The organism is Kitasatospora sp. NPDC001539 (genome assembly GCF_040298565.1).
Classification (GTDB): Bacteria; Actinomycetota; Actinomycetes; order Streptomycetales; family Streptomycetaceae; genus Kitasatospora.
On record NZ_JBEPAK010000017.1, the window covers coordinates 1 to 45,499 of the forward strand.

The 45,499-nt window shown below is 75.3% G+C and carries 40 protein-coding genes; 26 read left to right on the forward strand and 14 right to left on the reverse strand.

Features of this window, described 5'->3' with window-relative positions:
- The first annotated feature begins 157 nt into the window (after positions 1-157).
- Entirely contained in the window at positions 158-1,075 is a 918-nt protein-coding gene (locus ABT247_RS05490; RefSeq protein ID WP_350738330.1) for an AAA family ATPase, read from the forward strand.
- A complete protein-coding gene (locus tag ABT247_RS05495) occupies positions 1,072-2,556 on the forward strand; it encodes a VWA domain-containing protein (RefSeq protein ID WP_350738333.1) in 1,485 nt (494 codons plus the stop codon). Before ABT247_RS05490 ends, ABT247_RS05495 begins: the two co-directional genes overlap by 4 nt.
- A gap of 40 nt (positions 2,557-2,596) precedes the next feature.
- On the opposite strand, the gene ABT247_RS05500 is transcribed toward ABT247_RS05495, so the two are convergent.
- The 3 genes from ABT247_RS05500 to ABT247_RS05510 all read right to left on the reverse strand — a co-directional run bounded on the left by ABT247_RS05500 (position 2,597) and on the right by ABT247_RS05510 (position 8,494).
- Positions 2,597-3,562 carry an alpha/beta fold hydrolase gene (locus ABT247_RS05500; RefSeq protein WP_350738336.1) on the reverse strand — a complete coding sequence of 322 codons (966 nt, stop codon included), beginning with the start codon at positions 3,560-3,562 and terminating at the stop codon, positions 2,597-2,599.
- A gap of 171 nt (positions 3,563-3,733) precedes the next feature.
- Positions 3,734-7,222, reverse strand: coding sequence for a S8 family serine peptidase (locus ABT247_RS05505; protein ID WP_350738339.1), 3,489 nt, complete (start codon positions 7,220-7,222; stop codon positions 3,734-3,736).
- Between the two features lie 417 nt (positions 7,223-7,639).
- Complete coding sequence (locus ABT247_RS05510) at positions 7,640-8,494, reverse strand: siderophore-interacting protein (protein WP_350738342.1); 855 nt, start codon at positions 8,492-8,494, stop codon at positions 7,640-7,642.
- A 79-nt stretch (positions 8,495-8,573) separates the two neighbouring features.
- On the opposite strand from ABT247_RS05510, the gene ABT247_RS05515 reads away from it, so the two are divergent.
- Positions 8,574-9,401, forward strand: a complete 828-nt coding sequence (locus tag ABT247_RS05515; RefSeq protein ID WP_350738345.1) for a TetR/AcrR family transcriptional regulator — start codon at positions 8,574-8,576, stop codon at positions 9,399-9,401.
- Here the strand turns inward: ABT247_RS05515 and ABT247_RS05520 are convergent.
- Positions 9,398-9,595 (reverse strand): hypothetical protein, encoded by a 198-nt coding sequence (locus ABT247_RS05520; RefSeq protein ID WP_350738348.1) that lies wholly within the window; start codon positions 9,593-9,595, stop codon positions 9,398-9,400. The genes ABT247_RS05515 and ABT247_RS05520 overlap by 4 nt on opposite strands.
- A gap of 162 nt (positions 9,596-9,757) precedes the next feature.
- On the opposite strand from ABT247_RS05520, the gene ABT247_RS05525 reads away from it, so the two are divergent.
- The 6 genes from ABT247_RS05525 to ABT247_RS05550 all read left to right on the forward strand — a co-directional run bounded on the left by ABT247_RS05525 (position 9,758) and on the right by ABT247_RS05550 (position 15,247).
- Positions 9,758-11,134 (forward strand): D-alanyl-D-alanine carboxypeptidase family protein, encoded by a 1,377-nt coding sequence (locus ABT247_RS05525; protein WP_502892385.1) that lies wholly within the window; start codon positions 9,758-9,760, stop codon positions 11,132-11,134.
- Positions 11,135-11,164: 30 nt separating this feature from the next.
- Positions 11,165-11,575 carry a PPOX class F420-dependent oxidoreductase gene (locus tag ABT247_RS05530; RefSeq protein ID WP_350738351.1) on the forward strand — a complete coding sequence of 137 codons (411 nt, stop codon included), beginning with the start codon at positions 11,165-11,167 and terminating at the stop codon, positions 11,573-11,575.
- A 59-nt stretch (positions 11,576-11,634) separates the two neighbouring features.
- Positions 11,635-12,036 carry a PIN domain-containing protein gene (locus ABT247_RS05535; protein ID WP_350738354.1) on the forward strand — a complete coding sequence of 134 codons (402 nt, stop codon included), beginning with the start codon at positions 11,635-11,637 and terminating at the stop codon, positions 12,034-12,036.
- 213 nt (positions 12,037-12,249) lie between these two features.
- Positions 12,250-12,399, forward strand: a complete 150-nt coding sequence (locus tag ABT247_RS05540) for a hypothetical protein (RefSeq protein ID WP_350738357.1) — start codon at positions 12,250-12,252, stop codon at positions 12,397-12,399.
- A gap of 53 nt (positions 12,400-12,452) precedes the next feature.
- Entirely contained in the window at positions 12,453-14,765 is a 2,313-nt protein-coding gene (locus ABT247_RS05545; protein WP_502892386.1) for a heavy metal translocating P-type ATPase, read from the forward strand.
- A complete protein-coding gene (locus ABT247_RS05550) occupies positions 14,762-15,247 on the forward strand; it encodes a copper chaperone PCu(A)C (RefSeq protein ID WP_350738362.1) in 486 nt (161 codons plus the stop codon). Before ABT247_RS05545 ends, ABT247_RS05550 begins: the two co-directional genes overlap by 4 nt.
- Before the next feature lie 369 nt (positions 15,248-15,616).
- Here the strand turns inward: ABT247_RS05550 and ABT247_RS05555 are convergent, their stop codons facing one another.
- On the reverse strand, positions 15,617-16,474 hold the full coding sequence (locus tag ABT247_RS05555) for a universal stress protein (RefSeq protein WP_350738365.1): 858 nt from the start codon (positions 16,472-16,474) through the stop codon (positions 15,617-15,619).
- Positions 16,475-16,920: 446 nt separating this feature from the next.
- Here ABT247_RS05555 and ABT247_RS05560 point away from each other — a divergent pair, with 446 nt between their 5' ends.
- On the forward strand, positions 16,921-18,624 hold the full coding sequence (locus ABT247_RS05560) for a sensor histidine kinase (RefSeq protein WP_350738443.1): 1,704 nt from the start codon (positions 16,921-16,923) through the stop codon (positions 18,622-18,624).
- Between the two features lie 121 nt (positions 18,625-18,745).
- Here ABT247_RS05560 and ABT247_RS05565 read toward each other — a convergent pair whose 3' ends face one another.
- Entirely contained in the window at positions 18,746-19,477 is a 732-nt protein-coding gene (locus tag ABT247_RS05565) for a class I SAM-dependent methyltransferase (protein WP_350738367.1), read from the reverse strand.
- Positions 19,478-19,784: 307 nt separating this feature from the next.
- Between ABT247_RS05565 and ABT247_RS05570 the strand changes: the two genes are divergently transcribed.
- The 10 genes from ABT247_RS05570 to ABT247_RS05615 all read left to right on the forward strand — a co-directional run bounded on the left by ABT247_RS05570 (position 19,785) and on the right by ABT247_RS05615 (position 32,081).
- Positions 19,785-21,344 carry an AMP-binding protein gene (locus ABT247_RS05570; protein ID WP_350738370.1) on the forward strand — a complete coding sequence of 520 codons (1,560 nt, stop codon included), beginning with the start codon at positions 19,785-19,787 and terminating at the stop codon, positions 21,342-21,344.
- Positions 21,334-21,576 carry a phosphopantetheine-binding protein gene (locus ABT247_RS05575; protein WP_350738373.1) on the forward strand — a complete coding sequence of 81 codons (243 nt, stop codon included), beginning with the start codon at positions 21,334-21,336 and terminating at the stop codon, positions 21,574-21,576. The genes ABT247_RS05570 and ABT247_RS05575 overlap by 11 nt, the downstream gene beginning before the upstream one ends.
- Entirely contained in the window at positions 21,573-22,931 is a 1,359-nt protein-coding gene (locus ABT247_RS05580; RefSeq protein ID WP_350738377.1) for a flavin monoamine oxidase family protein, read from the forward strand. The genes ABT247_RS05575 and ABT247_RS05580 overlap by 4 nt, the downstream gene beginning before the upstream one ends.
- A 143-nt stretch (positions 22,932-23,074) precedes the next feature.
- Positions 23,075-24,787: a class I adenylate-forming enzyme family protein gene (locus tag ABT247_RS05585; RefSeq protein ID WP_350738379.1), complete on the forward strand. Its 1,713-nt coding sequence runs from the start codon at positions 23,075-23,077 to the stop codon at positions 24,785-24,787.
- 6 nt (positions 24,788-24,793) lie between these two features.
- On the forward strand, positions 24,794-26,221 hold the full coding sequence (locus ABT247_RS05590) for a KamA family radical SAM protein (protein ID WP_350738382.1): 1,428 nt from the start codon (positions 24,794-24,796) through the stop codon (positions 26,219-26,221).
- Positions 26,218-27,285, forward strand: a complete 1,068-nt coding sequence (locus ABT247_RS05595; protein WP_350738385.1) for an ATP-grasp domain-containing protein — start codon at positions 26,218-26,220, stop codon at positions 27,283-27,285. Before ABT247_RS05590 ends, ABT247_RS05595 begins: the two co-directional genes overlap by 4 nt.
- Positions 27,282-28,508: an AMP-binding protein gene (locus ABT247_RS05600; protein ID WP_350738388.1), complete on the forward strand. Its 1,227-nt coding sequence runs from the start codon at positions 27,282-27,284 to the stop codon at positions 28,506-28,508. The genes ABT247_RS05595 and ABT247_RS05600 overlap by 4 nt, the downstream gene beginning before the upstream one ends.
- Positions 28,505-29,908, forward strand: a complete 1,404-nt coding sequence (locus ABT247_RS05605; protein WP_350738391.1) for an MFS transporter — start codon at positions 28,505-28,507, stop codon at positions 29,906-29,908. The genes ABT247_RS05600 and ABT247_RS05605 overlap by 4 nt, the downstream gene beginning before the upstream one ends.
- On the forward strand, positions 29,905-30,804 hold the full coding sequence (locus ABT247_RS05610; protein WP_350738394.1) for an SDR family NAD(P)-dependent oxidoreductase: 900 nt from the start codon (positions 29,905-29,907) through the stop codon (positions 30,802-30,804). Before ABT247_RS05605 ends, ABT247_RS05610 begins: the two co-directional genes overlap by 4 nt.
- A gap of 17 nt (positions 30,805-30,821) precedes the next feature.
- Positions 30,822-32,081, forward strand: a complete 1,260-nt coding sequence (locus tag ABT247_RS05615; protein ID WP_350738397.1) for a phenylacetate--CoA ligase family protein — start codon at positions 30,822-30,824, stop codon at positions 32,079-32,081.
- Between the two features lie 21 nt (positions 32,082-32,102).
- Here the strand turns inward: ABT247_RS05615 and paaI are convergent, their stop codons facing one another.
- The 8 genes from paaI to ABT247_RS05655 form a co-directional block, all read right to left on the reverse strand.
- Complete coding sequence (paaI, locus tag ABT247_RS05620) at positions 32,103-32,513, reverse strand: hydroxyphenylacetyl-CoA thioesterase PaaI (protein ID WP_350738399.1); 411 nt, start codon at positions 32,511-32,513, stop codon at positions 32,103-32,105.
- Positions 32,514-32,573: 60 nt separating this feature from the next.
- Positions 32,574-33,296, reverse strand: a complete 723-nt coding sequence (locus ABT247_RS05625; RefSeq protein ID WP_350738402.1) for a response regulator — start codon at positions 33,294-33,296, stop codon at positions 32,574-32,576.
- Between the two features lie 190 nt (positions 33,297-33,486).
- Entirely contained in the window at positions 33,487-34,359 is an 873-nt protein-coding gene (locus tag ABT247_RS05630) for a Vgb family protein (protein WP_350738405.1), read from the reverse strand.
- A 36-nt stretch (positions 34,360-34,395) separates the two neighbouring features.
- On the reverse strand, positions 34,396-35,493 hold the full coding sequence (locus ABT247_RS05635) for an AI-2E family transporter (protein WP_502892387.1): 1,098 nt from the start codon (positions 35,491-35,493) through the stop codon (positions 34,396-34,398).
- Positions 35,494-35,632: 139 nt separating this feature from the next.
- Positions 35,633-36,763, reverse strand: a complete 1,131-nt coding sequence (locus ABT247_RS05640; protein WP_350738411.1) for a winged helix DNA-binding domain-containing protein — start codon at positions 36,761-36,763, stop codon at positions 35,633-35,635.
- Complete coding sequence (locus ABT247_RS05645) at positions 36,760-37,539, reverse strand: glycerophosphodiester phosphodiesterase (protein ID WP_350738413.1); 780 nt, start codon at positions 37,537-37,539, stop codon at positions 36,760-36,762. The genes ABT247_RS05640 and ABT247_RS05645 overlap by 4 nt, the downstream gene beginning before the upstream one ends.
- A gap of 139 nt (positions 37,540-37,678) precedes the next feature.
- On the reverse strand, positions 37,679-38,095 hold the full coding sequence (locus ABT247_RS05650; protein ID WP_350738416.1) for a TOBE domain-containing protein: 417 nt from the start codon (positions 38,093-38,095) through the stop codon (positions 37,679-37,681).
- Positions 38,096-38,221: 126 nt separating this feature from the next.
- Positions 38,222-39,406 carry an ROK family transcriptional regulator gene (locus tag ABT247_RS05655; RefSeq protein WP_350738418.1) on the reverse strand — a complete coding sequence of 395 codons (1,185 nt, stop codon included), beginning with the start codon at positions 39,404-39,406 and terminating at the stop codon, positions 38,222-38,224.
- A gap of 164 nt (positions 39,407-39,570) precedes the next feature.
- On the opposite strand from ABT247_RS05655, the gene ABT247_RS05660 reads away from it, so the two are divergent.
- The 6 genes from ABT247_RS05660 to ABT247_RS05685 all read left to right on the forward strand — a co-directional run.
- Positions 39,571-40,803, forward strand: coding sequence for an MFS transporter (locus ABT247_RS05660; protein ID WP_350738421.1), 1,233 nt, complete (start codon positions 39,571-39,573; stop codon positions 40,801-40,803).
- A gap of 508 nt (positions 40,804-41,311) precedes the next feature.
- On the forward strand, positions 41,312-42,079 hold the full coding sequence (locus ABT247_RS05665; protein ID WP_350738424.1) for a TVP38/TMEM64 family protein: 768 nt from the start codon (positions 41,312-41,314) through the stop codon (positions 42,077-42,079).
- A 44-nt stretch (positions 42,080-42,123) separates the two neighbouring features.
- Complete coding sequence (locus ABT247_RS05670; RefSeq protein ID WP_350738427.1) at positions 42,124-42,639, forward strand: DinB family protein; 516 nt, start codon at positions 42,124-42,126, stop codon at positions 42,637-42,639.
- A gap of 271 nt (positions 42,640-42,910) precedes the next feature.
- A complete protein-coding gene (locus tag ABT247_RS05675; protein ID WP_350738429.1) occupies positions 42,911-43,303 on the forward strand; it encodes a cell division protein SepF in 393 nt (130 codons plus the stop codon).
- A gap of 149 nt (positions 43,304-43,452) precedes the next feature.
- Positions 43,453-44,079 carry a TetR/AcrR family transcriptional regulator gene (locus tag ABT247_RS05680; RefSeq protein WP_350738433.1) on the forward strand — a complete coding sequence of 209 codons (627 nt, stop codon included), beginning with the start codon at positions 43,453-43,455 and terminating at the stop codon, positions 44,077-44,079.
- The coding region (locus ABT247_RS05685) for an MFS transporter (RefSeq protein ID WP_350738436.1) at positions 44,076-45,499 on the forward strand (1,424 nt) is incomplete at its 3' end. The genes ABT247_RS05680 and ABT247_RS05685, both read left to right, overlap by 4 nt.

A 45,499-nucleotide genomic window follows, 5' to 3' on the forward strand; every position in this document is an offset into this window, starting at 1 on the left:
GCCCGCCCATGCCCCCGTGCCGCGCATGCCCCCCGTGCCGCCCGTGCGGCCAGTGCCGCCCGTGCCGCCCGTGTGCACGCCGACGACCCGGGACAAGGAAGTGACCGGCCGGTAGGGTGACGGCGCAGGACACGGCGAACCGGAACGGGGCGGGCAGATGGCCAGCGGCAGCAGCACGAACGGCGGCGACGGCGGCAGCGGCGGCACCCGCGAGGGGACGGGCTTCTTCGCCTCCGTGGCGGACACCGCCGAGCGACTCGCCGCGACCGGCTACCTGGCCTCCACCGCCGTGGCCACCACCGTCTACCTCGCCGACCGGCTCGGCAAGCCGCTGCTGGTCGAGGGCCCCGCCGGGGTCGGCAAGACCGAACTCGCCAAGGCGGTGGCCGAACTCGGGCGGGCCCGGCTGGTCCGGCTGCAGTGCTACGAGGGCATCGACGAGGCCCGCGCGCTGTACGAGTGGAACCACGCCAAGCAGCTGCTGCGGATCACCGCCGGTCGGGACGAGGGCTGGGACCAGGCCCGCACCGACATCTTCGGCGAGGAGTTCCTGCTCACCCGCCCGCTGCTGACCGCCATCCGCGGCGAGGACCCCACCGTCCTGCTGATCGACGAGATGGACAAGGCGGACGTCGAGGTCGAGGCGCTGCTGCTGGAGGTGCTCAGCGACTTCCAGGTGACCGTCCCCGAACTCGGCACCATCACCGCGACCCGCAGGCCCTTCGTGCTGCTCACCTCAAACGCCACCCGGGAACTCTCCGAGGCGCTGCGCCGCCGCTGCCTCTTCCTCCACCTCGACTACCCGGACGCCGAGTTGGAGCGCCGGATCGTCCGGCTCAAGGTGCCCGGCCTGGACGACACCCTGGCCGCCTCCGTGGTCCGGGTGGTCGGCGCCCTGCGGGCGATGGAGCTGCGCAAGGCGCCGTCCGTCGCCGAGACCGTCGACTGGGCCCGCACCCTGCTCGCCCTCGGCGCGGACACCCTGGACGACACGGTGGTCCGGGACACCCTCGGGGTGATCCTCAAGCACCAGGACGACGTCCGGAGGGCCGCCCAGAAGCTCTCCCTCGCATGACGGCGCCGCAGGCCGCCGACCCCGCCGCCCGGCTGACCGGCCTGGTCCGCGCCCTGCGCGGGCACGGCCTGCGGATCGGCCCCGCCGAGACGGTGGACGCCGCCGCCGTGCTGGACGTGCTCGGCTTCACCGACCGCGAGCAGATGCGGGCCGGACTGGCGGCCGCCCTGCTCCGCTCGGACGGCCAACGGCCGGTCTTCGACGCCGCCTTCGACCTGTTCTTCCCGCGCGGCGTCGGCACCCCCGAGGCGCTGCGCACCGACCCGCCGCCGGTGCCGGACGACCCCGAGCCACCGCGGTTCGGCCGCCCCGACCCGCTCCGCGAACAGCTGCGCGAACGCCTCGCCGCCGCCCTGGCCGCCGACGACCGCGCCGCCCAGGCGCGTCTGGCCGCCGAGGTGGTGGAGGCCTTCGGCCGGTACGGCACCGGCGGCACGCCCGGCTCCGACGGCTGGTCCGCCCACCAGGCACTCGGTCGGCTCTCCCCCGAGACGCTGCTCGCCCGGGTCCTCGCGGCGCTGCGCGACGCCGCGCTGCGCGAGGCGGCCCTGCGCGAAGCCGCCCTCCGCGAGGCCCCCGGTGCGGACGGCTCCGCCGCCGACGTCTCCGACCGCGTCCTCGCCGACGAGATCCGCCGCCGCATCCAGGGTTTCCGCGCCCTGGTCACCGGCGAGGCCCGCCGCCGCGTCGCCGAACGGCAGGGCGCCGAGCGGATCGCCGAACGCGCCGTCGCCCCCACCCCCGACCGGATCGACTTCCTCTACGCCGGCCGCGACCAGCTCGCCGAACTGCGCCGCACCGTCCACCCGTTGGCCCGCAAGCTGGCGACCCGGCTGGCCGCCCGGCGCCGCCGCGCCGCCCGGGGAAGGATCGACCTGCGCCGCACCCTGCGCCGCTCGCTCGGCACCGGCGGGGTGCCGCTGCGCCCGGCGTACCGGCTGCGCCGCCCGGCCCGGCCGGAGCTGGTGCTGCTGTGCGACGTGTCCGGCTCGGTGTCGGGCTTCGCGGACTTCACGATGCTGCTGGTGCGGGCCATGAGCGAGCAGTTCAGCAAGGTCCGGGTGTTCGCGTTCGTCAACCGCACCGCCGAGGTCACCGAGTTGCTGCGGGACGCCGACGCGGACCCGGCCCGGCTGGCCGCCCGGATCCTCACCGAGGCCGGGGTGACGGGCCACCACGGCAACAGCGACTACGGCTCCGCACTCGGCGAGTTCGCCGACCACCACCTGGACGCGGTCGGCCCGCGCACCTGTGTGCTGGTCCTCGGCGACGCCCGCACCAACCACCGCGACCCCAACCTGGCCGCGCTGCGCCGGATCGCCGACCGCGCCCGGCGGGTGTTCTGGCTCAACCCCGAGCCGCCGGCGCTCTGGCCGACCGGCGACTCCGCCGCGCTCGGGTACGCGGACGTCGTGGAGATGCACTCCTGCCGCAACGCCCGCCGGCTCGGCGAGCTGATCGCCCGGCTGCTGCCGGTGTAGGGCGCGCCCGGCGGAGGCCGCCGAACGCGCCCGGGCCGGCTCAGTCGAGGGACTTCAGGAAGCCGAGCAGTGCCTCCGTCACCTCGGCCGGGCGCTCCTGCTGCGTCCAGTGGCCGGTCTCCGGCAGCCGGACGTGCCGCTGCAGCCGGGGTGTCACCTCCGTCAGCAGGTGGGCCATCACCTCCGGCGGGATCATCGCGTTGACCAGGTCCTGCTCACCCGCCACGTACAGCGCGGGCACGTCGATCCGCTTGCCGGCGAACGCCGCCATCAGCTCGTTGTTCCGGTCGATGTTGCGGTACCAGTTGAGCCCCCCGGTGAAGGCGCGCTCGCCGTGCAGGGCGTAGTCGGCCGCGAACGCGTCGAGGTCCGCCTCGGTGAGCCAGTCCGGCAGCCGCGACGGCTCCGGGATGGTGTCCAGCAGCTTGGCGCCCTCGGGAACGACCCAGGGCCGCGGCTCTCCGTCGGGCTGGACGCCGCAGAGGATGCGGCGCAGGCTGGCCCGCACGTCGGCCGCCAACTCGGCGTCGGCGCGGCCCGGCTCCTGGAAGTAGATCTGGTAGAAGCCCTCGCCGAAGTTCTCCCGGGCGGCCTGCAGCGGTCCGGGCCCGGCCGGCAGCGGCGGCACGCTCAGTCCGGCCACGCCGCGCACCAGGTCGGGCCGCAGCGCGGCGGTGGCCCAGGCGACCGGCGCACCCCAGTCGTGCCCCACCACGACGGCCCGCTCCTCGCCCAGTGCGCCGATCAGCGCCGTCACGTCCCCGACGAGGTGCAGCAGGGAGTAGGCGTCCACGTCCTCGGGCTGGGAGCTGCGGGCGTAGCCGCGCTGGTCCGGGGCGACCACCCGGTAGCCGGCCTCGGCGAGCGGGGCGAACTGGTGCCGCCAGGAGTACCAGCTCTCCGGGAAGCCGTGCAGCAGCAGGACCAGCGGCCCCTCCCCCTGTTCCGCGAGGTGCAGCCGGACGCCGTTCACCTCGACGTGGCTGTGCTTGATCGCGTCGTTCACATCCGCTCCCCGGTCGGGCTCGACAGAAAGGTCAGTTCGAATCCGACCCTTCCCAGCGCGGCGCGTCCGGAACCCCCTCTCCTCGTCACCCGGCCACGCGAAGCGGCCGAGGCCGCCCCGGTGTTCCGGGACGGCCTCGGCCTCGGGCTACGACATCGAACCGATCGGGCGTCAGTTCACCGTGTAGCTGTACGGGATCGCGGCGAGCACCGAACCGGTGGTGCCCAGCGCGTTGTTGGCGGTCGGCACGAAGCTCGGGCCCGACACCAGGTAGAGCACACCCTTGACCGTGCTGCCCTTCGGGCCGGTCGGGGTGACGGTCACCTGCAGCGACCCGGTGGCGCCGGGCGCGACGGTCACCGGCTTGGCGGCCAGGGCGGAGGCGTCGACACCGGAGGCGTACGGGTCACCGGTGCTGGAGGCCAGCGCCGGGTCGAACGCCAGGGTGTGGGCGGTGGCGCTGATCGTGGAGGTGCCGGTCGGGGCACCGCCGTTGCCGAACGGGCCGATCTGCTGGACGAAGGTGCCCCAGGAGCCGGGGACGACCGGCTGCTCGGCGCTGCCCTTGTCGGTGACGACCGAGATGGTCGAGCCGTCCTGGGCCTTCTTGAGGTCACCGAACAGGTCCGGCGAGCCGGTGGTGGCGCTCAGCTCGATCTGCGCCGGCGTCGAGGACGCCGCCACGGCCTTGAGCTGGTCGGTGCCCGGGGGCACCAGGAAGCCGGGCACCGAGGAGGTGAGGCTCAGCGGCAGGTTGACGGAGGCCGAGGCGCCCTGCGGCACGAGCGGCAGGTCGACCCGCTTGTCCAGCCGGGCGTCGGCGGCGATCCGCTGGGTGGCGCCGGTGGTGTTGGTGTAGTTCACCTGCACGGTGACCGGCTTGCCGGCCGCCAGCTTGGTGCGGGCGTCGTTCGGCAGACCGGCCGCGGTGGCCTGGTCGCGGTTGAACGCGATGGTGCCGGTGAAGTCCTGGGCGAGCTCCTGGCCGCTGACCGGGCCGAGGACGTTCAGGACGAACCGCCAGTGGCCCTCGGCCGGGTTGACGGTGGTGGCCGAGACGCCGTTGCCGGTGCCGGTCAGGTTGCCCTGGGCGTCGAACAGCCCGTTGCCCTCGATGTCGATCGGGGTGCCGTTCGGGCTGATCAGCGCGCCCTGCATGAGCAGGTTGGCGTCCTTGGCGACGGTGACGCCGACCCGTACGTCCTTCTGGCCCTTGGGCACGTCGAAGCCGTAGGTGAAGCTCTGCGTCGGCGAGGAGCCGCGGCCGTTGCCGCCGGTGATGGTGCCGGTGAAGGTGCCGGTGCCGTTGGTGACCGGGACGAGGCTGCGCAGGATGACCGGAACGCTGGTGGTGCGGCCGTTCGAGCTGGAGACGGTGACCGCCTCGCTCGAGTCGCCGCTGGTCGCCGGGGTGGTGACCTGGACCTTCAGCGTCTTCGTCTGACCGGGCCGCAGCTCGGTGCTGTTCGGGCTCACCGCGCCGGCCGGGACCGCGCGCTGGGTGGAGGTGCCGAGCTGGACGTCACCGGTGTAGCCGGCCTTGCCCGAGGGCGTGTAGAGGATCGCGGTCCACTCGCCGGCCACCGGGTGCGGGACGTCCACCAGGCCGTAGTTGGCCGGAGTGGCGCCGCCCTGCGGACGGGTGTTGGTCTCGAAGCGGCCCGACGGGTCGAGCAGCGTCATGCGGACCACCGGCCCGTTGGTGACCGGGTTCGGGCCGCCGTGCCAGGCGATCGACGCCGCGAGGCGGTCGGCGCCGGCCGGAACGGTGAACTTGACCTGCTTCTGGACCCAGTCGGCACCGTTGGTGGCGTACTTGAAGGTGTCCTTGGCCGACGAGTCCAGCTTGACGGTCTGCTGGTCGGCGGCCAGCGGCGCGAAGCTGCGGGTCGCGGCGCTCACCGTCTGGGGCTCGTCACTGGTGTTGGTGACGGAGACCTCGGCGGTGTGGGTCGAGCCCGGGGTGCCGGAGATGCTCAGCTGGCCGGTGTCGACCACCACGGTCCTGGCGCCGTCGGTGCCGTCGCCGTCGTCGTAGCCGCGGGCGGCCTCGACGGCGGCCCGGACGTTCAGCAGACCGGCGCCCTGCTCCTCGGCCGGGACGCCGAGGTCGGTGGCCGTACCGGTGAGGAACTTCTTCACCAGGGCCGGGGAGGGCGAGTCGCCGCCGTGGGTGTCGCGGTAGGCCTGGATGACCAGGGCCGCCGCGCCGGTGACGAACGGGGCGGACTGGCTGGTCCCGCCGAAGGGCTGGATCGGCGAGGGCTTGCCGTTGAAGCCGGTGCAGTCGGTGTACTTGGTGGTGTCGGGGGTGCACAGCGCCCAGTCCGACTCGCCCGGGGCGACCAGGTCGACCGTCCGGCCGGCCTGGGTGAAGCCGCCCGAGGACAGCGCGGAGATGCGGCTGTTGCTCCAGGTCTTGTTGGAGAACTGGGAGGCCGCGTAACCGGTCTGCTGGTAGTTCTGGTTGTCCGTCGAGGCGCCGACCGAGATCACGTTCGGGTCGGTGGACGGGGTGCCGATGGTGCCGCTCAGGCCCGCGTCACCGGAGGAGACGGAGACCGTGACCCCGGCCTTGACGGCCTGGTCGTTGAAGAGCGAGATGGTGTCGTGCGCGCCGCTGTCCGGGGTGACGTTGCCGCCGAAGGACTCGTTCAGCACGTCGACGTGGGCGACCCGCACCGCGTAGTCGATGGACTGCAGGATCGACGAGTTCGACATGATCTCGCCGCCGGCCTTCAGGGCGACCAGGTCCGCGTCCGGGGCCAGGCCCTTGATGCGGATGTTGCAGCCGGCCGGAAGCGGGTGCGAGGGGTTGACGAACTGCGAGAGGTCGTAGGTCTGGCGGCCCTGGGCGATGACCGCCGAGGCGTCGCCGAAGGCCTCGGCGGCACCGGTCGGCGCGCCCCAGCCGTCACCCGCGAAGTCCTGGTAGTCGACCACGGCGTGCGAACCGTCGGCCCGGATGAAGTCCGGGTTGTCCGGGTCGAGGCCGTCGGCGATGTAGGCGACCTTGACCCCCTTGCCGGTGGCGAGGTCGGCAGCACCGGGCTGGCCGTTGCCGGTCACGCCGTGCACCGAGTAGAGGCCCTCGGGCTCCAGCAGCGGCTTCGACGGGTCCGCGGGGCAGACCGCGTTGGTCGCGTTCTCCTCGGCCTGGCCGTTGCTGCCCGGAACGGCCTTCGGAGCGGCGCCGGCCTTGGCCGACGGCGCCGCGGCCGCCTCCGCGTCCTTCTTCGCCTTGGTCGCGGCGACCGGGGCCACCTGCACCTGGGTGTCCGCCACCACGGCGGCGACCGCCGGGTCGGCCTGCAGCTTGGCGCGCAGCGCCGGGCTCACCGTGGCAGAGAAGGCGTTGCCGACCACGAAGCTCTTGATGTTGGTGCCGCCGTTGGCCTTGACCGTCGCCAGCAGCGGTGCCTGCGCGCCGGCGGTCTTCTGCTCGCGGGCGCCCAGGTGGCCGTGGTCGGCCGGGGCGTCCGCTATCTGGTCCTTCAGGATCACGATCACCGGCGCCGGCGCCCCGTCCGCGGACGCCGCCTGGGCGTTCTGCGGATCCTGGGCCGGAGCCGCGTCGGCGATGGTCCCGAGGCTCAGGACCATGGACGCGGCGGTGATCGTGACGGCGGCTGCAAGCTGGGTCTTCCGCCAGCCGATCAATGGACATCCTTTCGTCTGATGAGACGTCAGGTTGCGCGGCCCAGCGTACGCGGATCCTGGTCGGACGCGTGGTTGCTCCGGACCGCGCGTCCCGACAGCGGACGCATTCCAGCGCATCCGCCAGGACCCCGACAAGGGGGGAAATTCCCATCAGAAAGTAAAAATGACCATCGGCTAGTAAAATTAACAGTATGAATCCCGCCGAGTCCGTCCCTTTTTCACCGATCAGAGCCGGTCAGAGACGGTCGAAACCAGCGGTCGAGGCGGCGGAAATGCACGTGGCGGACTCTCGACACTGGCGGAACACCGCCACTTCCGACCCCGTGGATTCCCGCGCGCAGCCTATTTGTCGACACTTCGACACTTCGCCGACACCTCGACCGTCCTTCCCGGCCGGCCGCGGGTGAAACGCGGATATCAGGACCGGGCCGCCAGCCGCTCCTGAGCGTCCGCCAGGTCCTCGGCGGTCGGCGCGTCGTCCTGGGTGAGCCGGTGGCGCCAGTACCCGGTGAAGTCGATCTGCGACTTCGCCACCCCCCACTCCTCCACCAGGCGGCGGCGCAGCGCCCGCACCGCCCCCGCCTCCCCGGCCAGCCAGACGAGGGGATCGCCCGCCGGCGGCTCGGCGCCTCGGAAGGCCGCCGCCAGCGCGGCGCCGGGGGCGGCGCCGTCACGGTGGACCCACCGCACCTCCAGGTCGGCACGGCTCACCAGCTCCTGACGCTCCGCCGCGTCGGCGACCTCGATCCAGGCCAGCGCCCGCACCGCCGCGGGCAGCGCCTCCAGCAGCGTCGCCAGGGCGGGCAGCGCGGTCTCGTCCCCGGCCAGCAGCACCCAGTCGGCGGCCGCCGCGGCCTCGGCGAACGGCACCGGCGGGGCGTACAGCGCGGACGGGCCGACCATGCCGAGCCGGTCCCCCGGCGCGGCCCGCAGCGCCCACGCGGCGGCCGGTCCGGTGCTGCCGTGCAGCACGAAGTCGATCTCGATCCGGCGGGTGCCGGGCTGCCGGCGGCGCAGGGTGAAGCTGCGCAGCAGCGGGCGCTCGGCCTCGGGGATCGCCAGGTAGGCCCGGTACCAGCCCATCGGGTCGTCCTGCTGCGCGGGCAGCACCGGCTCACGCTGCCCGGGGCGCGGGAAGCACAGCTTGAGCTGCTGGTCGGGCGTGCCGCCGACGTCGTCGGCCAGGGCTTGGGCCTCGAAGGTGATCCGGGCGGTGCGCGGAGTGATCCGGCGGACCGCCACGACGTCGAGGACGGTGACGGGCAGGGTCATCGCGGGGCTCCTTCGATCGGTAACCTTACGGCATAAAGCATTGCTTGGTGAGGATACTTTACGCCATAAGGAGATCTGGATGACCGTCTACGCCGGGCAGGGCGACCCCCGCCGCTCGCTCACCCTGCTCTGGGGAGCGCCCGAGGAGGTGCGCACCGGGCGGAGCGGCCCCAAACCGGGCCTGAGTGTGGACGCGATCGTGTCCGCCGGAATCGCCGTGGCGGACGCCGACGGGATGGCCGCACTGTCCATGCGCGCCGTGGGCGAACGGCTCGGCCGCACCGCGATGGCGCTCTACACGTACGTCCCCGGGAAAGCCGAACTGCTGGACCTGATGCACGACCGGGCACTCGCCGAACTGCCCGGCGGAGCAACGGCGTTCGACGACTGGCGGGCGGCCGTCACCAACTGGGCGGAGCAGCTGTACGACTGTTACCTGCGCCACCCCTGGATGCTCCAGGTCTCGCAGGCGCGCCCCGTCCTCGGCCCCGCGGAACTGGCGGCGATGGAGCGCCTGTTGACCGCGCTCCAACCGGCCGCGCTTTCACCGGAGCGGCTGCGCGGGGCGGTCGCAGCGCTCTGGCAGTTCGTCCGCGGCACGGCCGCCGCCACCGCCGACGCCCGCGGCGCGGCAGCCGCCACCGGCATCGCGGACGAGGACTGGTGGGCCGCCCGCTCGGCCCGACTGGCCGAGCTCGCACCGGACTTCCCCGAGCGCTTCCCCCTGCTGACCGCGTTGCAGAGCGCCACCGGCGGAGCCCCCGAGGACAGCGGCCGGGAGGTCTTCCGCACCGGGCTCGCGGTGCTGCTCGACGGCGTGGCGGCCGGAGCCCCGGGCCAGGGCGCCCGGGACAGGGCCCCGGACATGGCCGCGGACACAACCCCGGACAGCCCGGACACGGCCTAATCCTGGCGGGCCGCCGGAATCGACAGCAGCACGCCGAGCACCAGCAGGGCCGCGTACCCCACCGTCTCGTGGCCGGCCGGCACCAGGAGGCGGACGAAGCCGAACAGCCGGAAGCCCCCGAGGCGGTCGGCCAGCAGGCCGGAGCCGCCGCCGAGGATCAGTACGAAACCGAGGTAGCCGAGCAGGGTCTTCATGGCACCGAGCCTAGGAACTCCGCCCCCGCCGGTTCATCCGACTTTCGGCGTGGACCGGGGACACCAAAGTCGCGGGCGCCGCTCCCCGCGCTCCCCGGTGCGGTTTCTCCGGACGGAGCAGCAGGCGCGGCGGGCCGACGCCGGCGCCGGTACGTTCGCGGTGTGCAGTCAAAGCGCGTGCAGCAGAAGTCACTTTCCGTCACCGGGATGGCCGCCGCCTCCGCGGCCTCCGCCCTGGTGCTCGCCGTCGCGGCCCCCGCCGCGTTCGGCGGCGGCGGAGGTCTCGGCAGCCCCGCCACCTCCGGCAGCTCCGGCAGCTCCGCCCGGGACGCCTCCGGCGTCGTCGGCGGCGAGCGCCTCGGCCGGTCGGACGTCCAGGTCGCGCCGCTGACCGGTGCGCCCGCCCTGCCCGCCGGGCTGAGCGGCCGGTCCTGGCTGGTCGCCGACGCGAACACCGGCGAGGTGCTCGCCGCCCGCGACCCCCACCGGCCGCTGCCGCCGGCCAGCACCCTCAAGATGCTGTTCGCGGACACCGTGCTGCCCAAGCTCGACCGCTCGCTGGAGCACAAGGTCACCGCCGCCGAGCTCGCCGACCTCGGCGCCGGCAGCAGCCTGGTCGGCGTCAAGGAGAACCTGCCGTACCGGGTCGAGGACCTCTGGCGGGGCGTCTTCCTCAGCTCCGGCAACGACGCCGTGCACGTCCTGGCGAACATGAACGGGGGCGTCCGGCAGACCGTCGCCGAGATGCAGGCCCGCGCGCAGTCCCTCCAGGCGAAGGACACCAAGGTCGTCTCCCCCGACGGCTACGACATGGACGGGCAGGTCTCCTCGGCCTACGACCTGACCCTGTTCGCCCGCGCCGGGCTGCGCAACGCCGACTTCCGTTCGTACTGCTCCACCCGCACCGCGCGCTTCCCCGGCGGTGTGGACAAGACCACCGGCCAGCGCACCTCCTTCGACATCGCCAACACCGACCGGCTGCTCGGCAAGTACCCCGGCCTGATCGGCGTCAAGAACGGCTACACCACCAACGCGGGCGCCACCTTCACCGGCGCCGCCGAACGCAACGGACGCACCCTGCTGGTGACGGTGATGCACCCGGAGGCGCAGGGCACCGTCTACGACGAGGCCGCCAGCCTGCTGGACTGGGGCTTCGCCGCGGCCGGGAAGGTCCAGCCGGTCGGGCGGCTGGTCGATGACCTCGGCGCCCCGAAGGCCGGCTCCCCCGGCGCCTCGCCCGGTGCCGCGGAAGCCGAGGCCGACGCCCAGGTGCCGCCGTGGGCCCGCACGCCCGTGCTGCACAGCGGGCCCGGCCTCGCCCCCGTCCTCTGGTCGGCCGGCCTCCTCGGTGCCGTCCTCGCCGCCTGGGGCACCGCCCGCGCCGCCCGCCACCGCAGCCGCACCGCACCGGCGGCCGGGGCGGCCCCCACCGGCGGCGCCGTCGCGATCGGCCACACCGGTGTCAGCGGCCGCCGCAGCCGCCGCCTGTCCCGCCGTGTCCGCGCCGTCCTGCACGGCCGCCCCCGCCGCAGGCACTGACCCGCGGGCCGCTCCCTCTACACTCGGGCCATGACCACGCCCGACCCCGCCGCCGCGGACCGGCTCGCCCGGATCGTCAGCCTCTCCTCCGGGAGCTATCTGCTCGTCACCACCTACCGGAAGGACGGCACCGCGGTGCCGACCCCGGTCTGGGTGGTGCGCGACGGGGACGCGCTCGGCATCTGGACCGTCGCGGACTCCTGGAAGGTCAAGCGGATCCGCAACCGCGCGGACGTCCTGGTCGGCCCGTGCGACGTCAAGGGACGGCCGACCGGCCGCCAGCACCCGGCGACCGCCGAGATCCTCGGCCCCGAACGCACCGCCGCCTACCGCACCCTGCTGCGGCAGAAGTACGGCCTGCTCGGCGTGCTCACCCTGCTCGGCAGCCGGCTGCGCCGGGGCGAGCGCGGGACCGTCGGCATCCGCATCACCCTGGCCTGACCGGGCCCGGCACCCGCCCGCGCTGCCGAGCGGCGAGCGAGCTGGCAGGCTTGGCGGTCATGGACGAGAACGAGGCCGCGCCGCCGCCCCTCCTGGTGGTGGACGGCGCGAACGTGGTCGGGTCGGTGCCCGACGGCTGGTGGCGCGACCGGCTCGGCGCCGCCGAGCGGCTGCGGGACTCCCTGGTCCCGCTCGCCGCCCGGGGCCTGCCCGAGCTGCCCGGCCCGGTGGAGGTGGTCCTGGTGGTGGAGGGCGCCGCCCGGGGCGTGGCCGCCCTGCCCGAGGTGCGGGTGGTCGCGGCGAGCGGCAGCGGGGACGACCGGATCGTGGAGCTGGTCCGCGCGGCCCGCGCCGAACACCCGCAGCGGCCCTGCCTGGTCGTCACCGCCGACCGCGAACTCCGCTCCCGCGTCGGCGCGCTGGGCGCAGCCGTGGCCGGCCCGCGCAGTGTGCGGCCCTGACCCCGGTTCCACGTCCGCTGCAGCGTCGCCCGCGTGGCGTGTCGACCCTTCCGTGCGGTGCCCTGCACGCGAGGTGATCGCACGGCGGGGCCGACCGACAGTGGCGGGTGTCACCTCGGGAATCCCCGGACGCACGGGAACCACGCGCGATCTCCGCCCGACTGCTGGGGGGTGAGTGCGAAATCGCCGGGTGTCCGGCCGTCGAGTGTGCTGGTGGGGTTCGCCCTGCTGCTGGTGGTGGTGTTCGCGGTGGCGTACGGGGTGGGCCGGCAGGCGGGGCCGGTGGCGCCCGGGCTGCGGCCGAGCGGCGGGGGCGGTGCCTCGCCGGGCGCGGGTGGGCACGACATGGGCGGGATGCGGTGAGCCGGGTCACGGAGGCGGGCGCCGTGGTGTCCACCGATCTGGCGGTCGGCGGGATGACCTGCGCGGCGTGCGTGAGCCGGGTGGAGAAGCGGCTGGCCCGGATCGACGGGGTCACCGCGGGGGTGAACCTGGCCACCGGCCGCGCCCGGGTGCTGCACCCGGCCGGGGTGTCCGTCGCCGACCTCGTGGCCGCGGTCGAACGGGCGGGCTACACCGCGGAGTTGGCCCCCGAGGAGCCGTCCGCCGGGCCGCCCGGGGAGGAGCCGGACGAGCGCCGCCGCCTGCTGGTGACCGCACTGGCGGCCGTCCCGGTGCTGGTGGTGTCGATGGTGCCCGCGGCGCAGTTCACCGGCTGGCAGTGGGTGTGCTTCCTGCTGGCCCTCCCGGTGGTGACCTGGGGTTCGGCCGGGTTCCACCGCCGGGCCTGGCAGGGGTTGCGGCACGCCGCCGCGACCATGGACACCCTGGTCAGCCTGGGGGTGCTGGCCTCCTTCGGGTGGTCCGCGTACGCGCTGCTCCTCGGCGGGGCCGGGCGGTCGGGCATGCGGATGCCCTTCTCGCTCACCGCCGACGGCGCCGGCACCGCGCACGTCTACCTGGAGGCGGCGGTCGGTGTGCCGCTGTTCGTGCTGGCCGGGCGACTGCTGGAGGGCCGGGTGCGGCGGCGCAGCGGCTCCGCGCTGCGGGCGCTGGCCGAGCTGGGAGCCAAGCAGGTGTGCGTCCGGGCGGCGGACGGCGAGGAACGGCTCATTCCGATCGAACGGCTGCTGCCCGGGCAGGAGTTCGTGGTGCGCCCGGGCGAGCGGGTGGCCACCGACGGCGTGGTGGTCGAGGGCGGTTCGGCACTGGACCTGAGCCTGTTGACCGGCGAGAGCGTGCCGGTCGAGGTCGGCCCGGGCGACCGGGTGGCGGGGGCGACGGTGAACGTCGGCGGCGCGCTGGTGGTCCGGGCGACGGCGGTCGGGGCGGACACCCAACTGGCCCGGATCACCGCGCTGGTGGCGGACGCCCAGGCCGGCAAGGCGCGTGCCCAGCGGTTGGCGGACGCGGTGGCCGGGGTGTTCGTGCCCTGCGTGCTGACGGTCGCGGTCTGCGTGCTGGGCTTCTGGCTGGGGGCCGGCGCGGCCCCGCAGGCAGCGGTCACGGCGGCGGTCGCGGTGCTGGTGGTGGCCTGCCCGTGCGCGCTGGGCCTGGCGACCCCGACCGCGCTGCTCGCGGCGACCGGACGCGGCGCCGAACTGGGGGTGCTGGTGCGCGGTCCGGAGGTGCTGGAGAGCCTGCGCCGGGTGGACACCGTGGTGTTGGACAAGACCGGCACCCTCACCACCGGGCGGATGGAGGTCGCCGCGGTGACGCCGGCCCGCGGCCCGGCCGACGGGACGCCCGCAGGGCTCGCGCGGGACCGGGTGCTGCGGCTGGCCGGGGCGGTCGAGCACCGCTCGGAGCACCCGATCGGACGGGCCGTCGCGGCCGCCGCCCGGGAACGCTGCGGCGGGGCCCTGCCGAGGGTGGACGGTTTCGCCGCGACCGCCGGCCTCGGGGTGTCCGGCACGGTCGACGGCCACGCCGTCCGGGTCGTGCGACCGGACGCGGCCGTGCTGCCGCCGGAGCTGGCCGAGGCGGTGACGGCCGCCGGGGACGCGGGCCGCACCGCCGTACTGGTGGAGGTGGACGGGCGGCCCGCGGCCGTCCTGGCGGTCGGCGACACGGTCCGCTCGGGCAGTTGGCGGGCCCTCCACCGGCTGCGCGGGATGGGCCTGGAGACCGTCCTGCTGACCGGCGACGGCCCGGGCGCGGCCCACGCAGTGGCGGCCGAGCTGGGCATCGGGCGGGTGCACTCCTCGGCCTCCCCCGAGCGCAAGGCCGAGGTGGTCGCCGAACTGCGCTCCGCGGGGCGGACGGTGGCGGTGGTCGGCGACGGCGTCAACGACGCGGTCGCGCTGGCCTCGGCCGACCTCGGGGTGGCGCTGGCCTCCGGCAGCGACGCCGCGATCGGCGCCGCCGGGCTGACCCTGGTGCGCGGGGACATCGAGGCGGTGGTGGACGCCGTCCGGCTGGCCCGGCGCACCCTGGCCACGATCCGGGCCAACCTGCTGTGGGCCTTCGGCTACAACCTGGTGCTCATCCCGCTGGCGGCCGTCGGGCTGCTGAACCCGATGCTGGCCGCGCTCGCGATGTCGCTGAGCTCGCTGCTGGTGGTGGGCAACAGCCTCCGGCTGCGCACCTGGCAGCCGGGGCGCGGCGGCCACGGCGCCGGGGCGGCGTACGGCCACCGCGGCGGCGGCCGGAACGGACGGCCCGACCGCCGCACCGGCGGCCGTCCGGGCGGACGGCGTGGCGGGCGGAACGAGGGGGCGCGGCGATGAGGCGGCCGGAGCGGCTCGGGGTGGTCGGCCCACCGGTCGGCGCGGCGGCGCTCGCGCTGGCCCTGCTCACCGGCTGGACGGCGGTCGGCGGGGCCGGCGGCCCCCGGCCGGTGGAGGCCGACGCCGGCTGGGTGCTCCTGCCGGCGGTGGACGCGGCCTCCGCCACGACGGCCTTCTTCACGGTCCGCAACCCGGGCGACACCACCGACGAACTGATCGGTGCCGCCTGGGAGTTCGGCGGGCCGATCACCCTGAAGCGGCACCTCCACCAGGGCGCGGCAGGCCGCTGGGAACCGGTCGCCGCGCTGCCGGTGCCCGCCCGGGGCGAGCTGGCGATGTCTCCCGAGGACGCCGATCTGATGATCACCGCCCCGCCGCCGCTGCGGACCGGCCAGTGGGTGGGCTTCACCCTCACCTTCCGGCACAGCCCGCCGCTGCGGCTGGTCGCCCGGGTGCTGCCCCCGGGGGCGCGGCCGCGATGAGGCAGCGTGCCGAAGCGGCCCGGATGAACCTCGGCGGGACGGCGGCCGTGGAAATCATTGGTGGGCGGCCCGTTGTGGGGCGCGGCCGCGCACCACTCCCTGCGGGCGGGCTGCCGGCCGCCCCGCCGAGGGTGCACCCGGCCGACCGCCCGGGGCGCGGCGGTCCGGGGCGGCCGGCAGGCCGCCGCAGTGCCGGCCTCCGGGGCGGCAGGGCACCCGGCCGTGCGCCGACAGGCGCCGGTCTGCCGGCGCCACTGCGTGCCGCCCCCGCGCTGTGCACCGTCCCTCGCCTTCTCGCCGTCCCTCGCCGCAGCGCGTCGGTCGTACGTCGGTCGTGCGTCAGGCGGTCGTGCATCAGGCGGTCGTGCGTCAGGCGTGCGGAACGACCGCGACCGGCGCCTCGGCGTGGTGCAGCACCGCGTGCGCGGTGCGGCCGAGCCGGGGGCCGAGCTCGACGGCACGCCCGCGCCGGCCGACCACGACCAGGGCGGCCCCGGCGGAGGTCTCGACCAGGCCCCGGGCGGCGCCCAGCCGGACGTCCTCGACCACCTCGACCTCGGGGTGCCGCTCGCGCTGCCCGGCCAGGGCGAGCGACAGCAGCTTCGCCTCCAGCGCCTCCAGCTGCGCGACCTCACCCGCCGGAACGGCACCGCCCGCGTAGCCGAACAGCGGCGGGAGGTCCCAGCCGTGCACCGCCCGCAGCCGGGCACCGCGCAACGCCGCCTCGCGGAAGGCGAAGGCCAGGACCTCTTCCTCGGCGCCGTGGGCGTCCACCCCGACCACCACCTCGCCGGAGCCCGGCCGCTCCGCGGCGGGCTCGCGCACCACCACGACGGGCGTCGCGCTGCGTCCGGCCACCGCCATGCTCACCGAGCCGAGCAGCAGCCCGCTGAAGCCGCCGAGGCCGCGCGAGCCGAGCACCAGCAGGTCGGCGTCCTCGGCCGCCGCCACCAGTCCGTCCACCGGGGCGTCCAGGACGGCGTCGGTGTCCACGGTCAGCCGCGGGTGGTGCGCGCGGACCTCCTCGGCGGCCGCCGCCAGGGTGCGCTGGGCGGCCTCCGGGAGGTCGTCCGGCTCGGCGAAGGAGGCCACGCCGTCGGTCAGCCACGGCCAGGCGTGCACCAGCCGCAACGACGCCCCGCGCCGCACGGCCTCCTCGGCGGCCCAACGGGCGGCGGCCGTGCTGGTGGGCGAGCCGTCGATCCCGGCCGCAACGGTTGACGTCATGAGCGTTCCTCCACTGTGTCGGCGCCGGGACGGTGCGCCCGGACGACCGTCCGTTCCTGCCCCCACCCTGTGGTCCGGACCCGCACTCCGCCAGAGGCCGCAAGCCCCCCGTCCGCGGGACGAAGGACCCGTCCGGTCCGCACCCTACGCGACCCCGGCCGCTGACCGGCCGACGCCGGGCACTAGCGTGTGAACGGGCGTCAGCGCTGGTCGGACGGCGCCGGATCCGGCCCGGCCGACACCGGCGGGCGGCCGGACGGCCTGGCGCCGGACGGTCGGGGGTGGCCGGGGTCCTCGGCGGGTCGGGGCGGGGTCGCGCGGTCGGAAGGTCCGACGGTCCGACGGTCCGGCACGGTCCGGCGGTCGGACGATCCGGCGACCGGACGGGAACGAGGAGGACAGCGGTGGGCGGAGCGGACGGTGGTGCGGTGGGCGGCGGGGCGCGGATGCCCCGACTGCGCCTGGACGAGCTGCTGGAGGAGCTCCAGTGGCGGATCGACGCGGCACGCGGGACGCAGGACCGGGTGCACCACCTGCTGGAGGCGGTGCTCGCGGTCGGCCGTGAGCTGGACCTCGCCCAGGCGCTGCACCGGATCGTGGCGGCCGCGGCCGACCTGGTGGACGCCCGCTACGGCGCGCTGGGGGTGATCGGGCCGGACGGGCACTCGCTGTCGCAGTTCCTGACGGTGGGCCTCTCCGAGGCGGAGATCGCCGAGATCGGCGCCCCGCCGTCCGGCCGGGGCATCCTCGGCGAGCTGATCCACCGTCCGCAGCCGCTGCGCTGCCCGGTGCTGTCCGACCACCCGGCCTCGGTCGGCTTCCCGGCGAACCACCCGCCGATGCACACCTTCCTGGGGGTGCCGGTGCGGGTGCGCGGCGAGGTGTTCGGCCACCTCTACCTGACCGACAAGCGCGGCGGGTTGGACTTCGACGAGGACGACGAGGCGGTGATCGCCACCCTGGCGGTCGCGGCCGGGGTGGCGATCGACAACGCCCGGCTGTACGAGGAGGCGCAGCTGCGCCAGCGCTGGCTGCGGGCGAGCACCGAGATCACCCGCAGCCTGCTGTCGGGCGCACCGCGGCTCGAGGTGGTCGAGCTGATCGCCCGGCGCGCCCGGGAGATCGCGGGCGCCGAGCTCGCGGACGTCTCGGTGGCGCTGGCCGGCCCGCAGGAGCGGGCCGAGGAGCTCACGGTGGAGGTCGCGCTCGGCGGCGCGCCGGACGCCCGGCTGGGGGTGACGGTACCGGTCGACGGCACCCTGTCCGGCGCCGCGTACGTCTCGGGTTCGCCGGTCACCAGTGACGAACTGGCCTGCGACGCCCGTTACCCGGCCGGTCCGGCGGGCCGCTTCGACGGGCTGGGCCCGGCCGTCGCGGTACCGCTGGGCACCGGCCCCGGGTACGGGCGCGGAGTGCTGCTGCTGGCCCGGGCGCAGGGGTGGCCCGCCTTCGGGCCGGAGGAGACCGGCCCGCTGCTGGGCTTCGCCGACCAGGCGGCGCTGGCCCTGGAGTTGGCCGAACGGCGGCGCGACGCCGAGCAGTTGACCCTGCTGGAGGAGCGCGACCGGATCGCCCGGGACCTGCACGACCTGGCCATCCAGCGGCTGTTCGCCACCGGGATGACCCTGCAGAGCGCGGGCCGGCTGATCGACAGCCCGGCCGCCGCGGACCGGGTGGCCCGGGCGGTCGCGGACCTGGACGAGACCATCAAGATCATCCGTTCGACGATCTTCGGCCTGCGCGCCCACGGCGAGCCGGACCGCGGCCTGCGCGCCCGCGCCACCCGGGTCGTCACCGAGGCGCAGGGGCCGCTCGGCTTCGCGCCCCGCCTGAGCATGGAGGGCCTGCTCGACACCGACGTGCCCCGCGAACTGGCCGAGCACGTGGTGGCCGTCCTCGCCGAGGCGCTGAGCAACGCCGCCCGGCACGCCCGCGCCACCCGGGTCGAGGTGTCCCTGCGGGCCCTGGCCGGGCAGGTGGTGCTCACGGTGACCGACGACGGGGTGGGCGTGCCGGAGGGCGGCCGGCGCAGCGGCCTGCGCAACCTCGCCGAGCGCGCCGAGCACGTCGGCGGCGCCTTCACCCTCGGCCCGGCGGACGGCGGGGGCGGCGGGACCCGGCTGGTCTGGGAGGCGCCGCTCGGGACCTGAGCGGCCGGGCTCCACCACCCCGGGGAACCGTCCGCGCGCCAGGCGACCCGCCGCGACCCGGGCAACCACCGGGGCCCGGGGCGGGCCCGCGCGGCCCGGCCCGGGGCATCTCGGAGCGCGCTCAGGCCCGGAACGCCAGCAGGCGGTAGTGCGGGTCCGGGCGCGGCCGGTCCTGGTCGGGCAGGGCCGCCAGCGCCCGTACGGTGGCGGCCGCGTCGCCGGGATCGGCGCACCACGGGATGCGGCCCCGTTCGACGGCCTGCCGCCACGCACGCGGACTGCGGCCCTGCCCGGCACCGCGGAAGGCCGTCGCTCCGGCGGGGCGCAGGCCGAGGTCGGCCGCCTGCCGCGCCAGCCGCTCGGCGGCGTCCGTCACCTGCGGCGCGTACCGCCGGCGCAGCGGCGCCGTGACGTCGGCGAGGTCGCTCGGCTCGGTGAAGCAGGCGTCGTCCTTGTCCACCGTGGTGATCAGCACTCCGCCGGGCCGCAGCACCCGGCGGGCCTCGGCCAGGACGGGTGCGGCCTCCGGCAGCAGGTGGAGCAGCCAGACCAGCAGTACGGCGTCCACGCCGCCGTCCCGGACCGGCAGTCGGGTGGCGTCGCCGCGGACCACCGCGCCCGGGAGGCGCTGCTCCGCGAGGCGCAGCATGGCGGGCGAGCGGTCGACGCCCAGGACGGCTCGGCCCGGCCTGCGCAGCCGCGCGGTCACGATGCCCGTCCCGCACGCGACGTCCACCACCGTCCCGGTCTCCGCCGGGAGCAGCCGCTCGACGGCCTCCGCGGCGGCTGCCGCTCGTGGTTCGCCCCCGCGCGAGGCGTCGTACTCCCGCGCCTCGGCGTCGTAGTCGAGCATCCGCCCTCCTGTTCCGACGGACAGTCAAGCGAACCCCCGGGCGGTCGGGCAAGCGTTCGGAGCGGATCCGTCGCGGAACGGATCGACGGGACCGCCGAAGTCGAGCCGACGGACCGTCAGAGCGTCACGCTCGCACCGTCCTTACCCGAACGACCGGACTCCCGGGCGCGGTTCACAGTTCCACCACGGACTCTTGGAAGAACAGCCTCAACATCCATTGTCGCCACGCATGTTCGAAGGTAGAGTCGCCGTTCGCCGAGCACGGATGGGCAGTTCTCAGCGCTCTCAGCGGCCATTTGGGGCGGGCATGTCAAACAATCGCGGTTCCCTTCAGGTCGCTCCCGACCTACTTGACGTGTTCAGTGATATCGCACGTCGAAATCCCCGTCGTCCGGCGATCGTCCACAACGGACACGCCCTGAGTTACCGCCGGCTCCAGGAGTCGGCGAACGCCCTGGCCACGCGCCTGGGCCCGGATCCCGGCACGGTCGCCGTACCGGCGGTCCACGCGCCGGAAACCGTGGTCGCACTCCTCGGCGTGCTGGCCGCGGGCGGCACCTACTGCCCCGTCGACCCGGTATTCCCGGCGGCCCGCCGACACGCCATGGCGGCGGCCGCACAGTGCCGAACCGCGTTGTCCGGAAGGTCCGGCGACGTACTCGGACTGAACGCCCGTTCAGTGGAGTTACCGGCACCGGCGGAATTCCCCGACGACCCTCCGGGAAGTCCCCCGCCGGACCCGGCCGGGGCGAGTCCGGAACGGCCGGCCCACATTCTCTTCACCTCGGGTTCGACCGGGCAGCCGAAACCCGTCGTGACACCCCGCGGGGCCGTCTCGGTCACCGCGCGCGCCCTGGGCGCGCTGTTCCACCTCACCCCCGAGGACCGGGTGCTCCAGTTCGCCTCGCTCAACTGGGACACCTGCTTCGAGGAGATCCTTCCGACGCTCACCACGGGCGCGACCCTCGTCCTGGACCGGGACGCGCACAGCGGCTCGTTCCCCCGCTTCCTGCGGCTGGTGGAGCGCGAGCGGATCACCGTGCTGGACCTGCCGACCGCCTTCTGGCACGAACTGGTCCACCACCTCGTCGAATCGGGGGACCGCCTCCCCTCCTGCCTGCGCCTGCTGGTGATCGGCGGGGAGGCGGCCGGCCCGGCCCGGCTGGCCGACTGGGCCCGGCTGCCGACCGGGGGCATCCGGCTGCTGAACACCTACGGCTGCACCGAGACCACCCAGATCACCCACGCCGTGGACCTCGCCGGCCCGCTCGCGCCCGGGCGGACCTGGGACGGCACCGCCCCCACGCCGATCGGGCACGCCCTGCCGCACGTCGTCGAACTCCTCGAGGCGGACGGCGAACTGCTGGTCGGCGGCCCGGCCCTCGCGCTCGGCTACCTCGGCCTGCCCGAGGCGACGGCGGCGCGCTTCGTCACCCGGGACGGCCGACGGTACTTCCGCACCGGGGACCGGATGAGCCGCGACCCGGACGGACTGCTCACCCACCGGGGCCGGCTGGACGGCGAGTTGAAGGTCCGCGGCATCCGGGTGGACCCGGCCGAGGTCGAGGCGCACCTCACCGGCCACCCCGGCGTCACCGCAGCCGCCGTCACCGGCACCACCGCGGCCGGGCGCACCACCCTGGTCGCCTACGTGGTGGCGCACCCCCGCACGCCCGCCGGGCAGTTGGACCGCGACCTGCTGGCCTACCTGCGGGCCCGGGTCCCCGGCCACCTCGTGCCCGGCCGGATCACCGTCGTGCCCAGGCTGGTGCACACCCCGAGCGGAAAGATCGACCGGGCCGGCTGCCACCTGCGCTACGCGGCGACCGCCCCCGACAGGTCGAAGGAGACCTCCCTTGAGCACTGACCTCACCACCCCCGCCACGGCACGGGCGCTGGTCGCCCTCTTCCGACGCGTCCTGGAACGCGAGGACGTCGCCGACGACGCCGACTTCTTCGACCTCGGTGGCGACTCCCTGCTCGCCACCCGGGTGCTGAGCGCCGTCGCCCGCACCCACGGCGTCGAGCTGACCTTCGACGACTTCCTGCTCGCGCCCACCCCGGTCGCCCTCGCACAGCGCATCGCGGCCGCCGCATGAGCGAGGACCAAAGACGCAGCGCGCTCGTGGTCGGCGCCGGCCTGGCCGGGCTCACCGCGGCGACCGGACTGACCGCCCGGGGATTCGACGTCACCGTCTTGGAGGCCCGCGACCGGGTCGGCGGACGCACCCGCGGCATCGAGGCCGCCCCCGGCACCTGGGTCGACGCCGGCGCCGCCTACCTCGGCGACCAGCACACCGAACTGGCCGCCCTGCTGGCCGAGTCGGGCCTCAAGACCACCCCCACCACGATGCTCGGCGCCAGCCGGTTCGCCCTCCGCACCGGCACGCCGGACGGCGGGGAGGACGAGGCCGCCACCCGGGACGGCCGGTTCCCCCCGCTCAACGCCGTCGCGCTCGGCGACCTGTTCGATCGACTCGCCGAACTCACCGCCGCCGTACGGCCGCAGTCCCCCTGGCTGACGCCGGACGCCGAACGGCTGGACGCCCTGACCGCCGCCGAATGGGCCGACCGGCACCTCAGCCACCCGGACGCCAGGCTCTTCTTCCCGCTCTTCCTCGGCGAGATGTGCGCCGCCGACCCCGCCGACATCTCCGTCCTGCACCTCGCCTTCTACCTGCGCTCCGGCGGCGGCCTGCGCTACCTCAACGCCTTCGCCGGCGGCGCCCAGCAGGACCGCGTCGACGGCGGCGCCCACCAGCTGTGCGAGCGGCTCGCCGAACGGCTGGGCGACCGGGTACGGCTCGGCGAGCAGGTCCGGGCCGTCCACCAGGACGACCGGGCGGTGACCGCCCGCACCGACCGGGGCGCGTACCGGGCGGACGTCGCGGTGGTGGCGCTGCCCCCGCTGCTCGCCGACGCGATCGCGTACCGGCCCGCCCTGCCGGCGCCCCGGGCCGGCGGGCGCAGTGCCCGCGGCTGCGCCGTCAAGGTCCACCTGGTCTACCCGGCGCCGCTCTGGCGCGACCACGGCCTCTCCGGCTGGTCCGTCAACGCCCGGGGCCCGCTGCTGTCCACCGTGGACGACTCCCCTGCGGCCGGGGTCGGCGTCCTGACCGGCTTCGTCACCGGCGCCGAGGCCCACCGCTTCGCCGCGCTCACCGCGCGGCAGCAGCGGGCCGAGGCGCTCGCCCAGGCCGCGCGGCTGTTCCCGATGCTCCCCGAGCCGTCCGGCTTCCACGTCACCGACTGGCTCAACGACCCGTTCAGCCAGGGCTGTTACGCCGCCCTGATGGGCCCGGGCGACTGGACGCGGCTCGGCCCGACGCTGACCGAGCCGCACCGGCGGGTGCACTGGGCCGGCACCGAGACCAGCACCGCGTACTTCGGTCTGATGGAGGGCGCGATCCGCTCCGGTCACCGGGTCGTCGCCGAGATCCTCGACCGCCCCTAGCCCGGGCCGCCCCCTTCCTCGGCCCCCGCCCAACTCTTCTCTCCCCCGCCCGACGCCGACAGGCGCGGGCACACCACCTCACCGCTCCCCAGGCGCCGGTTCCACGAGGACCCGCGCCCGGCACCCCACGTCCGGAGACCGCCATGAGCGACCAGAGTCCCATCGCCCCCCTCGCCGCCAGAGAGCGGCTGATGACCGAACCCGGCCTCGGGGCGGGCAACTTCCTCGACCACGCGGTCGCGGCGAACCCCCACCGGTCCGTCCCCTTCGTCCACACCCACCGCACCGACCACCGCGGCGAGGTCGTGCTGCGCGGCCACAGCCTGCTCGACCTGGTCGCCCTGCGCGACCGCTACGCCGCCTGGTACCACGCCAACGGGGTCCGCCCCGGCGAGCCGGTCGCCGTCGTGGTCGGCGAGGGCCTGGAACCGCTGCTGCACTTCCTCGCGCTGACCTCGCTCGGCGCCGTCCCCGCCCTGGTCAACGACGCGATGCGGCACGACGTGATGGTGCGCTACCTGGACCACGTCGGCGTGGTCGGCGTCGTCGCCGACGACACCACCCGGCTGGCCGCCGCCTACCGCCGGGACCCGCAGCGGCGCCCGCGCTTCCTCGCCCTCGCCGCGGAGGTCCGCGCCTTCGACGCCGACGCCGTCGAACTGCCCGCCGAGCACCCGTACCGGCATGCCCCCGACGACGTGGTGGCCCTGATCCACTCCTCCGGCACCACCGGCACCCCCAAGTCCACCATGCTGGCGCACCGCGGCTTCTGGGACGGCAAGCAGCCGCGGATGGTGCGCTTCCCCGCCGAGCCGTACGACCGGCTGATGTCGCTGATGCCGCACACCCACGCGGGCGGCCTCAGCTACTTCCTCACCGCCGTGCTGCTCGGGCTGCCGACGGTGGTGATGTCCGACTGGCGGCGCGCCGTGGTCGAACCGGTGATGGAGGCCTTCCAGCCGACCATGGTCGCCTCCTTCCCGCGGACCTTCGTCGAGCTGGCCACCGGCGAGCTGCCGGTGCGCGGCGCGGCCCGGGTGCACTCCTGGTTCAACACCGGTGACAGCGCCCACCACGGGCACATCCGCCGGCTGGTCACCCTCGGGGAGCGGCCCGCCGGGCTGATCCGGCCCTGGCTGCTGCCGCAGCAGAAGGCGGAGGAACCCGCGCTGCCCGGTTCGCAGTTCATCGACGGGCTGGGCTCCTCGGAGATGGGCATGGCACTGTTCGGGCAGGTCACCACCCCGGAGACCGGGCGCGACGACCGCTGCGTCGGCCGGCCGCTGGAGGTCGTCCGCCGGGCCGCCGTGCTGGACCACGACGGCACCGAAGTCCCGGACGGGACCGTCGGGTTGCTCGCCGTGGACACCCCGTCCCTCACCCCGGGCTACTGGAACGACCAGCGGCTGACGGCGAGCTTCGAGCTGGCCGGCTACTGGCTCACCGGAGACGTCGCCCGCCGCGACGCCGACGGCCGCTTCTACCACCTCGACCGCACGGTCGACGTCATCGACACCGCCGACGGCCCGGTCTACAGCCTGCCGATCGAGGAGGTGCTGCTCGCCGACTGCGCGGACCTCGTCCGGGACTGCTCGGTGGTCGGCGTTCCCGCAGGGCCGGGCCTCGGCCAACTGCCGATCGCCGTTGTCCAGTTGCAGCCCGGCGCGGCCGAGGGCGAGGACGGGCCCGAGCGGGTGCGGGCCGCGGCCAACGAGGCACTGGCCGCCGCCGGCCTGGCCGCCCTCGCCGCCGTCCGGATCGCCCGGACACCGGAGGACTTCCCCCTCGGACCGACCGGCAAGGTGCTCAAACGCGAGCTGCGCACCCGCCACGCCCGCCTCCTCACCGGCCAGTAGGACGCCGTGGCCCCCACCGCGATCCGCCAGCCGTACCAGTACGTGCGGACGGCGCTGGTCGAACCGGACTGGCGCCGACTGCCCGGCTGGCGGCAGGTCACCGAGGCGCAGTGGCGCGACGCCCAGTGGCAGCGCGCCCACTCCGTCCAGACCGCCCGCCAGCTGCGGGCGGTCGTCGGCCCCCTGCTCACCGACCGCTTCTACGACGAACTCGCCGCCGATCAGGCCCGGTTCGCCACCATGCCGGTGCTGCTGCCCCCGCAGGTGCTGAACACCATGGCGGCCGGCGCCCCGGCCGACCCCGAGGGCTTCACCGAGGCCTTCCTGGCGGACCCGGTGCGCCGCTACATGCTGCCGGTGCGCAGCGACCGCCACCCGCGCTGGCCCAGCCACCCGCTGGCCGAGCGGGACTCGCTGCACGAGGCGGACATGTGGGCGGTCGAGGGCCTGACCCACCGCTACCCCACCAAGGTGCTCGCCGAGCTGACCGCCACCTGCCCGCAGTACTGCGGGCAGTGCACCCGGATGGACCTGGTCGGCACCTCCACCCCGCAGGTGGCCAAGACCCGGCTGCTGCTGCGGCCCGCCGCCCGGCAGGAGCAGATGCTCGACTACCTCAAGCGCACCCCCTCGGTGCGCGACGTGGTGGTCTCCGGCGGCGACCTCGCCAACGTGCCCTGGCCGCGCCTGGAGTCCTTCCTGCTGCGGCTGCTGGACCTCGGCACGGTGCGCGACATCCGCCTGGCCAGCAAGGCCGTGGTGGGCCTGCCGCAACACTGGCTGCAGCCCGCGGTCCTGGAGGGCGTGGCGAGGGTCGCCGGCATCGCCGCCCGCCGCGCCGTCAACCTCGCGGTGCACACCCACGCCAACCACGTCCGGTCGGTCACCCCGCTGGTGGCCGAGGCGGCGCGGGCGCTGCTGGACGCGGGCGTGCGCGACGTCCGCAACCAGGGCGTGCTGATGCGCGGCATCAACGACACCCCGGCGGACCTGCTGGACCTCTGCTTCGCGCTGCAGGGCGAGGCGAACGTCCTGCCGTACTACTTCTACCTCTGCGACCTCGTCCCGGGCGCCGAGCACTGGCGCACCCCGCTGCACCGGGCGCAGCACCTCCAGGAGGCGATCATGGGCTACCTGCCCGGCTACGCCACGCCCCGCCTGGTCTGCGACGTCCCGCACGTCGGCAAGCGCTGGGTGCACCAGGCGGTGGAGTACGACCGCGAGCGCGGCATCTCGTACTGGACCAAGAACTACCTCACCAGCCTGGAGGCCGCCGAGGCCGCCGAGGCCGCGGACGCCGGGGAAGGCCGCGGCCCGCGGTCCGCACTCGCCCGGCGCCACCCCTACTACGACCCGGTGGACACCCTCCCCGAGGCCGGCCGCCGCTGGTGGGCCGGGGCGTCCGCCGCACCCGAACCGCGAGGAGCCCGATGAGCACCCCCGACCCGGCCGGCGGACTGCGCCGGCTGTGCTGGATCTTCCCCGACCGGGAGTCCTCCCGGATGGCCGAGATGTGGCACGGCTTCTTCTGGGACCTCTACGCCGAGAGCGCCGCCGACCTCGGCCTGCGCTGGAGCCGGCACGCCCCGGACGCGGTCACCGTGGACGCCACCGCTCCCGGCCGCCCCCGGGTGTACGTGGACGACGAGCCGGTGACCCCCGAGGACACCCTGTTCATCACGGCGCTCTACTCGCTGCCGTACCAGTCGATGGACGTCTTCAACCAGTACGCGCTCTACGCCGTCCTCGAGCAGGCGGGCTTCTACCTGCCGTTCCCGCCGCAGGTCTCGCTGATCGGCAACGACAAGCTGGCCACCCTGCTGTTCCTGGCCGGCTCCCCGGTGCCCACCATCCCGACCGTGCGGATCGGCACCGGCCGGGACGTCAGCAAGCACGTCTACGAGGTCGCACTCGGGGCGATGACCTACCCGGCCATCGTCAAACCGGCCGGCTGGTGCGGCGGCGGCGGGATCAACCTGGCCCGCGGCCCCGAGGACGTCCGGGGCCTGGCCAGCCTCGCCCAGGGCGGCGACACCACCCTGGTGATCCAGCCGTACCTGGGGGACGGCACCATCGACTACCGGGTGTACGTGGTCGACGGCCGGCCGTACGCGGTGATGAAGCGCACCCCCGAGCCCGGCTCCCCGGTCGCCAACGCCAGCCGCGGCGGCGCCATGGAGTTCCCCCCGGTGCCGCCCGAACTCGCCGCCGCCACCGCGTGGTTCGCCGAGCGGCTGCCGATCCCGTTCTTCTGCGTCGACTTCCTGTACGACGGCGAGCGGTACTGGTTCTCCGAACTGGAACCGGACGGCGTGATCGCCCCGGACCTCGCCGACCCGGACCGCACCCTCCAGCGGGACGTCACCCGCGCCCGCTTCGCCGCCTACCGGGACGGCCACGCCAAGTGGCTGGCCGACGGCGGCCGCCCGGTCACCCTCGACCTCGGCAACCGCACCCCCACCGCCTCCACCTCCGACCACCGGACGGACCCCCGATGACCGTCTTCTCGCTCTCCCCCGAGGCCGCCGCGCCCCGGCTGTCCGTGGCCCGGCGCACCCTGGAACGGCTGCGGACCGTCCCCGCCCTGGCCGCCCGCTACCCGGACCACCTCGGTGCCGAGTCCCTCGACCGCCTCGCCGAACTGCCCCCGCTGGCCAAGAACGACCTCAACACCGCGCTCGCCCACCTGGAACCGGCCGCCGAGCGGTCCGCCACCTGGCTGTTCCAGAGCGGCGGCAGCACCGGCGCCCCGAAGGTCGGCTACGCGCCCACCGGCTTCTACATGACGGGCGTGCACGCCCACTGGCAGCCGCTCGACCGCACCGACCTCTTCGTCAACGCCTGGGGCGCCGGCCGGATGTGGGGCGCGCACTTCCTCGCCGCGGCGCTCGCCGACCTGTCCGGCTGCCGGATCATCGCGCTCGGCTCGGTCGCGAAGGAGGAGTACGGGGACTGGCTGGGCTTCCTGGGCGCACGCCGGGCGACGGCCATCGGCGGCACCCCCAGCGTGCTGCGGCTCTGGTTCGCGCACGCCCGCGCCGCCGGGATCGAACTGCCCTCGCTGCGCAAGGTGTTGTGGCTCGGCGAGGCCTGGCAGGCCCAGCTGGAGGAGGACCTGGCCGTGGTGGCCCCGCAGGCACGGCGCTGGGGCATGTTCGGCAGCACCGAGACCTGGGTGGTGGGCACCAACACCCCGCACTGCCCGGCGGACGTCTTCCACCCGCTGCCCGACCAGCTGGTGCACGCCGACGCCGACGGCCTGCTGGACTTCACCACCCTCAACCCCGAGATGCTCAACCCGGTGCTGCGCTACCGCACGGGTGACGCCGGCGAGTTGGCCCGCTGCCGGTGCGGCCGGCCGGAGCCGGCGATGCGCGTCCTGGGCCGGCGCGACAGCGTCGTCCAGGTGCGCGGCCTCGGCCTGGACGTGGACGAGCTGATCGCCCGGGCGGAACGCGAGCCGGGCGTGGCCCGGGCGCAGGTGGTGCTCACCGAGCAGGGCGGCCGGGCCGCCACCGTGGAACTGCTGGTGCTGTCCACGGGCGCCGGCACGGCGCCGGACGTCGAGCGGCTGCGCAAGGAGCTGTTCACGGCCACCTTCACGCTCAGTACCGCCTTCCAGCACGACCCGGGGTCCTTCCGGGTGCGCCCGGTGGACGAACTGGTCAGCAACGGGCGCACCGGCAAGACCGCCGCCCTGGTCCGCCGGGAGGAGTCATGACGGCGGACTCCGCCCAGGCCGGTCCGACCGACGCCGAGCCGGCGAACGTGAAGCCGACACAGGCCGACCCGGTACCGACCGCTTCCACGAAGACCGCCCCGCTCGGCCGGAGCTTCTCGCTCTTCTGGACCGGACAGACCGTCAGCCTGGTCGGCGACAAGGTCACCGTGTTCGTCGTCCCGACCCTGATGATCTTCGTGCTGCACGCCTCCGCCCTCCAGGTCGGGGTGGTGGCGATGGCCCAGTACCTCGGCATCCCCCTGCTCGGGCCGATCGCCGGAGTGCTGGTCGACCGCTGGGACAAGCGCCGCACGATGCTCGCCTGCGACCTCGTCCGGCTGGTCGCCGTCGCGGCGATCCCGCTCGCGTACGCGCTGGACGCCCTCTCCACCCCGCTGCTGTTCGGCTGCGTGGCCGTGATCAGCGGGGCGACGATCTTCTTCAACGTCGGCTACCTGGTCGCCGTCCCCGCCGTGGTGCCGCAGGACGGCCTGGTCCGGGCCTACTCCCGGCTGGAGGGCAGCGGTTCGGTCTCCGAGGTGGCCGGGCCCTCCATCGCCGCCGCGCTCTACAGCGCGCTCGGCGTGGCCGCGCTGCTGGTCGACGCGGCCAGCTACCTGGTCTCGGCGGTCTGCTTCCGCTCGATGCGGCCCTGGGGCGAGCGGACGGCCGAGGAGGGCTCGATCCGGGAGCGGCTGACCCGGGGATTCCGGCTCAACTGGGCCGACCCGGTGCTGCGCCGGGTGGTGCTGGCGGCCGTCACCCTCAACTGCGGCGGGCCGGTCTTCGTCACCGTCCTGCCCGTCCTCGCCTACCGCGGCCTGGGGGTGCGGGTCGGCGTCTTCGGCGCGGCCATGTCGGTCGCGGCGCTCGGCGCGCTGGCCGGGGCCGTGGTCGCTCCCCGGCTCGCCGAGCGGTTCGGCCCGGGCCGCACGATGGCCTGGTCGCTGCTGCTGCACTGCCTGGTCGGCCTCGGCGTGCTCGCCGCGCCCGCGCTGCCCGCCGGGCCGGTCATCGCCGTGACCATGGGCTGCTACGGCTTCTTCATGTCCTGCATCAACGTGTGCAGCGCCCCCACCCGGCAGTCCCGGATGTCCGCGCACAACCAGGGCGTGATGCACGCCGCCTTCCGCACCGTCACCTGGGGGGTGATCCCGCTGGCCGCGCTGGTCGGCGGCCTGGCCGTCTCGCTGCTCACCGGGCCGCTCGGCGTCCTGGACGCGGCCCGGGCGGTGATGGCCGGGGGCACCCTGCTGGCCGCCTGCTCCTTCCTCCCCGCGCTCGGCATCCAGCCGCTGCTGGACGCCGCCGCCCGCGCCGAGGCCGACGCCGGGCACCGGGGCACCGCCCCCGGGCCCGACGGCACCGCCCCCGGAGCGCTCCCGGAGGGCGCCGCGTGACCGGCCCCGGCCGGGACCGGCCCACCGACCCCGCCGGAAGGGTCCTGCTGATCACCGGCACCTCCTCCGGCATCGGCCTGGCCACCGCCGTCGCCGCGGCCCGGGCCGGGTACACCACCGTCGCCACGATGCGCGACCCCGCCCGGGCCGGGGCGCTGCGCAGCGCCGCCGGGGCGGCCGGGGTCGCCCTGGACGTCCGCCGACTGGACGTCACGGACGCCGGCTCGGTCGCCGACTGCCTGGACGCCGTGCGGCGGACGTACGGGCGGCTCGACGCCGTCGTCAACAACGCGGGCGTCTCCAACTCCGACCCCACGCTGGAGATGTCGACCGACGCGGCGCTGCGCGCCAACCTGGACGTCAACTTCTTCGGCGTCGTCACGGTCAGCCGCGCCGCGATGCCGCTGCTGCGCGCCGCCGGCGGCCGGCTGGTCACCATCGGCAGCGTGCACGGCGTGATCGGCCAGCCGTTCAACGAGGCGTACTGCGCGGCGAAGTTCGCCGTCGAGGGGTTCATGGAGGCCTTCGCCCCGGTCGCGGCGGCGCACGGCGTCCGGGTCTCGGTGGTGGTGCCGGGCTTCGTCCCCGACACCGCGTTCGGCGTCTTCCCGGACATCGACCGGACCACCATCGAGGCCGCCTCCGGCCCGTACGCGCCCACCTTCGCCGGCTACCTGGACTGGGTGGGCGGCCAGGGCTGGGAGTCGGCCGGCCAGCCGGCCCGGGAGGTCGCCGAGGTCGTGCTCCGGACCCTGCGCGAGCCGCGGCCGCCGTTCCGGGTGCCCGCCGGCGCGTGGGCGGCCGACTACCTGGCCGTCAAGCTCGCCGACCCCGACGGTTCCACCGTCCAGACCCTCGCCCGGACCTGGCTCGGGCAGCCCCCACCCACACCCTGACCCATCACGGAGTCCCCATGCCCGCCAAGCCCCTGGCCGAGCTGATCCGCTTCGCCCGCGCCAACTCGCCGTTCTACGCCGAGCTCTACCGCGACCTGCCGTCCACCGTCGACCGGCTGGAGCCGCTCCCCGTGGTCGACCAGACCGCGTTCTGGGCCGCCAACACCTGGCCCGGCAACCGGGTGCTGACCGGCCCGCTCACCGACGCCGGCGTCTACAAGACCGGCGGCACCACCGGCGTCCCCAAGTTCTCGCCGTGGACCCGCACCGAGCACGCCGACTCGGTCACCGCCTTCGGCGCCGGGCTCGTCCGGGCCGGCCTGCGGCCCGGCCACCGGGTGGCCAACCTCTTCACGGCCGGCGAACTCTACGGCGGCTTCCTCTACATCGAGAACGCCCTGCACCACGCACCGGTGGACAACGTCCGGCTCGGTGTCGGCGGTGCCGCCCCGGACGACTACATCGCCGACCTGATCGCCGGGTTCGGCGTGCACGTGCTCGCCGGCGAGCCGATGAAGCTCAGCGCCGTGGCCGAGTGCCTGGTCGCCCGCGGGGAGCGCGCCGACGGGGTGGAACTGCTGCTGTTCGGCGGCGACCTGCTCTTCGCCGACCTGCGCCCGCTGCTCTCCCGGGCCTTCCCGGAGGCCGCCGTCGCCTCGGTCGGCTACGCCTCCAACGACGCCGGACTGGTGGGCGCGCCCGTCCCCGGTGGCGACGTCCGGATCCACGAGGCCTTCGCCGACCGCACGGTGGTGGAGCTGCTCGACGAGGCGACCGGCGAGCCGGTCACCGCCCCCGGCACGCCCGGCCGCGTGGTGGTGACCAACCTGTTCCGCACCCTGATGCCGATCCTGCGCTACCCGACCGGCGACCGCGCCGAGTGGGTGGACGGCGAGTGCCGCCGCTTCCGCCTGCTCGGCCGCTCCACCGAGGGCGCGCGGGTCGGCACCGTCGCCCTGCCCACCGAGGAGGTGCGGGCCGTGCTGGTCGCCGCCGACCCGGACCGGCACATCGCCGGGATGCAGCTGGTGCAGCGGCGCTGGGACGGCCGGGACGGCCTGATCCTGCGGCTCGGCTACGTCGAGCGGCGGCCGCCCGCCGACCTCGCCGGCCGGCTCGTCGACGCGGTGTACGCGGCCCTGCCGCTCTACCCGTCCGAGGTCGCCCTCGGCAGTGTCCACGACCTCGCGGTGGAGTGGGTCCCGCGCTCCGAGCTGGTCACCAACCCGCGCACCGGCAAGCTCCAGCAGGTCCTGGACGAGCGCCCGCGGGAATGACCCGGCCGCGCGGCCGACCGCTCAACCGGCCTGCGGCCGGCCCCCGATGACCACGCTGTGCCCGCGGAACTCGGCGATCACCCGGCCGTCCGTCCGGCGCACCGTCACGTCGTAGATCCCGCTGCGCCCGGCCCGGGACCGCTCCACCGCCTCGGCGACCAGCTCGTCCCCGACGGCCGCCGGCGCCAGGAAGGCCACCTGCGCCGCCTGGGCGACGGTCACCGGGCCGTGGCTGTTGCAGGCGTACGAGAACGCGGCGTCGGCCAGCAGGAAGAGGAAGCCGCCGTGTGCCGTGCCGTGGCCGTTGACCATCGTCGGGGACACCGTCATCCGCATCACCGCGCGCCCGGTGGACACCTCCTCCAGGGCGATGCCCAGCGTCCGGCTGGTCTCGTCGCGCTCGTACAGCGCGGCGATCACGGGGTCGAACATGGCGGCGCGGTCCCTCCGTCGGCGGTGTCCGGGCCAGCGTAGGGGACGGGCCGCCTCCGGTCACCGGCCGGGCGGCGCGGACCGCATCGGGGGCCGCGGGGCTGCGGGGGCCTGCCGCCGTTCGGTGGCGATCAGTGCCGCCTGCACCCTGCGCTCCACGCCCAGCTTGGCGAGCAGCCGGGAGACGTGGTTCTTCACCGTCTTCTCGGCGAGGTAGAGCCGCGCACCGATCTGGCGGTTGGTCAGTCCCTCCCCGATCAGCGCGAGGACGTCCTCCTCACGCGCCGTCAGCCCGGGCCCGGCGGTGACCGCCGGGGCGGCTTCGGCGTCGCTGCGCAGGCGGTTGAGCAACCGGGTCGCCGCACCGGGGTCGAGCATCGAGCGGCCGGAGGCGACGGTGCGGACGGCGGCGACCAGGTCGGTGCCGCTGATCTGCTTCAGCACGTACCCGGCGGCGCCCGCCATCACGGCGTCCAGCAGCGCCTCCTCGTCGTCGAAGGAGGTCAGCATCAGACAGGCCAGGCCGGGCATCCGCGACCGCAGCTCGCGGCAGACCGACACCCCGTCCCCGTCGCCCAGGCGGACGTCCAGCACGGCGACGTCGGGCCGCAGCGCCGGCACCCGCACCAGCGCCTGCTCGGCCGTCGCCGCCTCGCCGACCACCTCCAGGTCCGGTTCGCCGTCGAGCAGGTCGTGCACCCCGCGGCGCACCACCTCGTGGTCGTCCAGCAGGAACACCCGGACCGGTGCCGGGTCCCCGGTACCCGCCGCCTTGGTCGCCATCACTCGGCTCCACCTTCGTCACCCCCGCCCGCTCCCGGCGGGGCCCAGGGCATCATCCCCCGCCCGTCGGAGGGTGCCCAGGGCCGAACGACCCCATCCGCGGCCGGGCCGCACCGGGACGTCCCGCCCGGGTCCGCCGGCCGTCCCCCCGGCCGGGCCGACCCGGCTTCCCGTGCGGCGGCCCCGGTGCTCAGACCGCCAGGCGGGCGATCTGGCCGCGTTCGAGAGCGGCGTACACCGCGCCGTCCGGGCCGACGGCGATGCCGTGCGGTTCGGCGCCCGGGCCCGGGATCGGGTACCCGTCCAGCCGGCCGTCCGGGGTGAGCACCCCGATCCGGCCCGCGCCCCATTCGGTGAACCACAGCCGCCCGGCCCGGTCGGCGGCGATCGCGTGCGGTTTGGAAGCGGGGTCGGCCAGCGGGTACTCCGTCACCCCTCCGTCCACGGTGATCCGACCGACCAGGCCGCCGCCGATGCCCACGTACCAGAGCGCGCCGTCCGCGCCGGCCGTGATCCCGACCGGCGCGGTGCCCTCGGTGGGCAGCCGGTGGACGGTCACCGCGCCGTCGACGCCCACCCGGGCGACGGCGTTCGCCTGGTTGAGCGTGCACCACAGCGCGCCGTCCGCCCCTGCGGTGATCAGCGACGGGAACGCCCCGGCCACCGGCAGCGGGTAGTCGGTCACCTCGCCGTCCACGGTGATCCGCCCGATCCGGTGGACGTTCAGCTCGGTGAACCAGAGCGCCCCGTCAGGCCCGGCGGCGATCCCGTACGGTCCGGCGTCCTCGGTCGCCACCCCGTAGGAGGCCACCTCGCCGTCCACGGTGATCCGCCCGATCCGGTGGTCCCGCATCCGGGTGAACCACAGCGCCCCGTCCGGCCCCACGGTCAGCACCGACGGCCCGCATCCCGGCGCTCCGAGCCCGAACCGCCGGACCTCTCCGTCCCCGGACAGCCGCCCGATCTCCCCGGCGTGCACCAGCGTGAACCACACGCCGCCGTCGGGCCCCACGGCCACTCCGTACGGCCCGGCTCCGGGCTCCGCCACGTCGAACAGTTCCATCCTCGCCCCCTGAGCACTATCGCGACCTCTGTCGCGTTAGCGATCCTGCCAGGTTCCGGGCCGGCCGGCAACCCCGTGGGCACCACCCCGGTCCGCCGACCCGCCCGCCTCATCGGGCTGCGCCAGGCCCCGCAGGACCGAGACGACGCCCATGCCCGCCGCGCAGACCGGCACGGCGAGCAGGGCGCCGATGATGCCCGCGATGCCGGACCCGGCCACCACGGCGACCATGATCGTCGCGGGGTGCAGCTCGACCGTGCGGCTCTGGATGACCGGCTGCAGGACGTTGCCCTCGATCAGCTGCACCGCCAGCACCACGCCGAGCGCCCACAGCGCCGTGCCGAGGCCGCCGTCGGCGAGGGCGACCAGGACGGCCACCGTGCCGGACAGGAAGGCCCCGACGAACGGGATGTAGGCCCCCAGGAACACCAGCGCGCCCAGCCCCGGGGCGCCGGGCACGCCGAGGGCGGCCAGGCCGACGGTGATGGCGCCGGCGTCGATCAGGGCGATCAGGGTGGTGCCGCGCATGAAGCCGGCCATCGCCTCGAAGGCGCGCTCGGCGCAGGCGACCACCGTCTCGGCGCCGCGCCCGGGCAGGTGGGAGCGGATGACGTCGCCGGTGCGGTGGCCGTCGCGGAGGAAGAAGAAGACCAGGGCCAGCGCCAGCACCCCGCCGGTGATCAGCTGGGTGAGCAGGCCCAGGCCGGAGAGCACGCTGCCGGTGAGGGTGGAGACCAGCGCATTCGTCTCGCCCTTGGCATTGCCCAGCGCATGCTGGACCTTCTCCCCGAACGGCCCCAGCCAGTCGGCCAACCGCCGGCCCGCCGCCGGAAGCGCGACGGCGATCTGCGGGGCGCTGTGCACCAGGGAGTTGACCAGCAGCACGATCACCCCGGCCACCGCCACGACCAGCACCACGCAGGTCAGTCCGGCCGCCAGGCCGCGACTGACACCCCGTCGGACCAGCCAGGGCACCACCGGGTGGAGCAGCGAGGTCCCGAGCAGCGCCAGGATCAGCGGCACGGTCGCGGCGCGCAGCTCGACCAGCGCGAACACCGCGAGCGAGCCGACCGTGATCAGCAGGATCACCGCCGCCGACCAGGCCGCCGCCCGCCGCACCGCCGGTGGCAGCATCAGGTACGGCCGACGGTGGTCGGGTTGCGCACCGGACGGGCGCTCCGCGGACACTGCCACCTCCGCCGGGGGTCGTCGTCGAGTCCGAACCGACCCATCTCAGCAGAGAACGTGACGAACCGCCCGTCGTGCGGAGCGGCTACTCCACCGCCTCGAACCGCACCACCGCGTCCCCGCCCTCTGCGGCCCCGACCGCAGTGCCGTTCGCCGCCCCGCTCTCCGCCGCGAAGGCCAGCACCCGCCGCGCCTCCGCCTCGGCCGCCTCCCGGTCGGCCCGCGCCAGCCGTACGAAGGGCCGCAGCACGACCTCCCGCTCCCCCGTCAGCCGCCAGGTCCCCGCGACCGTTCCGTCCACCAGCAGGGTGCCGAGCACGAGGCCGTTCTGGCTCATCACCCGCCCCCGGTACTCCTCCGGCAGCACCCGGCTGCGGTCGGCGTGCGAGAGCAGCAGGTTGTCGAAGGGCGCGACGAGCCGCACCGGGGCCGGCGCGTCCGGGTCCGGCCGGGGCGCGTCCGGCAGGTCGTACAGCAGCCGGCCCTGCTCGTCCCGGAAGGTCAGCAGCCCGGGCGCGAGCCGCCGCAGCGCCGGGGCGAGGCCGGCCAGGCCGCTCCACTTCCTCAGGTCCGCGGCACCGGCCGGGCCGAAGGCCGCCAGGTAGCGCAGCACCAGGTCGTCCGGCGAGGGCGCCGGGTCCATCGGGCGGCCGAGCCAGGCCTCGGCGGTGGTGTGGGCGGCCGGTCCGCTGCGCCCCCACAGGCCGCGCGGCGGCACCTGGACCAGCGGCAGCAGGCACCGCGCCGCCTGGGCCAGCGCGGCCGGGTCGCGGTCCGGGCGGCTCTCGGCCAGTAGCGCGCCCAACTGCTGGAAGGTGCGCGGCCGTGCCTCGACCAGGTCCCTGGCCTCGGCGGCCAGCGCGTCGAGGTCCAGCCCGGCCAGCCGTTTGCCGAAGGTGGTGCGCAGCCCCTGGTCCAGGACGGGCTGGAGCAGCGGCCGCAGGGTGCGGCAGTCCTCGGCGGTGACCAGGTGGATGGTGCCGCGCTGGAGGGCGATCCGGACCACCGCCCGCTGCTCGATCAGGGCGCTCAGGTCCGCCGCCGAGAAGCCGTCCAACCGGGAGAGCAGCCCGAGGTAGGGCGGCTGCGGCACGGCCTGGGCCTGGAGCCCGCCGAGGTGGTGGATGACCTCCAGGGGCTCCGCGGCGGTGCGGGCGAGCAGGTGCTGCCGGGCGAGCAGGGCCCGGCCGAGCGCCCGGGTGCCGAGGACCGTCACCGGCGGCCGTCCAGCACCGTGCGCAGCAGGGAGACCCGGTTGGTGGTGATGGAGTCGACCCCGGTGTCGCGCAGTCGGCGCATGGTGCGCCGCAGGTCGGCCGTCCACGTGGAGACGGCGAGCCCGGCGTCCGCCGCGGCGCCCACGAAGTCGGGGGTGACGAGCCCGAACGGCGGGTTGAGGAAGGCCGGGCGCAGGTCGGCGAGCAGCGCGGGCGAGGGCAGCCGGGGTTGCTTCCAGGTGAGCGCGATCGAGGCGCCCGGGGAGAGTTCGCGTACGGCGAGCATGGCGGTGACGTGGCCGCAGAAGGCGACCAGGCCCTCCGCGCCGAGGCCGGTGACGACCGACCAGGTGGCGGCGGCCGGGCCCGGGTCGTCCAGGTCGATCAGCAGCCGGGGGCCGTTCGCGGCGGCGATGCTCTTGATCGCCTCGGCGAGGGTGGGGATCGCCACCTCGCCCTGGCGGAGCCCGTCCAACTGCTCGACGGTGAGCCGGTCGACGGAGCGCCGGTCGCCCCAGAGCCGCTCCAGAGTGCGGTCGTGCAGCAGCACGGGCACCTGGTCGCGGCTGAGCTGGACGTCCACCTCGACGGCGTCGGCCCCGGCGGCGAGCGCGGACTCGATCGAGGGGATGGTGTTCTCGCGGTACCGGTACGGGTCGCCGCGGTGGGCGACGGCGAGCACCGGGCGGCGGCCGACGGGCTCGGCGGCGGACGCGGCGTGCGCGGCGGCGTGCGGGGCGGGCACCGGGGCGGCGGGGGTACGGGCGGGGCTCATCGCATCAGTCCAGGAGGCCGGGGCAGTCGGTGGCGGGGTTCTCGGGCGGCGGAGAGCGGCTGGGCGGGCAGCGGGCCGGCGGGCAGCGGCTGTGCGGGCGGGCGGAGGGTCGGACAGGCAGGGGTCGGACCAGGAAAGGCTAGCGCCGTTCGATCATCACATTGGTCGACTTGATGACCGCAGTGGCCGGAGCGCCGGGGACCAGGTTCAGCTCCTCCGCCGACTCGCGGCTGATCAGGGACACCACCCGGAACGGCCCGGCCTGCACCTCCACCTGGGCGGCCACGTCGCCGAGCACCACGTCGGTGATGATCCCGGGGAACCGGTTGCGGGCCGAGGACGGCCGCCCCTCGGCCTCGGCGACCTCCGGCCGGGCCAGCTCGCGGGCGAAGGCGGCCAGCTCGGCGCCGGCGATGATCCGGTGCCCGTGCTCGTCCCGCACCGCGGCGACCTTCCCCGCGTCCACCCAGCGCCGCATGGTGTCCGCGCTGACGCCGAGCAGCGCCGCCGCCTCGCCGATGCGGTACGGGTTGACCGGTGACCCGGGCTGGCCCATGTGCGACTCCTGACGACGGTTCGGAATGCGAAGGGGTGCAAGGGGTGCGCGGAACGCGCGCGCGGATGCGGGGTCGCGCGCCCCGCCGCCATCCTGCCGTACCGGGGGCGGCGATCGGAAACGCCCCTACGGTTCGCCGAACAGGTCCCGCCGCACGGCGTCGCCCGCGGTGAGGACGGCTCCGGCGAGCACCGCGCCGCCACCCGCCGTGCCGGCCCGCACCTCGGTGTGCAGCGGGGAGAGGTCGGCGAGGCGCCGCTCGACCCGCCCGGCGAGGCCGGCGCCACCGGCCCGGCCGATCTCACCGCCGAGCACCACGCAGCCGGGATCGAGCACCACGCAGACCGCGGCCGCGCCGAGCGCGATCCGCTCGGCCAGCTCGTCCAGGAACGCCTCGCCCCGCGCCCCGGCGGCCGGAGCGGCGCGCACCACGGCCTCCGCCGCGGCGGCGTCCCCGGCCGCGTCGGCGGGCAGCCCGTGCGTCCGGGCGAGGGCGCAGATCGCCGCGCTGCCGACCAGGCTGTGGAAGCCGCCCTCGCTGCTGTCGGCGCTGGGCAGGCCGACGGTGCCGGGGACGGGCAGGAAGCAGATCTCGCCGGTGCCTCCGGAGAAGCCGCGGCGCAGCCGTCCGTCCAGGATGACGGCGGCGCCGACGCTGTGGCCGAGCCACATCAGGACGAAGGTGTCGCGGTCGCGGGCGGCGCCGACCCGGTACTCGGCCCGTCCGGCCAGGTTGACCTCGTTCTCCAGGATCACCTCGGTGTCGGGCAGGTCCCGCAGGGCGGCGAGGAGCTCCGCGTGCCAGCGGGGCAGCTTGCCGGTGCTGCGCAGGCGTCCGGTGGCCGGGTCGACCAGGCCGGGGGCGCCGACCGCGACGGTGTGCAGCCGCGTGACGCCGACGCCGCGGGCGGTCTCCCGCAGGGTGGCGACGACGGCTTCGGCGGTGTCGGGTGCGCCGCCGCCCTCGACCGGGACCTCGGCGGTGGCGAGGGTGCGCCCGGCGAGGTCGGCGACGACCAGGGTGACGCCGCCGGAGCGGACGTCGAAGGCGGCGATGTGGGCGCGGGAGGCGACCAGCGCGTACACCCTGGCGTTGGGGCCGCGCCGCTGCTCGCCGCGTTCACCGACGACGGCGACCAGGCCGGTGCGCTGGAGGCGGTCGAGCAGGTCGGCGACGGTCGGCCGGGACAGCCCGGTGAGGTGGCGGAGCTCGGTCGCGGTCAGGGGGCCCTGTTCGAGCAGGAGATTGAGCGCCAGCCGGTCGTTGATCGCCCGGGCGGTGCTCGGCGTGGCCGTACGCGCGGTGGTCATGGCCGCTCATCCTTCCAGAGTGTTTCTATCAGGGTCCCTTCCTGATAGTTTATCGACCCGTCGCCCGGACGGCCGCACCCCGCGTGCGGAGCGCCCGGGCGGCCCGTAGACCACCCACAGGGCACCGTCGCGCCCACTGCGCGCGACCGGGAGGGGAATGCCGAATGACCATGACCACCCTCGAACCACTCGCCGCCCCACGCCGGGCCAGGACGAGCATCGCGCTGGTCTTCGGCGTGCACGGCGCCGTCAGCGGCACCTTCGTCACCCGCATCCCGTGGATCCAGGACCGCCTGGACCTCTCCCCCGGGCAGCTCGGCCTGGCCCTGGTCATGCCCGCCATCGGCTCCTCCCTCGCGATGCCACTGGCCGGGCGCTTCGTCCACCGCCACGGCGGCCGGGCCGCAGTGCGCGGGCTGGTCTCGCTGTGGTGCCTGGCCCTCGCACTCCCCGCCCTCGCCCCGTCCCTGCCGGTGCTGTGCGCACTGCTGCTCCTGTACGGCGCCACGGCGGGCATGGCGGACGTCGCGATGAACGCCCAGGGGGTGGAGATCGAGCAGCGGCTCGGCCGCTCGATCATGTCCGGGCTGCACGGGATGTGGAGCGCGGGCGGCCTGGTGGCCTCCGGCTTCGGCATCCTGGCCGCCCACCTCGACCTCGACGCCCGGCTCCAGCTGGCCGTCACCGCGCTGGTCCTGCTCGCGCTGGCCCAACCGGTCTGCCGGGTCCTGCCCGAGCTGCGCGCACCCGAGGCGGCGGAGGCGCCGCCGCACTTCGCCCTGCCGCCGCGCAGCTCGCTGGTGATCGGGCTGGTCGGCTTCTGCGCGGTGTTCGGCGAGGGCGCGTCAATGGACTGGAGCGGCGTCTACCTGCGCGACGTCACCGGCTCCTCGGCCACCGTCGCCGCCGCCTCCTACACCGCCTTCGCGCTGACCATGGCGGTCAGCCGGCTCGCCGGCGACGCGGTGATCCGCCGCCTGGGAGCCGTCCGCACCACCCGGCTGGGCGGAGCGGTCGCAACCGTCGGCGGGGTGCTGGTGGTGGCGGCCGACCACCCGGCGCTGGCCATCCCGGGCTTCGCGCTGATCGGCGTCGGCATCGCGGTGATCGTCCCGCTCGCCTTCGCGGCGGCCGGGCGGATCGGCAACAACCCCAGCCAGGCCATCGCGGGCGTCGCCACCGTCACCTACACCTCCGGCCTGGTCGCACCGGCCGTGATCGGCGCCCTCGCCCAGGCCACCTCGCTGACCGTCTCCTTCGGCCTGGTCACCCTGCTCGCCTTCGCCCTCCTGCTGAGCGCCGGGGCACTGCGCCGCGCCGAGCCGGACTTCCCCGCCGCGGGGGTGAGCGCGGCCGCGGCGGAGAGCACCCCGGGTCAGAACCTCCCCGCCCGGTGACGGGCCGCCTCCGGGCCAGGGGCGCCGTACGACCGACGCCGACGGCCGGGCGCGCTCAGCACCCGGCGGTCGGCGCGACCGGCCCCCGCCCGACGGCCGGGGGTCCGCCGACGCAGCGTGCGGCGCCTGGCCGCCGGAGGGTGATCCCTTGGCCCGGCCGCCGGTGACGCCCACACCGACGTCCGCGCCGGCCCGTCCCACCGGGACGCGGCCGTCCGGGGGGCTGCTGCCGGTTGCTCGACGACCTGGTGGACGCCGACTCGATGGACCGACTCACCACCAAGGCCGACGATCGCGACACTCGGGTCAGGACCGCCGCGTTCCACGCGCCGGCCTGCGACCGGCGCGAGGGCGGCACCTGCACACCCGGCGCGGCTCGCGTCCTCGAACCCGCCCTGCGGGTCCGGGCCACGGCAGCCGAACCGGTCGGCACGTGGCGGGTCGGACCGCCCCCGCCGCCTGCGGACCGGCGCGTCGGCGCCGCTCGGGCACCGGCTACGCTCGGGCGGTGCCCGAAGCCCTGACGACCGCCCCGGCGCCGAGCGCCGCCGAGTGCTCCGCGAAGACCGCCACCGAGACCGCCCGCAGGACCGCCGTCGCGGGCGCCGCCGCACGGCCGGCCCGCTCGCCCTGGTGGCGGTTCGGCCTGCTGGTGCTGCTGCTCGGGGCGTGCGCCGGGTCCCTGCTGCTGTGGAGCCCGACGGACCTGCTCTCCGGCGGCCTCGCGGACCGGATGCCCGGCTACTGGTTCGCGCCGCTGTTCACCGTCGTCTACGCGGTCGGCACCCTCGCCTTCGTCCCTCGCCCCGCGCTCAACGCCGTCGCCGGGCTGCTGCTGGGCATCCAGCAGGGCGTACTGCTGGCCGTGCTCGGCACCACGCTCGGCGCGGCCATGGCCTTCGCCCTCGGCCGCGGCCTCGGCCGGGAGGCCCTGAAGCCCTACCTGCGCGGCAGGGTGCTCGGCGCCCTCGACCAGCGCTTCACCGAGCAGGGGTTCCGCAGCGTCCTGGTGCTGCGGCTGCTGCCCGGACTGCCCTTCCAGGCCGGCAACTACGGCGCCGCCTTCTCCGGGGTCCGCTTCCTCCCCTTCCTCCTCGCCACCGGGATCGGCGTGGTGCCGACCACCGCCGTGTACGTCACCGCGGCCGCCAGTGCGGACCGGCCCGGCTCGGCCGCCTTCCTGGTCTCGGCCGGGGTGATCGCCCTGCTGGTGCTGGGCAGCCTGGTCGGCCTGTGGCGCGCGGCAGCCGCCCGCCGCCGGGGGCGGGTCGGCTGACGGATCGCTCGCGCCGCCGAGCCGTCGGCACGACGATGGAGGCCATGACCGAACTCCATCCGCGGGTGGACCCGCCGATGGCCGCCGACGAGGCGGCCATGCTCACCGCCTGGCTCGACTACCACCGCAGCACCCTCGCCCTGAAGTGCGAGGGCCTCTCCGACGACCAGCTCCGGCTGCGTTCCGTCCCGCCGTCCGCACTCTCGCTGCTCGGCCTGGTCCGGCACATGGCCGAGGTCGAACGCCACTGGTTCCAGGGCATCCTGCGCGGCGAGGAGATCACCGTCGGCCACTACTGGACGGAGGAGGACGAGGACGGCGACTTCGACCACGTCGACACCGCCGACGTCGCCGCCGACTTCGCCACCTGGCGCGCCGAGATCCAGGCCGCCCGGGAGGCCGCGGCCGGCCTGCCGCTGGACACCGTCGGCAAGCGGCTGCGCCGCGGCCAGGAGGTGACGCTCCGCTGGATCCTCGTCCACATGATCGAGGAGTACGCGCGGCACAACGGCCACGCCGATCTCCTGCGCGAACTCATCGACGGATCAACCGGCGAGTGAAATCGTTTCCGCATCGTTGACAGAAGGTCAATTGGGCGGTGACCGGTACCGATATCGTCTACGCGCGCAACCGTACGGCACGCAGCGGCGTCGCTTCCTTTGCCCGGGTCCGCCCGGGCTTCCGGCGCGGCACGACTCGTACGGGGGTCGCGAGCGGGCGCGGGACCGGTGAACAGTGCGATACTCGGACAGTTCCGACGAGTGGATGACGTGTCAAAAACGGACACGCGCCCCCGGGGGACCAGGACGGGACGAGGCAGGGAGGCGCGGCATGGGAGCACTTCGCGACGAGCACCACAACGGGTGGCTGATGCCCTCGGGGAACTACCCGGCCGCCGTGTACGACGACGAGTGGGTCGATCAGGAGACGGTGCCCGCGGCCCCCGCGCCCACGAAGATCGTCTCCCTGCGGCCGACGGGCTTCGAGGCGGCGCGCACGGTCGGCGAGCACATCCGGGCGAGCATCCCGGTGGTCATGGACCTCACCGAGATGGAGGAGGCGGAGGCCAAGCGCATGGTCGACTTCGCCTCCGGTCTGATCTTCGGCACCCGGGGCGGCATCGAGCGGATCGCCCGCCGGGTCTTCCTGCTCACCCCGGCCGACGTCGAGGTCATGGTGATCGACCGCCCGCTCGACGACACCGGGTTCTACAACCAGAGCTGAGTCGGCCGCCCGGCCCTCCAGCGCCCCGACCGGGGACGGCAGCCGCCGTCCCCGGTTTTTGCTGCCCGCACGCAGAGCACCGAGCACTCATCTGAGACGCGCAGAGAAATTCTGAGACACAGATGTCTCAATTCGGCTAGGCTTGGTCCATGGCCACCGACCGCGACACCGTTCTCGAAGCCGCCGTCGGCGTGCTCTCCCGCCGTCCCACCGCCCACATGGACGAGATCGCCCGCGCGGCGGGCATCAGCCGGGCCACCCTGCACCGGCTGTTCCCGGGCCGGGAGGCACTGATCCGCGAGGTCGGCCGACTCGGCCTGGAGCGCTTCGCCGCCGCCCTGGACACCGCCGCGACCGAGCGGGGCGACGCCGAGGCGGCCCTGCGCCGACTGGTCGACGCCGCCGTCCCGGACGCCATGCTCTGCGCCTTCCTGGCCGGCGAGAACCAGCTCTACGAGGACGACGACATCAACGACCTCTGGGAGGTCCAGATCGCCCGGCTGCACGCGCTCTTCCTGCGCGGGCAGCAGGAGGGCGTCTTCCGGATCGAGCTGAGCGCCGCCTGGCTCAGCGAGGCCTTCTTCGACCTCGTCGCCGGCATCGGCTGGGCCATCCAGGACGGCCGGCTCGCCCCGCGCGAGGCCGCCTTCTCGCTCGCCGAGCTGTTCCTCGGCGGCGCGCTGCGCCGGCCGGCCGCCGCTGCCACCCCTGCCGCCCCCTCCCCCGACCCCACCCACAGCACCTCGGACCGGAAACCGGAAACCGATATTCCATGAGCTCGACGGCTCTGCACCCCCTGACCACCCCGACCGACCGCCAGCGCTGGACCGGCCTCGCCGTCCTGGTGCTGGCCGTGACCGTAGTCGCCCTGGACGCGACCGTGCTGTCCCTCGCCATCCCGTCCATCAGCGAGACGCTGCGCCCCAGCGGGACCCAGCTGCTCTGGATCGGCGACTCCTACTCCTTCGTGCTGGCCGGCCTGCTGGTCAGCATGGGCGCACTGAGCGACCGGATCGGCCGCAAGAGGCTGCTGCTCTCCGGCGCCACCGCCTTCGGCGCCGCCTCGCTGCTCGCCGCCTACGCGCCGGGCCCGGGCTGGCTGATCGTGGCCCGTGCGCTGCTCGGCGTCGCCGGCGCGACGATCATGCCCTCCACGCTGTCGCTGATCCGCAGCCTGTTCCCGGACGACCGGGAGCGGGCCACCGCGATCGGCATCTGGGGCGCGGCCGCCACCGCCGGCGCCGCGCTCGGACCGGTCGTCGGCGGACTGCTGCTGGAGCACTTCTGGTGGGGTTCGGTGTTCCTGCTGAACATCCCGATCCTGCTCCTGCTGCTGGTGCTCGGAGCCTGGCTGCTGCCGGAGTCCAGGGACCCCGCGCCCGGCCGCTGGGACGTGCTGAGCGTGGCGCTGTCGATGGCGGGCGTGATCGGCGTGGTCTACGCGGTGAAGGAGGCGGCCGCGCACGGCGTGGCCCGTTGGGACGTCCCGGTCGCCTTCGTGCTGGGCGCCGCCGCGCTGACCGCCTTCGTCCGGCGCCAACTGCGGCTGGAGACCCCGCTGCTGGACGTGCGACTGTTCCGCGACCGGCGGTTCACCGCAGCCGTCACGGCGTCACTGATCTCGCTGGTCGGCCTGAGCGGCGTGATCTTCGTGGTCTCGCAGTACCTCCAGCTGGTCCGCGGCTACGAGCCGCTCCAGGCCGGCCTGGCGGAGCTGCCGGCCTTCGCCGGCTCGGTGGCCGGCGGTCTGCTGACCGCCCGGATCGCCCGGCGCTTCGGCGCCCGCAGGGCCCTGACCGCCAGCCTGCTCGCCATGGGGCTCGCCGCGGGCGTCCTGGGCTGGCTCGAGCAGGACACCTCCTACCTGCTGCTGGCCGCCGCCTTCCTGCTCACCGGCACGGCCGAGGGCGTGGTCTACACGCTCGGCGCCGACCTGGTGCTGGGCGCCGCGCCCGCCGACAAGGCCGGCGCCGCCTCCGCGGTGTCCGAGTCGGCGTACGAGCTGGGCACCGCGCTCGGCATCGCACTGGTCGGCTCGGTGGTCGGCTCGATCTACGCGAGCGGGCTGGCCGTCCCGGCCGGGGTCTCCGGGGAGACCGCCGCCCGGGCCGGCGAGTCGCTCGGCTCGGCCGTCGAGGCGGCGCACGGACTGCCGACGGCGGTGGCCGAGCCGCTGCTGGCCAGCGCCAAGGACGC

Excerpts from the sequence above, each read along its gene's own strand:
- ABT247_RS05490 (WP_350738330.1), top strand. The coding sequence starts at position 158 with ATGGCCAGCGGCAGCAGCACGAACGGCGGCGACGGCGGCAGCGGCGGC.
- ABT247_RS05495 (WP_350738333.1), top strand. The coding sequence starts at position 1,072 with ATGACGGCGCCGCAGGCCGCCGACCCCGCCGCCCGGCTGACCGGCCTG.
- ABT247_RS05510 (WP_350738342.1), bottom strand. The coding sequence starts at position 8,494 with ATGACCCTGCCCGTCACCGTCCTCGACGTCGTGGCGGTCCGCCGGATC.
- ABT247_RS05515 (WP_350738345.1), top strand. The coding sequence starts at position 8,574 with ATGACCGTCTACGCCGGGCAGGGCGACCCCCGCCGCTCGCTCACCCTG.
- ABT247_RS05520 (WP_350738348.1), bottom strand. The coding sequence starts at position 9,595 with ATGAAGACCCTGCTCGGCTACCTCGGTTTCGTACTGATCCTCGGCGGC.
- ABT247_RS05530 (WP_350738351.1), top strand. The coding sequence starts at position 11,165 with ATGACCACGCCCGACCCCGCCGCCGCGGACCGGCTCGCCCGGATCGTC.
- ABT247_RS05535 (WP_350738354.1), top strand. The coding sequence starts at position 11,635 with ATGGACGAGAACGAGGCCGCGCCGCCGCCCCTCCTGGTGGTGGACGGC.
- ABT247_RS05545 (WP_502892386.1), top strand. The coding sequence starts at position 12,453 with ATGACCTGCGCGGCGTGCGTGAGCCGGGTGGAGAAGCGGCTGGCCCGG.
- ABT247_RS05550 (WP_350738362.1), top strand. The coding sequence starts at position 14,762 with ATGAGGCGGCCGGAGCGGCTCGGGGTGGTCGGCCCACCGGTCGGCGCG.
- ABT247_RS05555 (WP_350738365.1), bottom strand. The coding sequence starts at position 16,474 with ATGACGTCAACCGTTGCGGCCGGGATCGACGGCTCGCCCACCAGCACG.
- ABT247_RS05560 (WP_350738443.1), top strand. The coding sequence starts at position 16,921 with ATGCCCCGACTGCGCCTGGACGAGCTGCTGGAGGAGCTCCAGTGGCGG.
- ABT247_RS05565 (WP_350738367.1), bottom strand. The coding sequence starts at position 19,477 with ATGCTCGACTACGACGCCGAGGCGCGGGAGTACGACGCCTCGCGCGGG.
- ABT247_RS05570 (WP_350738370.1), top strand. The coding sequence starts at position 19,785 with ATGTCAAACAATCGCGGTTCCCTTCAGGTCGCTCCCGACCTACTTGAC.
- ABT247_RS05580 (WP_350738377.1), top strand. The coding sequence starts at position 21,573 with ATGAGCGAGGACCAAAGACGCAGCGCGCTCGTGGTCGGCGCCGGCCTG.
- ABT247_RS05585 (WP_350738379.1), top strand. The coding sequence starts at position 23,075 with ATGAGCGACCAGAGTCCCATCGCCCCCCTCGCCGCCAGAGAGCGGCTG.
- ABT247_RS05595 (WP_350738385.1), top strand. The coding sequence starts at position 26,218 with ATGAGCACCCCCGACCCGGCCGGCGGACTGCGCCGGCTGTGCTGGATC.
- ABT247_RS05600 (WP_350738388.1), top strand. The coding sequence starts at position 27,282 with ATGACCGTCTTCTCGCTCTCCCCCGAGGCCGCCGCGCCCCGGCTGTCC.
- ABT247_RS05605 (WP_350738391.1), top strand. The coding sequence starts at position 28,505 with ATGACGGCGGACTCCGCCCAGGCCGGTCCGACCGACGCCGAGCCGGCG.
- ABT247_RS05615 (WP_350738397.1), top strand. The coding sequence starts at position 30,822 with ATGCCCGCCAAGCCCCTGGCCGAGCTGATCCGCTTCGCCCGCGCCAAC.
- paaI (WP_350738399.1), bottom strand. The coding sequence starts at position 32,513 with ATGTTCGACCCCGTGATCGCCGCGCTGTACGAGCGCGACGAGACCAGC.
- ABT247_RS05625 (WP_350738402.1), bottom strand. The coding sequence starts at position 33,296 with ATGGCGACCAAGGCGGCGGGTACCGGGGACCCGGCACCGGTCCGGGTG.
- ABT247_RS05630 (WP_350738405.1), bottom strand. The coding sequence starts at position 34,359 with ATGGAACTGTTCGACGTGGCGGAGCCCGGAGCCGGGCCGTACGGAGTG.
- ABT247_RS05635 (WP_502892387.1), bottom strand. The coding sequence starts at position 35,493 with ATGCTGCCACCGGCGGTGCGGCGGGCGGCGGCCTGGTCGGCGGCGGTG.
- ABT247_RS05645 (WP_350738413.1), bottom strand. The coding sequence starts at position 37,539 with ATGAGCCCCGCCCGTACCCCCGCCGCCCCGGTGCCCGCCCCGCACGCC.
- ABT247_RS05650 (WP_350738416.1), bottom strand. The coding sequence starts at position 38,095 with ATGGGCCAGCCCGGGTCACCGGTCAACCCGTACCGCATCGGCGAGGCG.
- ABT247_RS05655 (WP_350738418.1), bottom strand. The coding sequence starts at position 39,406 with ATGACCACCGCGCGTACGGCCACGCCGAGCACCGCCCGGGCGATCAAC.
- ABT247_RS05660 (WP_350738421.1), top strand. The coding sequence starts at position 39,571 with ATGACCATGACCACCCTCGAACCACTCGCCGCCCCACGCCGGGCCAGG.
- ABT247_RS05670 (WP_350738427.1), top strand. The coding sequence starts at position 42,124 with ATGACCGAACTCCATCCGCGGGTGGACCCGCCGATGGCCGCCGACGAG.
- ABT247_RS05675 (WP_350738429.1), top strand. The coding sequence starts at position 42,911 with ATGGGAGCACTTCGCGACGAGCACCACAACGGGTGGCTGATGCCCTCG.
- ABT247_RS05680 (WP_350738433.1), top strand. The coding sequence starts at position 43,453 with ATGGCCACCGACCGCGACACCGTTCTCGAAGCCGCCGTCGGCGTGCTC.